Annotated in this window: 49 protein-coding genes and 1 pseudogene (1 of these 50 only partly in view); 20 read left to right on the top strand and 30 right to left on the bottom strand. The window is 73.5% G+C overall.

Translation table 11 applies throughout. The features are described 5' to 3' along the window. From KUM03_RS00255 to KUM03_RS00245, 3 genes are all read right to left on the bottom strand, one after another. Positions 1-250 carry the start of a hypothetical protein gene (locus tag KUM03_RS00255; protein ID WP_217244764.1) on the bottom strand. 617 nt of this gene lie to the left of the window's left edge, so the window shows 250 of its 867 coding nt (coding positions 1-250); the start codon lies at positions 248-250; its stop codon lies off the left edge, out of view. Positions 251-323: 73 nt separating this feature from the next. Further along, the gene (locus KUM03_RS00250) at positions 324-833 is read right to left on the bottom strand and encodes a SigE family RNA polymerase sigma factor (protein WP_217244763.1); all 510 of its coding nucleotides are present in this window, start codon (positions 831-833) and stop codon (positions 324-326) included. A gap of 191 nt (positions 834-1024) precedes the next feature. Then, positions 1025-2866 (bottom strand): acyl-CoA dehydrogenase, encoded by a 1842-nt coding sequence (locus tag KUM03_RS00245; protein WP_217244762.1) that lies wholly within the window; start codon positions 2864-2866, stop codon positions 1025-1027. Positions 2867-3028: 162 nt separating this feature from the next. Between KUM03_RS00245 and KUM03_RS00240 the strand changes: the two genes are divergently transcribed. The 3 genes from KUM03_RS00240 to KUM03_RS00230 all read left to right on the top strand — a co-directional run bounded on the left by KUM03_RS00240 (position 3029) and on the right by KUM03_RS00230 (position 5784). Next, entirely contained in the window at positions 3029-3508 is a 480-nt protein-coding gene (locus KUM03_RS00240) for an SseB family protein (RefSeq protein ID WP_217244761.1), read from the top strand. Positions 3509-3625: 117 nt separating this feature from the next. After that, positions 3626-4603 (top strand): pirin family protein, encoded by a 978-nt coding sequence (locus KUM03_RS00235; protein WP_217244760.1) that lies wholly within the window; start codon positions 3626-3628, stop codon positions 4601-4603. Positions 4604-4698: 95 nt separating this feature from the next. Further along, positions 4699-5784 (top strand): AI-2E family transporter, encoded by a 1086-nt coding sequence (locus tag KUM03_RS00230; RefSeq protein ID WP_217244759.1) that lies wholly within the window; start codon positions 4699-4701, stop codon positions 5782-5784. Here KUM03_RS00230 and KUM03_RS00225 read toward each other — a convergent pair. Beyond that, positions 5715-7880: a SpoIIE family protein phosphatase gene (locus KUM03_RS00225; protein ID WP_217244758.1), complete on the bottom strand. Its 2166-nt coding sequence runs from the start codon at positions 7878-7880 to the stop codon at positions 5715-5717. The genes KUM03_RS00230 and KUM03_RS00225 overlap by 70 nt on opposite strands. Before the next feature lie 161 nt (positions 7881-8041). Here KUM03_RS00225 and aspS point away from each other — a divergent pair, with 161 nt between their 5' ends. Beyond that, positions 8042-9805, top strand: a complete 1764-nt coding sequence (aspS, locus tag KUM03_RS00220) for an aspartate--tRNA ligase (RefSeq protein WP_217244757.1) — start codon at positions 8042-8044, stop codon at positions 9803-9805. A gap of 66 nt (positions 9806-9871) precedes the next feature. Here the strand turns inward: aspS and KUM03_RS00215 are convergent, their stop codons facing one another. Both KUM03_RS00215 and KUM03_RS00210 read right to left on the bottom strand, forming a co-directional pair. Continuing rightward, entirely contained in the window at positions 9872-10477 is a 606-nt protein-coding gene (locus tag KUM03_RS00215) for a Uma2 family endonuclease (RefSeq protein WP_217244756.1), read from the bottom strand. 58 nt (positions 10478-10535) lie between these two features. Continuing rightward, a pseudogene (locus KUM03_RS00210) lies at positions 10536-11414 on the bottom strand (helix-turn-helix domain-containing protein). A 381-nt stretch (positions 11415-11795) separates the two neighbouring features. Between KUM03_RS00210 and KUM03_RS00205 the strand changes: the two are divergent. Both KUM03_RS00205 and KUM03_RS00200 read left to right on the top strand, forming a co-directional pair. Next, positions 11796-12671: a helix-turn-helix transcriptional regulator gene (locus KUM03_RS00205; protein WP_217244755.1), complete on the top strand. Its 876-nt coding sequence runs from the start codon at positions 11796-11798 to the stop codon at positions 12669-12671. Further along, complete coding sequence (locus KUM03_RS00200) at positions 12668-12880, top strand: DUF397 domain-containing protein (RefSeq protein WP_217244754.1); 213 nt, start codon at positions 12668-12670, stop codon at positions 12878-12880. The genes KUM03_RS00205 and KUM03_RS00200 overlap by 4 nt, the downstream gene beginning before the upstream one ends. 129 nt (positions 12881-13009) lie before the next feature. On the opposite strand, the gene KUM03_RS00195 is transcribed toward KUM03_RS00200, so the two are convergent. The 5 genes from KUM03_RS00195 to KUM03_RS00175 form a co-directional block, all read right to left on the bottom strand. Further along, positions 13010-13453 carry a hypothetical protein gene (locus KUM03_RS00195; RefSeq protein ID WP_217244753.1) on the bottom strand — a complete coding sequence of 148 codons (444 nt, stop codon included), beginning with the start codon at positions 13451-13453 and terminating at the stop codon, positions 13010-13012. Further along, positions 13450-13953 (bottom strand): hypothetical protein, encoded by a 504-nt coding sequence (locus KUM03_RS38970; protein WP_308406214.1) that lies wholly within the window; start codon positions 13951-13953, stop codon positions 13450-13452. The genes KUM03_RS00195 and KUM03_RS38970 overlap by 4 nt, the downstream gene beginning before the upstream one ends. 536 nt (positions 13954-14489) lie before the next feature. Next, entirely contained in the window at positions 14490-14855 is a 366-nt protein-coding gene (locus tag KUM03_RS00185) for a PH domain-containing protein (RefSeq protein ID WP_073726254.1), read from the bottom strand. Positions 14856-14958: 103 nt separating this feature from the next. Beyond that, positions 14959-16575, bottom strand: coding sequence for a methionine--tRNA ligase (metG, locus tag KUM03_RS00180; RefSeq protein ID WP_217244752.1), 1617 nt, complete (start codon positions 16573-16575; stop codon positions 14959-14961). Between the two features lie 98 nt (positions 16576-16673). Continuing rightward, positions 16674-18284 (bottom strand): VWA domain-containing protein, encoded by a 1611-nt coding sequence (locus KUM03_RS00175; protein WP_217244751.1) that lies wholly within the window; start codon positions 18282-18284, stop codon positions 16674-16676. Positions 18285-18548: 264 nt separating this feature from the next. Between KUM03_RS00175 and KUM03_RS00170 the strand changes: the two genes are divergently transcribed. Further along, positions 18549-20657, top strand: coding sequence for a PhoX family phosphatase (locus KUM03_RS00170; RefSeq protein ID WP_217244750.1), 2109 nt, complete (start codon positions 18549-18551; stop codon positions 20655-20657). A 40-nt stretch (positions 20658-20697) separates the two neighbouring features. Here KUM03_RS00170 and KUM03_RS00165 read toward each other — a convergent pair whose 3' ends face one another. The 3 genes from KUM03_RS00165 to KUM03_RS00155 all read right to left on the bottom strand — a co-directional run bounded on the left by KUM03_RS00165 (position 20698) and on the right by KUM03_RS00155 (position 23440). Further along, positions 20698-21708, bottom strand: a complete 1011-nt coding sequence (locus KUM03_RS00165; RefSeq protein ID WP_217244749.1) for an endonuclease/exonuclease/phosphatase family protein — start codon at positions 21706-21708, stop codon at positions 20698-20700. 109 nt (positions 21709-21817) lie between these two features. Continuing rightward, the gene (locus KUM03_RS00160; protein WP_217244748.1) at positions 21818-22735 is read right to left on the bottom strand and encodes a hypothetical protein; all 918 of its coding nucleotides are present in this window, start codon (positions 22733-22735) and stop codon (positions 21818-21820) included. A 243-nt stretch (positions 22736-22978) separates the two neighbouring features. Beyond that, positions 22979-23440, bottom strand: coding sequence for a hypothetical protein (locus KUM03_RS00155; RefSeq protein WP_217244747.1), 462 nt, complete (start codon positions 23438-23440; stop codon positions 22979-22981). 67 nt (positions 23441-23507) lie between these two features. Here KUM03_RS00155 and KUM03_RS00150 point away from each other — a divergent pair, with 67 nt between their 5' ends. The 5 genes from KUM03_RS00150 (at position 23508) to KUM03_RS00125 (ending at position 30849) form a co-directional block, all read left to right on the top strand. Next, positions 23508-24749 carry a PP2C family protein-serine/threonine phosphatase gene (locus tag KUM03_RS00150; RefSeq protein WP_217244834.1) on the top strand — a complete coding sequence of 414 codons (1242 nt, stop codon included), beginning with the start codon at positions 23508-23510 and terminating at the stop codon, positions 24747-24749. Between the two features lie 76 nt (positions 24750-24825). Continuing rightward, positions 24826-25905, top strand: a complete 1080-nt coding sequence (locus tag KUM03_RS00145) for a hypothetical protein (RefSeq protein WP_217244746.1) — start codon at positions 24826-24828, stop codon at positions 25903-25905. 162 nt (positions 25906-26067) lie between these two features. Continuing rightward, entirely contained in the window at positions 26068-26430 is a 363-nt protein-coding gene (locus KUM03_RS00140) for a hypothetical protein (protein WP_217244745.1), read from the top strand. 7 nt (positions 26431-26437) lie between these two features. Next, positions 26438-29407 carry a substrate-binding domain-containing protein gene (locus KUM03_RS38810; RefSeq protein ID WP_308406213.1) on the top strand — a complete coding sequence of 990 codons (2970 nt, stop codon included), beginning with the start codon at positions 26438-26440 and terminating at the stop codon, positions 29405-29407. Further along, on the top strand, positions 29407-30849 hold the full coding sequence (locus KUM03_RS00125) for an extracellular solute-binding protein (protein WP_254398589.1): 1443 nt from the start codon (positions 29407-29409) through the stop codon (positions 30847-30849). The genes KUM03_RS38810 and KUM03_RS00125 overlap by 1 nt, the downstream gene beginning before the upstream one ends. 29 nt (positions 30850-30878) lie before the next feature. Here KUM03_RS00125 and KUM03_RS00120 read toward each other — a convergent pair whose 3' ends face one another. Beyond that, positions 30879-31085, bottom strand: coding sequence for a hypothetical protein (locus tag KUM03_RS00120; RefSeq protein ID WP_217244845.1), 207 nt, complete (start codon positions 31083-31085; stop codon positions 30879-30881). 120 nt (positions 31086-31205) lie between these two features. On the opposite strand from KUM03_RS00120, the gene KUM03_RS00115 reads away from it, so the two are divergent. Both KUM03_RS00115 and KUM03_RS00110 read left to right on the top strand, forming a co-directional pair. Beyond that, complete coding sequence (locus KUM03_RS00115) at positions 31206-32558, top strand: helix-turn-helix domain-containing protein (protein WP_374225236.1); 1353 nt, start codon at positions 31206-31208, stop codon at positions 32556-32558. Positions 32559-32631: 73 nt separating this feature from the next. Further along, the gene (locus KUM03_RS00110; protein WP_374225235.1) at positions 32632-33357 is read left to right on the top strand and encodes a GAF and ANTAR domain-containing protein; all 726 of its coding nucleotides are present in this window, start codon (positions 32632-32634) and stop codon (positions 33355-33357) included. Between the two features lie 26 nt (positions 33358-33383). Here the strand turns inward: KUM03_RS00110 and KUM03_RS00105 are convergent, their stop codons facing one another. The 7 genes from KUM03_RS00105 to KUM03_RS00075 all read right to left on the bottom strand — a co-directional run bounded on the left by KUM03_RS00105 (position 33384) and on the right by KUM03_RS00075 (position 40817). Further along, positions 33384-34154, bottom strand: coding sequence for a hypothetical protein (locus KUM03_RS00105; RefSeq protein ID WP_217244743.1), 771 nt, complete (start codon positions 34152-34154; stop codon positions 33384-33386). 153 nt (positions 34155-34307) lie between these two features. Then, complete coding sequence (locus KUM03_RS00100) at positions 34308-35978, bottom strand: alpha-amylase family glycosyl hydrolase (RefSeq protein ID WP_217244742.1); 1671 nt, start codon at positions 35976-35978, stop codon at positions 34308-34310. A gap of 90 nt (positions 35979-36068) precedes the next feature. Next, positions 36069-37049 carry a nucleoside hydrolase gene (locus KUM03_RS00095; protein ID WP_217244741.1) on the bottom strand — a complete coding sequence of 327 codons (981 nt, stop codon included), beginning with the start codon at positions 37047-37049 and terminating at the stop codon, positions 36069-36071. Between the two features lie 145 nt (positions 37050-37194). Continuing rightward, positions 37195-38439, bottom strand: coding sequence for a threonine--tRNA ligase (gene thrS / locus KUM03_RS00090; RefSeq protein ID WP_217244740.1), 1245 nt, complete (start codon positions 38437-38439; stop codon positions 37195-37197). 204 nt (positions 38440-38643) lie between these two features. Then, positions 38644-39804 (bottom strand): aminopeptidase P family protein, encoded by a 1161-nt coding sequence (locus KUM03_RS00085; RefSeq protein ID WP_217244739.1) that lies wholly within the window; start codon positions 39802-39804, stop codon positions 38644-38646. 4 nt (positions 39805-39808) lie between these two features. Next, positions 39809-40306, bottom strand: a complete 498-nt coding sequence (locus KUM03_RS00080) for an FxLYD domain-containing protein (protein ID WP_217244738.1) — start codon at positions 40304-40306, stop codon at positions 39809-39811. Between the two features lie 139 nt (positions 40307-40445). Beyond that, entirely contained in the window at positions 40446-40817 is a 372-nt protein-coding gene (locus KUM03_RS00075) for a DUF6479 family protein (protein WP_217244737.1), read from the bottom strand. Positions 40818-40996: 179 nt separating this feature from the next. Between KUM03_RS00075 and KUM03_RS00070 the strand changes: the two genes are divergently transcribed. Continuing rightward, a complete protein-coding gene (locus tag KUM03_RS00070; RefSeq protein ID WP_217244736.1) occupies positions 40997-42625 on the top strand; it encodes a right-handed parallel beta-helix repeat-containing protein in 1629 nt (542 codons plus the stop codon). A 78-nt stretch (positions 42626-42703) separates the two neighbouring features. Here KUM03_RS00070 and KUM03_RS00065 read toward each other — a convergent pair whose 3' ends face one another. The 3 genes from KUM03_RS00065 to KUM03_RS00055 all read right to left on the bottom strand — a co-directional run bounded on the left by KUM03_RS00065 (position 42704) and on the right by KUM03_RS00055 (position 45111). Next, complete coding sequence (locus tag KUM03_RS00065) at positions 42704-43090, bottom strand: DUF732 domain-containing protein (RefSeq protein WP_217244735.1); 387 nt, start codon at positions 43088-43090, stop codon at positions 42704-42706. 55 nt (positions 43091-43145) lie between these two features. Next, entirely contained in the window at positions 43146-44021 is an 876-nt protein-coding gene (locus KUM03_RS00060) for a serine hydrolase (RefSeq protein ID WP_217244734.1), read from the bottom strand. A 157-nt stretch (positions 44022-44178) separates the two neighbouring features. Continuing rightward, positions 44179-45111 (bottom strand): LysR family transcriptional regulator, encoded by a 933-nt coding sequence (locus KUM03_RS00055; RefSeq protein WP_308406211.1) that lies wholly within the window; start codon positions 45109-45111, stop codon positions 44179-44181. A gap of 115 nt (positions 45112-45226) precedes the next feature. Here KUM03_RS00055 and KUM03_RS00050 point away from each other — a divergent pair, with 115 nt between their 5' ends. Both KUM03_RS00050 and KUM03_RS00045 read left to right on the top strand, forming a co-directional pair. Next, positions 45227-46225: a PHB depolymerase family esterase gene (locus KUM03_RS00050; protein ID WP_217244732.1), complete on the top strand. Its 999-nt coding sequence runs from the start codon at positions 45227-45229 to the stop codon at positions 46223-46225. Between the two features lie 65 nt (positions 46226-46290). Continuing rightward, positions 46291-47928 (top strand): penicillin-binding transpeptidase domain-containing protein, encoded by a 1638-nt coding sequence (locus tag KUM03_RS00045; protein WP_217244731.1) that lies wholly within the window; start codon positions 46291-46293, stop codon positions 47926-47928. A gap of 29 nt (positions 47929-47957) precedes the next feature. Here KUM03_RS00045 and KUM03_RS00040 read toward each other — a convergent pair whose 3' ends face one another. Then, positions 47958-48212 carry a twin-arginine translocase TatA/TatE family subunit gene (locus KUM03_RS00040; protein ID WP_217244730.1) on the bottom strand — a complete coding sequence of 85 codons (255 nt, stop codon included), beginning with the start codon at positions 48210-48212 and terminating at the stop codon, positions 47958-47960. 120 nt (positions 48213-48332) lie between these two features. Continuing rightward, the gene (locus KUM03_RS00035) at positions 48333-49310 is read right to left on the bottom strand and encodes a sporulation protein (protein WP_217244729.1); all 978 of its coding nucleotides are present in this window, start codon (positions 49308-49310) and stop codon (positions 48333-48335) included. A gap of 319 nt (positions 49311-49629) precedes the next feature. On the opposite strand from KUM03_RS00035, the gene KUM03_RS00030 reads away from it, so the two are divergent. The 3 genes from KUM03_RS00030 (at position 49630) to KUM03_RS00020 (ending at position 52753) form a co-directional block, all read left to right on the top strand. Then, positions 49630-50970, top strand: coding sequence for a hemolysin family protein (locus KUM03_RS00030; protein WP_217244728.1), 1341 nt, complete (start codon positions 49630-49632; stop codon positions 50968-50970). Continuing rightward, the gene (locus KUM03_RS00025; RefSeq protein ID WP_217244727.1) at positions 50967-51983 is read left to right on the top strand and encodes a hemolysin family protein; all 1017 of its coding nucleotides are present in this window, start codon (positions 50967-50969) and stop codon (positions 51981-51983) included. Before KUM03_RS00030 ends, KUM03_RS00025 begins: the two co-directional genes overlap by 4 nt. A gap of 143 nt (positions 51984-52126) precedes the next feature. Further along, the gene (locus tag KUM03_RS00020) at positions 52127-52753 is read left to right on the top strand and encodes an NADPH-dependent F420 reductase (RefSeq protein WP_217244726.1); all 627 of its coding nucleotides are present in this window, start codon (positions 52127-52129) and stop codon (positions 52751-52753) included. A gap of 15 nt (positions 52754-52768) precedes the next feature. On the opposite strand, the gene KUM03_RS00015 is transcribed toward KUM03_RS00020, so the two are convergent. From KUM03_RS00015 to KUM03_RS00005, 3 genes are read right to left on the bottom strand one after another with little or no spacing between them, the layout of a single operon-like run. Then, complete coding sequence (locus KUM03_RS00015; RefSeq protein ID WP_217244725.1) at positions 52769-55465, bottom strand: FtsX-like permease family protein; 2697 nt, start codon at positions 55463-55465, stop codon at positions 52769-52771. A gap of 2 nt (positions 55466-55467) precedes the next feature. After that, positions 55468-56220: an ABC transporter ATP-binding protein gene (locus tag KUM03_RS00010; RefSeq protein ID WP_217244724.1), complete on the bottom strand. Its 753-nt coding sequence runs from the start codon at positions 56218-56220 to the stop codon at positions 55468-55470. Beyond that, positions 56217-56474, bottom strand: coding sequence for a hypothetical protein (locus KUM03_RS00005; protein ID WP_217244723.1), 258 nt, complete (start codon positions 56472-56474; stop codon positions 56217-56219). The genes KUM03_RS00010 and KUM03_RS00005 overlap by 4 nt, the downstream gene beginning before the upstream one ends. Positions 56475-56829 lie beyond the last annotated feature (355 nt).

The following is a 56829-nucleotide window of genomic DNA, read 5'->3' as shown; positions in this document are numbered from 1 at the left end:
GCACGGCGGCCCGCTGTTCCGGCAGGGTGAGGAGCAGCGCCGCGGCCGTCAGTGCCGCCGCCGTCGTCACGGAGGTGCTCCACAGCATCACGCGCCTGCGGCGCCGGGTGCGGGTGCCCCGGGCCACCGCGCCCGCCACCAGGAAGTCGGTGCGCAGTGGGAGATCGTTCAGCGCGGTGTCGAGGGCGCGGGACAGCTCGGGGCCGTACCGCAGGTCGTCGTCGGGGTGAGTGGACTCGTCGTGCCGCATGGGTGCACCGTCCTTTCCGGTGTCGCGGGGTCCGGGATACGGGGCGAGGGGGCCGTGGGGCCCGGCGCCGAGGTCAGGGCACGGCGATGGAGTCCTGTCCGTCGCCTATCACCCGGCGCAGTCGGGCCAGGGCTCTGCTGCTGCGGTTGCGGACGGAACCCTTGGACATGCCCAGTACGGACGCGGTCTCCTCCACGCTGCGGTCCTCCCAGTAGCGCAGGACGACGACCGCACGGTCGCGCGGCGGCAGTTCGGCCAGCGCGGCGAGCAGGGTGAGGCGCAGTGCGCTGTCCGGTCCGGGCGAGCCGGAGGGCTCCGGCAGGGCCGCCACAGGATGCTCCGACGAGCGGCGCAGCCGCCGGTGCGAGATGTAGGTGCGCATGAGCACGGTGTGGGCGTACGCCTCCGGGCTGTCCGCGCGCCGCACCCGGGACCAGGACGCGTAGATCTTGCCGAGCGCCGTCTGCACCAGGTCCTCCGCCAGGTGCCAGTCGCCGCTCATGAGCAGGGCGCTGCGGAACAGGCGCGGTGTGAGGGCGCGGGCGAACCCCTGGAACTCGTCCAGAGCGCTGGCAGTCGACACTCGGTTCCGCCCTTTCCCCACGGTCAGCACGTCCACACCCGATGGACGCTTCGGCACCCCGTTCGTGTCGCACCCGGGCGGAAGATTCTTTCCGGCTCACCCTCGCTTTCGGACACACAAACGGCGGCGGCCCGCTCCCACCAGGGGGAAGCGGGCCGCCGCCGTACGCGTGCGGCCGGAGACCGGTCGGATCAGAACGCGGCCTCGTCCAGCTCCATCAGGTCCAGCTCGACGCCCTGGGCGATCTTGCGGGCCAGGGTGAGGCCGGGCAGGACGTTCGCGGCGAAGAACTTCGCGGCGGCGATCTTGCCGGTGTAGAAGGCCACATCCTTGGAAGACACAGCCTTGGCGGAGGCGGTCGGCAGCTTCTCGGCGGCGACGGCGGCGCCCTTGAGGAGCAGGTAGCCGACGATCACGTCGCCGGAGGCCTGGAGGAGGCGGGTGGTGTTGAGCCCGACCTTGTAGATGTTCTTGACGTCCTGCTCGGTGGCCGCGAGGTCGGTGAGCATGAGGCCGACGATGGCCTCCAGTTCGACGGCGGCCTTGGCCAGGTGCTCGCGGGCGCCGGACAGCTCCTCGCCGCCGGTGCCGAGGGCGAGGAACTTCTTGATGTCCTCGGCGAGGGAGTTCAGCGCGGCGCCCTGGTTGCGGACGATCTTCCGGAAGAAGTAGTCCTGGCCCTGGATCGCCGTGGTGCCCTCGTAAAGGGTGTCGATCTTGGCGTCGCGGATGTACTGCTCGATCGGGTACTCCTGGAGGAACCCGGAGCCGCCGAAGGTCTGGAGCGACTGCGCGAGCTGCTCGTAGGCCTTCTCCGAGCCGTAGCCCTTGACGATCGGCAGGAGCAGGTCGTTGAGGGCGTGCTCGGTGGCGGCGTCCTCGCCGTTCGCCTCCTTGACCTGGATCTCGTCCTGGACGGAGGCGGTGTACATCACCAGCGCGCGCATGCCCTCGGCGTACGCCTTCTGGGTCATCAGGGAGCGGCGCACGTCCGGGTGGTGCGTGATGGTGACCTTGGGGGCCGACTTGTCCATGAAGTTGGCCAGGTCGGGGCCCTGCACGCGCTCCTTGGCGTACTCCAGGGCGTTGAGGTAGCCCGTGGAGAGGGTGGAGATCGCCTTCGTGCCGACCATCATCCGGGCGAACTCGATGATGCGGAACATCTGGCGGATGCCGTCGTGCTTGTCGCCGATCAGCCAGCCCTTGGCCGGGTGGCGGTCGCCGAAGGTCATCTCGCAGGTGTTGGAGGCCTTCAGGCCCATCTTGTGCTCGACGTTGGTGGCGTAGACGCCGTTGCGCTCGCCCAGCTCACCGGTCTCGAAGTCGAACTCGTACTTCGGGACGAGGAAGAGCGACAGGCCCTTGGTGCCGGGGCCGGCGCCCTCGGGGCGGGCGAGGACGTAGTGGAGGATGTTCTCCGACATGTCGTGCTCGCCGGACGTGATGAAGCGCTTCACGCCCTCGATGTGCCAGGAGCCGTCCTCCTGCTGCACGGCCTTGGTGCGGCCGGCGCCGACGTCCGAACCGGCGTCCGGCTCGGTGAGGACCATGGTGGAGCCCCACTGCTTCTCGACGGCGATCGAGGCGATGTGCTTCTGGACCTCGTTGCCCTCCTCGAAGAGGATGCCGGCGAACGCCGGGCCGGAGGAGTACATCCACACGGCCGGGTTGGCGCCGAGGATCAGCTCCGCGTAGGCCCAGATCAGGGAGCGGGGCGAGGTGGTGCCGCCGATCTCCTCGGGCAGGCCGAGCCGCCAGTACTCGGAGTCCATGAAGGCCTGGTAGCTCTTCTTGAAGGACGCCGGGACCGGTGCGGTGTTGGTCTCCGGGTCGAAGACCGGCGGGTTGCGGTCGGCGTCGGCGAAGGACTCGGCCAGCTCGTTCTCCGAGAGGCGGGTCAGCTCCTCCAGGACGCTCTTGGCGGTGTCCGTGTCCATCTCCGCGAACGGGCCGCTGCCGTAGACCTTGTCGCGGCCGAGCACCTCGAAGAGGTTGAACTCGATGTCCCGGAGATTCGGCTTGTAGTGCCCCATGGCGACGGCTCCGTTGAGAGATCGGCGAGGCACTGAATCCTCGCATCTGTACACATACCGACTGCCCGTACCAAGCAGTAGCTACGATGATGCTACCCGCCGGTAATAAGAAGCAACCCCGAGCCGGTCATCTGTGACCCGTCACTCGCTACTCTTTGCGGCATGTACGGCTACGACCAGACCGCGGGCCAACAGCAGCAGCAGTACGCCCCGCCGCAGCAGCCGATGACCGGCGGGATGTCCGGCGGGTACGGGCAGCAGCCGCCGCTGTACCCCGAGCCGTCCCCGCCCTCGCTCGCGGACGCGGTGCGCGCCTTCACCACCGGTCAGATGTCCGCCGAGGACTTCCAGCAGATCTTCGCCACCTCGAAGGTCTACTGCCCGCGCGGCGACAACCCCGGCTTCCTCGCGCTGCACAACACCCAGCAGCCGGTGATCCCCATGTTCACCGGCCTCAAGGAGCTGCGCCGGTACGCGGGCAAGGAGTCCAAGTACTTCGTGATCACGGGCGCCGAGGTGATCGACCTCCTGCCGACCGGCTACGGCTTCGTGCTCGACATGGAGGGCGAGCACCGGATGGTGTTCGACGCGAAGGCCGTCGAACAGATGGTCGACTTCGCGATGCGCCGGATGTACGGCTGACCGATTGCCGTCGCTGCTCGAGCCCGGAGGGAATGCCCTCCGGGCTTTCTCGGTTCTGGATGGCAAGAAGTTCAATGCTCAACTAAAGTGGGGCGCACGCCGCCCGAGGAGGTCGACATGCCTGCCGTGACCGTCGAGAACCCGTTGACGCTGCCCCGCGTATCCGCGTCCGCCGACGCCGTCGCACGTCCCGTGCTCACCGTCACGACCGCGCCCAGCGGTTTCGAGGGCGAGGGCTTCCCGGTTCGCCGCGCGTTCGCCGGGATCAACTACCGCCACCTCGACCCGTTCATCATGATGGACCAGATGGGTGAGGTTGAGTATCAGCCTGGGGAGCCGAAGGGGACCCCGTGGCATCCCCACCGCGGCTTCGAGACCGTCACGTACATCATCGACGGGATCTTCGACCACCAGGACTCCAACGGCGGTGGCGGCACCATCACCAACGGCGACACCCAGTGGATGACGGCGGGCTCCGGCCTGCTGCACATCGAGGCGCCGCCGGAGCAGCTGGTCATGTCCGGCGGGCTCTTCCACGGGCTCCAGCTGTGGGTGAACCTGCCGGCCAAGGACAAGATGATGGCCCCCCGCTACCAGGACATCCGCAGTCGCAGCGTCCAGCTGCTCACCTCCCCCGACGGCGGCGCGCTGCTGCGGGTCATCGCCGGCGAGCTGGACGGCCACGAGGGCCCCGGCATCACGCACACGCCGATCACGATGGTCCACGCGACGCTCGCGCCGGGCGCCGAGGTCACCCTGCCGTGGCGGGAGGATTTCAACGGCCTGGCGTACGTCATGGCCGGGCGCGGGTCGGTGGGCGCCGAGCGGCGTCCGGTCCACCTGGGCCAGACCGCCGTCTTCGGCGCCGGAGGCTCGCTTACCGTCCGCGCGGACGACCAGCAGGACTCGCACACGCCGGACCTGGAGGTCGTGCTGCTGGGCGGCCGTCCGATCCGGGAGCCCATGGCCCACTACGGTCCGTTCGTCATGAACACCAAGGACGAGCTGATGCAGGCCTTCGAGGACTTCCAGAAGGGCCGCCTCGGCACCGTCCCGGCCGTGCACGGCATGTCGGAGGCGGGCCCGGAGGCCTGACGCCCGCCGAGGGGCAGCCCTCGGAGCCGGTGATCCGTCACCCGGGCGGGCTGTCCGCGCAGGACAGCCCGCCCGGTGCGTGATCGGCTGGGGGCGTGCACTTGCTTCCCGCCCCGGTGCGTCGGTTCGCCGCCTGGTGCGCCGTCATCCTCCTCGCCAGCGGTGTCGTCTACGTCGCGATCCGGCTCTGCGTCGAGTTCCGGACCGCGGTGACGCCGGCGCTGCTCGCGCTGCTCGGCACCGCGCTGCTCCGGCCGCTGCACCGGTGGCTGGTCAAGGCGCACGTGCAGCGGTCGCTGGCGGCCGGGCTCACCTGTGTCGCCGTCGTGGCCGTGGTCGGCGGGGCCGTGTACATCGTGGTGTCCGCGCTCATCGAGACCGGCGACCAGATCATCGCCTCGCTGCGGAACGCGGCGCGGGACATCGCCGACCACTTCGGGGCGGCCGGGACCTCGCTGGAGGACATGGCGTCCAACGCGCGCGAGCTGCTGGGCAAGTTCGGCGGCACCGCCGCCTCCGGGGTGGTCACCGGGATCAGCGTCGTCGGCGAGATGCTGGCCATGGCCGTGCTCGCCCTGCTGCTCGTCTTCTTCTTCCTGCGCGACTCCGACCGCGCCGTCTCCACGGTGCGCCACCTCGCCCCGCGCGCCGGGGCCGACATGGTCGAGGCGATGGCCCGGCGGGCCTTCGGGGCCGTCGAGGGCTTCATGCGCGGCACCACCCTCATCGCCCTGATCGACGCCTTCTGCATCACGGTGGGCCTGCTGATCCTGCGGGTGCCCGGCGCGATCGGGCTCGGCGCGCTGGTCTTCGTCGGCGCGTACATCCCCTACCTCGGCGCCTTCATCTCCGGTGCGGTGGCGGTGCTGGTCGCGCTGGCCGACCGGGGGTTCGCCATCGCGCTGTGGGCCCTCGGAGTGGTGCTCGCCGTGCAGGTGCTGGAGGGGCACGTGCTCCAGCCGATGATCCAGAGCCGGACCGTGCAGATGCATCCGGCGATCGTGCTGCTGGCGCTCACCGCGGGGGCGTCGGTGGCGGGCATCCTGGGGATGCTGCTCGCCGTACCGCTGACCGCGGCCGCGTTCGGGATCGTGCACGAGCTCCAGGGGCGTTACGCGGCGTCCGGGTCGCCTGCGGGGCCGCCACCGCCGCGGCCGGCGTCCGGGTCCGTGGACTCGTAGACCTCGTACCAGATGCTCTTGCCGTCGCCGCGCGGGGCGACGCCCCACTCGTCGGCGAGCATCTCGACCAGCATCAGGCCGCGTCCCGAGGACGCCATCTCCCCCGGGCGGCGCTTGTGCGGCAGGTCGTCGCCGCTGTCGGTGACCTCGACCCGGATGCGGCGCTCTCCCGGCTGCCCGGTGACCTCGGCGACCAGCAGGGCGTCGGCGTCGGTGTGCACCAGGACGTTCGTCAGCATCTCGGAGAGCAGCAGCACCGAGGCGTCGAGCTGGTCCGCGCTGGGCCAGTCGTGCAGGAGGTCGCGCAGGTGCTCCCGGGCGGTGGCGATCCGCTCCGGCTCGGCCTGGGCGACCGTCAGCATCGTGCGGCGCACCGGCGTCCGGATGACCGGGCTGTCGCCGCAGCCGCATCCCTTGCCCTGCCGGCACAGCAGGAGCAGGGCGATGTCGTCCTCCCGCCGGTCGGCGAGCGGGCCGGTGGTGTGGTGCGAGGAGGGCCCGTGCACGGCCTGGACCAGCGCGTCGGCCAGCTCTTCCAGGTCGCCGTCGTGCTGCTCCAGGATGACGCGGAGGCGGTCCCAGCCGGAGTGCAGGTCGTGGCCGCCGGTCTCGACCAGGCCGTCCGTGCACAGCATCAGGGTGTCCCCGGGCTCCAGGGCCAGCCGGGTGGTCGGGTAGTCGGAGTCCGGGTCGATGCCCAGCGGCAGCCCGCCCGCGGTGGCGCGGATCAGTGCCGTTCCGTCGGCCATCCGGACGACGGGGTCGAGATGGCCGGCGCGGGCGCTCTCCACGGTGCCGGTCGCCGGGTCCACCTCGGCGTAGTAGCAGGTCGCGAAGCGCGTGTCGCCGGGGTCGTCCTCGGACGAGGTGAGGCCGTGCAGGAAGTGCGAGGCGCGGGCGAGCACCGCGTCGGGACGGTGCCCCTCGGCGGCGTAGGCGCGCAGCGCGATGCGCAGCTGGCCCATGAGGCCGGCCGCGCGTACGTCGTGTCCCTGGACGTCGCCGATGACCAGGGCGAAGCGCCCCGCGGGCAGCGGGATCATGTCGTACCAGTCGCCGCCGACCTGGAGGCCGCCGCCGGTGGGGACGTAGCGGGCGGCGAGGCCCATGCCCGGGATCTCCGGGCCGAGCACGGGCAGCATGCTGCGCTGCAGTCCGTCGGTCAGTTCCCGCTGGGTCTCGGCGGCACCCGCCCGGGACAGGGCCTGCGCCAGCATCCGCGCCACGGTCGTCAGCACCGAGCGCTCGTCCGGTGTGAACGCCACCGGGTAGGCGAAGGCGGCCATCCACGCGCCCATCGGGCGGCCCGCCACCGTCAGCGGCAGGAAGGCCCAGGAGCGGCGGCCGAAGCGCTCGGCGAGCGGCCAGGTCAGGGGGTAGCGGGACCGGTACTGCTCGGGCGAGGACAGGTAGACGGCGCGGCCGGTGCGGACCACCTCGGCGGCCGGGTAGTCCGTGTCCAGCGGCATGTTCACGAACGGGTTCATGTCGTTCTGCGGCTGCCCGTGGTGGCCGATGACCGTCAGACGGTCGCCCGAGACGCCGAAGACCGCGAGCCCGTCCGGGGAGAACCCCGGCATCGACAGGCCCGCCGCGACCCGCAGCACCTCGGCCGTGGACCGGGCCTCGGCCAGTGCCCGGCCCGCGTCCAGCAGGAACGCCTCGCGCGAGCGGCGCCACTCGCCGGTCACCGCGCTGCGTCCGGCGGGTGTGCCCGGCGTGGGCTCGGCGACCTCCTGGAGGGTGCCGGTCAGCTCGTACGTCTTGTGCACGGGGTCGAACGCCGGCTTGGAGCGGCTGCGCACGACCCGGACCATGTGGCCCCGCTCGTCCATGATCCGGATGCGGACCTCGGCAAGGGTGCCCTCGGCGACGGCGAGCTGGATTACCCCGGTGATCTCGTTCCAGTCCACGGGGTGCAGCCGCGCCCGTACCTGGGCCTCGGTGAGCCGGGCGCACTCGGCGGGCAGCCCGAGCAGCCGGGCCGCCTCCGCGTCGACCGTGACCTCGCCGGTGGCCGTGTTCCAGTGCCACAGACCGGTCGCGAGAGCGGCAAGGACGTCCCCCACCTCGGGCAGGGGCTCATCAGTGCGCATTGCCCCACTTTAAGAAGAGGTGTTCGCACGCTGCCACCGCTCGCCCGGTGCCAATGGGGAGGAAGGCAGGGGTGGCCGCCCGGTACGCTGGGGTTGTTTCAACGCTGGGGTCGTTTCACGTGAAACACCACTCCCGATCCGCGAAGGCTGGATGAACGACGATGCATCGGTACAGGTCCCACACCTGCGGCGAGCTCCGCTCCTCTGACGTCGGCACCGACGTCCGACTGAGTGGCTGGCTGCACAATCGGCGCGACCTGGGCGGCATCCTCTTCATCGATCTGCGCGATCACTACGGCATCACGCAGCTGGTCGCCCGGCCGGGCACGGAGGCGTACGAGGCGCTCGACAAGCTGACCAAGGAGTCGACCGTTCGGGTCGACGGCAAGGTCGTCTCCCGGGGCGCCGACAACATCAACCCCGACCTGCCGACCGGTGAGGTCGAGGTCGAGGTGGGTGAGGTCGAGCTGCTCGGCGCCGCCCAGCCGCTGCCCTTCACCATCAACACCGAGGACGGGGTCAACGAGGAGCGGCGCCTGGAGTACCGCTTCCTGGACCTGCGCCGCGAGCGCATGCACCGCAACATCATGCTGCGCACGGCGGTCATCTCCGCCATCCGGCACAAGATGGTGACCCTCGGCTTCAACGAGATGGCGACGCCCATCCTCACCGCGACGTCCCCCGAGGGCGCCCGCGACTTCGTGGTCCCCTCCCGCCTGCACGCGGGCCGGTTCTACGCCCTCCCGCAGGCGCCGCAGCAGTTCAAGCAGCTGCTGATGATCTCCGGCTTCGACCGGTACTTCCAGATCGCGCCCTGCTTCCGCGACGAGGACGCCCGCGCCGACCGCTCGCCGGGCGAGTTCTACCAGCTCGACGTCGAGATGAGCTTCGTCGAGCAGGAGGACGTCTTCCGCCCGATCGAGCAGCTGATGACCGAGCTGTTCACGGAGTTCGGCGGCGGCCGTGAGGTCACCTCCCCCTTCCCGCGCATCCCGTTCCGCGAGGCGATGCTGAAGTACGGCTCCGACAAGCCGGACCTGCGCGCCAAGCTGGAGCTCGTCGACATCACCGACATCTTCGAGGGCTCGGAGTTCAAGGCCTTCGTCGGCAAGCACGTGCGCGCGCTGCCGGTACCGGACGTCTCCGCCCAGCCCCGCAAGTTCTTCGACCAGCTCGGCGACTACGCCGTCTCGCAGGGCGCCAAGGGCCTGGCCTGGGTCCGCGTGGGCGAGGACGGCACGCTGTCCGGCCCGATCGCGAAGTTCCTCACCGAGGAGAACGTCGCGGAGCTGACGAAGCGCCTGTCGCTGTCGGCGGGCCACGCGGTGTTCTTCGGCGCGGGCGAGTTCGACGAGGTCTCGAAGATCATGGGCGCGGTGCGGGTCGAGGCCGCCCAGCGCGCCGGGCACTTCGAGGAGAACGTCTTCCGGTTCTGCTGGATCGTCGACTTCCCGATGTACGAGAAGGACGAGGAGACCGGGAAGATCGACTTCTCCCACAACCCCTTCTCGATGCCGCAGGGCGGCATGGACGCCCTGGAGAACCAGGACCCGCTGGACATTCTCGCCTGGCAGTACGACATCGTCTGCAACGGCGTCGAGCTGTCCTCCGGCGCCATCCGGAACCACGAGCCGGACATCATGCTCAAGGCCTTCGGGATCGCGGGCTACGACGCGGAGACCGTCGAGAGCGAGTTCGCCGGCATGCTGCGCGCCCTGCGCTTCGGTGCCCCGCCGCACGGTGGCATCGCCCCGGGCGTCGACCGCATCGTCATGCTGCTGGCCGACGAGCCCAACATCCGCGAGACCATCGCCTTCCCGCTCAACGGCAACGCCCAGGACCTGATGATGGGCGCGCCGACCGAGCTGGACGAGACCCGGCTGAGGGAACTGCACCTTTCGGTGCGCAAGCCGCAGCCGAAGTAACCCGCAGCGGCAGTACCGCGGCGAAGGGCTCGGAACCGTAGAGCGGTTCCGAGCCCTTCGCTGTCGTCACACCTGGTCCTCGCTCTGGTAGAGCGGCAGATTCTGGGTCGAGATGGTCCAGTCGGCGATGGTGACGTCCTCGCCGTAGACGAAGTCCTTGCGGGTGGCGTAGCGGGGGCCGTCCGGGGTGGTGTGGATGTCGGTGAGGACGGCGCCGGTGCCCGTGCGGGGGTCGAAGACCGCGTAGACGGGGATGCCGAGCAGGGGGTAGTCGCGCACTTTGCCCACCCAGTCGTTGCCCGGGTTGGAGCGGGAGACGACCTCGACGGCAGCGATGAGCGACCGAGGGTCGAACGACCCCTCGATGTCCATGTCCTCCTCGGCGATCACCATAAGATCGGGCCGCCGCATGACGCCTTCGGGCTCGTCCTCCACGTCCGGCTCACCGGTGTGCGCCACGATCTCTTCCGGCATCACCTTTTCCAGGCGCTTCCGGAGCCGCAGTGTGGTCAGCTCGTGCCGACCGCTGGGCGACATCATGTCGTGGACGATCCCTTCCTTGGTGATCTCGAACTTGCCGGGCAGCGTGTCGTCCGAGGACTGAACAAAGTCGCGCATGGCCCGGTAGGGGTGGGAGGCGCCCTGCTGTGCGTTGCCGGGTGCGATGGTCATGGCGCTCGCTCCTCGTCGGGTGTGCCCACGGGCTCGGGCAAGGATCGTCGAGTTCATGCTAGGCGCCCTTCAGGTGATCGGTTCGGCAGTCGCGGCAGCGGCCGGGGCCCGGGGCCCGGAAGGCGCGGTCGCAGCCGTCGCAGGTCTGGAGTGGGTGCCGGGACTCGGCGGCGACCGACGGGACCGGTGGCCGCAGCGGCGGTGGCGGCGGCAACTGGGCGGCCAGGCGGTGGGCGAGGAAGGCGGCGGGCCGGATCAGCGGCTCGTCGGGCAGGTTCTAGGTCAGGGCGTGGCGTACGGCGGTGGGGCCGACCTCGCGTTCCAGCCAGGCGGCGACGCCCGGGGCGAGGTGCTCGGCGTCGGTGGCGGAGAGAAGGAGACGGGGGTCGCGGCGGCGCAGGCCGGTGAGGACGTCGACGGCCGCCTGGAGGAGCGCGGGGGCGGGATACGACGGCTGGGGCACGGCGGGAAGGCGCTTGCGCGACGGTGGCTTCTCCTGGGCCGCGCGCCGGGCGGGGCGACGGGGTGCCGTCTCCCGTGCGGCGCCGCTGCGGCTGTGTCCGGGCCTGTTGCAGGAGACCGTGCGGGTGACGATCCGGCCGGTGGACGTGCGCGTACACGTGCGCTGGAGGTAGCCGAACTTCTCCAGCTCGCGCAGCCCGGCGGCGATGCGGGTGGGGCCCTCGGGGAAGCGGGCGGCGAGGGTCTTGATGTCGACGGAGGTGCCCTGTCGCACGGACTGGATGTAGCACGCGAGCCCGATGGCGAGCAGGGACAGGTCCTTGTGCTGGACGAGGTGGTTGCCGACCACCGTGAAGCTCTCGGTGTGGCGGACGTTGTCGTGCACGACGCCCGCGAGCGACTGCTCGTGGGGGTGGTCTTCGTCCGGGGTTCGGGACGTGGTGAGTACGGGCGCGTTAGGGTGCTGTGCATCCATCGGGGAGGAGTTCTGGTCCTTCCTTGGTGGTCAGGCCCTCGCATTGGGAAGCCACTCCCGGCGGGGGCCGACCTGTGTCTGGTGGTCGGGTCGCCGCTGAGCGTATGGCAGACAACCGGCCCCGAATCCAGCCAAGTTGGCATATTCACTCGCGGGAGTGACTGTGCCCGGCGGGAGGGAGGGGAGGGGCTTGGTGGGGTGATTTCCTCCCAGTGAGTAGTTCATAGGGGGCGCAGGTGCGACCGGAGTTCGACTTGTCGCGTTCCGGTCGTTGTCCCCGGTCAGTGTCCGGCGGTTGTCCGGTGTTGTCCGGGCTTGTCAGGGCGGGACGTACGGGTAGGGCGTGGCTGGCACCAGGCGGTACGACGGAGGGGCGCGCGCATGTCGGTGGACGGTGAGGTTCGGCAACTCAGGACCGAGGCTGACGAGCCCGGGTGGGAGGTGGACCCGGACGACGAGTGGGGCGTGGCGGTGGTCGCCACCGTGGGGCGGCAGTTGAAGCTGCGCCGGGAGGCCGTGGGGATGCGGGCCGGAGAGTTCGGCGAGGCGGTGGGGTACGGCGAGGACCTCGTCTACAAGATCGAGGGCGGGAAGCGGATTCCCCGGCCGGAGTATCTGGACATGGCCGACGAGGTGTTGGAGGCGGGTGGGCTGATCGCCGCGATGAAGGAGGACGTGGCGAAGGTCCGGTATCCGAAGAAGGTGCGGGATCTGGCGCAGATGGAGGCCAAGGCGGTCGAGATCGGGATCTATGTGTGCAGCAGCATCCCCGGGCTGTTGCAGACTCCCGAGCACGCCCGTGCCCTTCTGGAGTCGTGGCAGCCGGCCTATTCCCCGGAGGACTTGGAGCGCCGGGTGGCCGCTCGTATGGCTCGCCGAGCCATCTATGACCGGTGTCCCGCACCCGCGCTGGGCTTCGTCTTGGAAGAGGCGACGCTTCGCCGCAGGGTCGGGGGCACAATGGTGCGGCAACAGCAGTTCGAACGTTTGCTGGAGGTGGGGCAGATGAACAGCGTCACTCTCCAGGTCATGCCGATGGGCAGTGGACCACACCCCGGCATGAGCGGCAGGATCGAAGTGCTGAAGTTCGAGGACGGCACGGTGGTCGGGCGCTCCGACGGGGCGTTCAATGGCCGCCCGACGCACGATCCGAGGCAGCTTCGCATCCTTGAACTGCGGTATGGCACCATCCGGGCCCAGGCTCTCCCACCAGGGGAGTCTCTGGCGTTCATCGAGCAACTGCTGGGAGAAACATGATCCGCAAGTCCACCGCCAGGGACACCTCCGAGTTGGCGTGGTTCAAGAGCAGCTACAGCGACGGCCCCGACGGCGACTCCTGCGTCGAGGTCGCCGCCACCCCCGGCACCGTCCACGTCCGCGACTCCAAGCACCGGAACGCCAGCCCTCGCCTCGCCCTCGCGCCGGAGGTGTGGGCCGACTTCGTGGCGCACGTTTCGGGCAGCTGACCTCTTGACTGCGCATGTCCCGAGCCTGGTTGTGACCGGGCGACGGGCGTGCCATCGGCGCGGACAGGGGCCCGGCAGCGGATCGATCTCCCTGGCTTCCAGGCCCCTCGTCGTGTGCGGTGCTTCGGTTCAGCGGCCCGGGACCCGAGGTGACTCGGGGCCGGTGCCGAACAGGTCCTGGGCCCGTGTGACGGAGTACGAACGACTCAGCCATCGGGTGAGGACACGAAGGTCGGAGCAGTTGCTGACGCGTTCCCAGATGTCACCGGTGACGAGGACACCTCGTCCCTGCAGAATCCTGAGCACGGCGATCGCATGCCCCTCGGCCAAGCCGTCGGCCCACGCCTGCGCGTACTCCTCGTTCCAGTCGCCCGCTCGCGCGCGAAGGTGGGTGACCTCCTCCAGGGCCAGGGAATCACGGCGGCTGATCTCGGTCAGGTGGGCGTTCTCGTCGTCGAGCGCTGCCTGCGGGGGCACGCCGAGGGCCATGCAGAAGGCCGTGACCATGGCTCGACCGCTCAGTTTCTCCCGCAGCTCCGGGTTCAGGCAGTCGCTGCTGAGGTCTCGGTTCACGAAGCGTCCTTCGCCGGTGCCGCCGGGTCGGTGCCCGGTGTGAACAGGTCCTCCGCCCGCTCCACCGTGCCGGCGCGGTCGAGCCAGTCGTTGAGGACGGTGAGGTCGGAGCACGTGACGATCCGCTCGCGGACGGCGTCGGTGATCACCAGGTCGCGCACCTCCAGCACCCGAAGCACGCCGCGGGCCTCGCCGCGGGCCTCGCCACGGGCTTCGCCCTCGGCCTTTCCCTCAAGGTACTTCTCCTCGAACAGCGTCCTGTGTCCCGGGAAGTGGGTGACAACCTTTTGCATCAGCTTTCTCCAGTTCTCCCTGGTCGGAGTGGATTCCAGACCGACTTCCACCAATTCGAACCAGTACTTCGTGATGTCCGGCTCGAAGGACAGCAGCCCGCGGGCAACGGCTTCCAGTATGGCGGGCGCACGGCGGCTCTCGCTGTGGACGATGGCGGAGAGCACCGCCAATGCCGGGCGCCGGGCCACCGTAGCCTCGTCGGTCACCTCGGGGACGGTCTGGGGCCCCAGGACGATCGGCCGGGTGGTCTGGGTCGGCCAGGAGGCCACGGCGCATTCGAAGGGGCCCATGGCCCCACTCTGCTGTGGCACGGTCCCGGCAGACCGCCACCAGCACGACCGGCAGGTCGTATTTCGCGCACAAGTATGCGACGTAGTACGACCAGCTTCTCGCTTTGTCGGGGTCCTTCTTGGTCTGGGACTCGACGGCGAGCAGGAAGTTCTCCCCCATGTCGGGCGCGAACCTGAGCACCGTGTCCACGCGGCGCTCCATGGGCCGGATTTCGGTGGCGTCGGGGGAGAGCTCGTCGAAGTTCTCTTTCGAGGGCGGCGGCAGCCCCAGTGCCTCGAAGACGGGCGCGAGGGCTTCCGGATGCTCTTGGAAGAGCCGGTGAGAGGCCTCGTGTGTCGATGTGACCATGAGAACCAATGAAGAGCACGCGAGGCAGGGTCGCCCGGCATATGCCGATGCAGCCACTCGTTCGAGTGAGAGAGAAACGTTCGCTCCGGACCTGGTACTCGCGTCAGCGCGCCACGAACTGGGTCAGGATCGCCTGGACCTCGTAGATGTCGACGCCCTTGGTGAAGGTCTTCTCGATCGGGGCAGGGGTGCCGGAGAGCCAGATCTTCAGTTCGGCGTCGAGGTCGAAGTGGCCGGCCGTCTCGACCGAGAAGTGCGTGATGCTGCGGTACGGGATCGAGTGGTACTCGGTCTTCTTGCCGGTGATGCCCTGCTTGTCGACCAGGATGAGGCGCCGGTCGGTGAACAGGATGGTGTCGCGGATCAGCAGGTAGGCGGCGTGGATCTGCTCGCCGTGGCCCAGGAGCCGGGCGTAGTCCTGCTGAGCCTTGGCCGGGTTGACGGTGTGCGCGTTGCCGAAGAGTGCCATGGACGATCCCCCCATGTGTGCCGGTTTCGCGTCCGATCCTCGCAAATGAGCAAGGCCCGGGAGAAGGTCTGCCCTCTCCCGGGCCCGTGCTGTAGCGAGCGCGTTACGCGGTCGGCTTCTCCTCGAGACGCGGGAACAGCACCGCGCCCTTGGTGACCGTCGAACCGGCCGGCAGCCGGCCCCAGTCCGCCGCGTCCTGGACCTTCTGGTCCGCGAGGGCGCCCAGGGAGGCCTCGGCGCCGAGGGAGTCCCAGAGCTTCTGGGACGTGTCCGGCATGATCGGGTTGAGGAGGACCGCCACCGCGCGGAGGGACTCCGCGGCCGTGTAGAGGATCGTCGCCAGGCGGGCCCTGCCCTCCGGCGAGTCGTCCTTGGCGACCTTCCAGGGCTCCTGCTCGGTGATGTAGCCGTTGACCTGCTTGACGAAGTCGAAGACCGCCAGGATGCCGCCCTGGAAGTCCAGCTCCTCACCGATCTTCCGGTCGGCCTCCGCGACCGCCTTGGTCAGGCCGTCGTGGATGGCCTTCTCCGCGTCCCCGTCGGCCGTCGCGGCCGGCAGTTCGCCACCGAAGTACTTGTTGACCATGGCCGCCACGCGGGAGGCGAGGTTGCCGTAGTCGTTGGCCAGCTCGCTGGTGTAGCGGGCGGAGAAGTCCTCCCAGGAGAAGCTGCCGTCCTGGCCGAACGCGATCGCGCGCAGGAAGTACCAGCGGTACGCGTCCACGCCGAAGTGCGAGGTCAGGTCCTGCGGCTTGATACCGGTCAGGTTGGACTTCGACATCTTCTCGCCGCCGACCATCAGCCAGCCGTTCGCGGCGATCTTGCCGGGCAGGGGCAGGCCCTGGGCCATCAGCATCGCCGGCCAGATGATCGCGTGGAAGCGGAGGATGTCCTTGCCGACCAGGTGCACGTCGGCGGGGAACGTCGACTCGAACTTCTCCGGGTTCTCGTTGTAGCCGACCGCCGTGGCGTAGTTCAGCAGGGCGTCGATCCACACGTAGATCACGTGCTTGTCGTCCCACGGGACCGGCACGCCCCAGTCGAACGTCGAGCGGGAGATGGAGAGGTCCTGGAGGCCCTGGCGGACGAAATTCACGACCTCGTTGCGCGCGGACTCCGGCTGGATGAAGCCCGGGTTGGCCTCGTAGTGCGCGAGCAGCTTCTCGCTGTACTCGCTGAGCTTGAAGAAGTAGTTCTCCTCGCTGAGGATCTCCACCGGCTTCTTGTGGATCGGGCACAGCTTCTGGCCCGCGTACTCGCCCTCGCCGTCGAGCAGCTCGCCGGGGAGCTTGTACTCCTCGCAGCCCACGCAGTACGGGCCCTCGTAGCCGCCCTTGTAGATCTCGCCCTTGTCGTACAGGTCCTGCACGAACTCCTGGACGCGGTCGGTGTGCCGCTTCTGCGTGGTGCGGATGAAGTCGTCGTTCGCGATGTCGAGGTGCTCCCACAGGGGCTTCCACGACTCCGTGACGAGCTTGTCGGCCCAGGCCTGCGGGGTGACCCCGTTCGCCTCGGCCGTGCGCATGATCTTCTGACCGTGCTCGTCCGTGCCGGTGAGGTACCACACCTTCTCGCCACGCTGGCGGTGCCAGCGGGTGAGCACGTCGCCTGCGACGGTCGTATAGGCGTGGCCCAGGTGAGGAGCGTCGTTCACGTAGTAGATGGGGGTCGAGACGTAGTACGCCTTCGCCCCCTGCTTCTCGGTTCCAGTGGCCGCCATGGGCGAAATCCTACTGGTCCGGTGGAGGTCGGCTCACACGCGTTTCGGGGGGCGGACAGGGGGCGGCGGGGCGGGCCTCCCTGTCCGCCGTCGTACCCCTACGGGCGCCAGGTGGCCAGTACGCCCTCGTAGAGCTCCTTGTCGGTGAGCTCCTTGGGGGTCTCGCCGGCCAGGAAGTGAGAGGTGTTGCCCGTCCTGAGCTTGCGGAGGTAGTCGAAGGCCTTGTTCTCCGGGTCACCGAAGGCGACGAAGGAGAAGTGGACGTTCGGGTGGTTCGCGGCCGCGTCCGTGAGGGACTGGGTGGCCGGGGTCTTGGCGTCCGGGGCGCCGTCGGTCTGGAAGACCACCAGGGCGGGGGTGCCGGGGGGCTCTTCCTTGGCGTGGTGGGCGAGGACGGCCTCGACGGCGGTGTGGTAGCTGGTGCGGCCCATGCGGCCGAGCGCTGCGTGCAGCTCGTCGATCTTGTTCTCGTGGTCGGTGAGGGTGAGGTCGCCGGTGCCGTCCACTTCCGTGGAGAAGAACGTGACGTGGACGGTGGCCTCGGGGTCGAGGTGGGCGGCGAGGGCGAGGGTCTGCTCGGCGAGGGCCTGGGCGGAGCCGTCCTTGTAGTACGGGCGCATGGAGGCGGAGCGGTCGAGGACGAGGTGGACCTTGGCTCGGGTGCCGGTGAGGCCGTGCTTCTTGAGGGTGGTGGCGGCGGCCTTGTAGGCGGTGGTGAGGCCGGGGGCGCGGGAGCGGATGCGGGTGGGGGGTGTCGCGGGTTTCGGGGCCTCGGCTGCGCCTTCGGCCCTCGTGTTCCCACCCGCACCACCCGTGCGGCTTTCGTTGTCGGGTGCGGGTGGCCCCTGCGGGGGCTGCTCGCCGTCGGCGGCTGCGGCTGCGGCTGCGGCTGCGGGTTCGGGGGTGGGGGTGGTTGCGGGGGCGGGGACTGGAGAAGCCTCCGCCTCGGCCTCCGGCTCCGCCTGGCCCTCTGCCTGAGCCACGGGCTCGGCCTCAGCCTCCGGCTTCGCGTCGGGCTCCGCCTCAGTCTCTGGTTTTGCGACGGCCACTGGCTTCGCGTCGGGTTCTGCCTGAGCCTCCGGCTTCGCCTGAGCCTCCGGCTTCGCCTCGGGCTCCGGCTTCGCGTCGGGTTCTGCCGCAGCCTCGGGAGTCTGAGCCTCCGGCTTCGCCTGGGCCTCGGCCTCCGGCTTCGCCACAGGCTCGGCCTCGGGCTCCGGCTTCGCCACAGGCTCGGCCTCAGCCTTGGTCTGAGTCACGGACTCTGCCTCAGCCTCCGGCTTCGCCTTCGGTTCCCGCTTCGCCTCGGCGTCCGGCTTCGCTTCGGTGTTCGGTTGGGTTGCTGCCTTGGTGTCCGGTTCCGGATCGGGGTCGGACTCGGGCGTTGCTCCCGGCTCCGGAGCCGGCTTTGCCTCGGCTTCCGGGTTCGCGGACGCGGTCGGTCCCGGGTCCGGGGACTCCGTCGGTTTCGGGACCGTGATGTTGGCGAACGCGGCCTTGACGAGTTCGTGTTCGTCGGGGGCGGCCGGTTCCGGGCGGGGCTCGGGGAGCTGGACGGTCTCCGGGTAGGCGGCCGGCTCCGCGGGTGCCGTGGGCTGGGACGGGAGCTGCGGCGCCGGCGGTGCCGTCTCCTGCACCGCACCCTCCGCCTGGGCGGCTCGTTCTTTGCGTGAGCGGCCGAACGCGTTCCGCAGGAGAGTGAGAATGCCCATGTGCGCAACCCTTCGCGTGAGTTGATCCCCGTCGATCCCTGGCCAGGACGGACACGTAAGGTTAGCGGCCCCGGTTTGTGATCTTGTGCAGGGTCTGCCACGAAAGGGCGGGCGCGTCAAGGCGGGATCGAGACGCCGAGGCAATTCCTCTCCGGCTTCCGCGGGTTCACCCGTCGTTCACCGCGGCGCCCGTCTCCCGCACGTATGTGCACCTACGGTCGCGCTGACACCAAGGGCATCCAAGGGCTTCTCAAGGGAGAACACGTGCGCAAGCTGCTGCCGTTGATCGCTACGCCGTCCGGTTCGCACCCCGGCGGCCGGTCCGCCATGACCTGCCGTTTCCGGTGTGGTGACGCCTGCTTCCACGAGGTGCCCAACACCAGCTCGAACGAGTACGTCGGCGACGTCATCGCCGGCGCCCTCAGCCGCCGTTCCATGATGCGTGCCGCCGCCGTCGTCACCGTGGCCGCGGCGGGTGCCGGGGCCGTGGGGGTGGCCGGGGCACCGTCGGCGCAGGCCGCGCCGGCGGCCGGGAAGGGGCACGGGCACGGCCACGGGCATGGACATGGGCATGGGAAACCGTCGAAAACGGATGGTGCGCGTGGGCTGCGGTTCGCGGCCGTCGCGCCCAACACCGATGACGTGGTGACCGTCCCTGAGGGGTACCGGCAGGACGTCGTGATCCGCTGGGGCGAGCCGATCCTGCGCGGGGCGCCCGCCTTCGACCCGGAGAGGCAGAGCGCGAAGGCGCAGGCCGGGCAGTTCGGGTACAACAACGACTTCCTCGCGCTGCTGCCGCTGCGCGGTGAGCACGGCCGCCAGGTCCTCGTCGCCAACCACGAGTACACCGACGAGGTGCTCATGTTCCGCGACTACGACCCCGAGAACCCGACCCGCGAGCAGGTCGAGATCGCCTGGGCCGCGCACGGCCTGTCCGCCGTGGTCGTGGAGGAGGAGCGCCGGAGCGGGAAGCTGACGCCCGTCACGCGGCACCGGCTGAACCGGCGGGTCACCGCCACCACCGAGTTTCGACTGACCGGACCGGCCGCCGGGTCGGATCTGGTCAAAACCTCTGCCGACCGCACCGGCCGCAAGGTCCTCGGCACCCTCAACAACTGCTCCGGCGGCACCACCCCGTGGGGCACCACGCTGCACGGCGAGGAGAACTTCAACCAGTACTTCGCGAACGGCGGCAGTGCGACGGACAAGCGGTACGGGATCGGCACCGGCGCCACCGAGCGCAAGTGGGAGCGGTTCGACAAGCGGTTCGACGTCGCCCGGGAGCCCAACGAGGTGCACCGTTTCGGGTACGTCGTCGAGCTGGACCCGTACGACCCCGACTCCACCCCGCGCAAGCACACGCTGCTCGGCCGCTTCAAGCACGAGGCGGCGACCGTGCGGCTGACCTGGGACGGGCGTCCGGTCGTCTACACCGGCGACGACGAGCGGTTCGACTACTTCTACAAGTTCGTCGGCAGCAAGCGGATGCGGCACGGGAACTCCCGGTGGGCGCGCGAGCACAACCTGTCGCTGCTCGACGAGGGCACGCTGTACGTCGCCAAGCTGAGCGGTGACTCCCCGGAGATGGAGATCGACGGCACGGGGACGCTGCCGCGCGACGGCGAGTTCGACGGCAGCGGCACCTGGATTCCGCTGGTCACCGCCTCCGAGGACGGTGCCGTCTCGCACGTCGAGGGCATGACCGCCGAGGAAGTGTGCGTGTTCACGCGGCTCGCCGGTGACAAGGTCGGGGCCACGAAGATGGACCGGCCCGAGGACATCGAGCCGTCGCCGAAGACCGGCAAGGTCTACGTCGCGCTCACCAACAACTCCAACCGGGGCAAGGCCGGTTACGCCGGCCCCGACGAGGCCAACCCGCGGGGCAGCAACAAGCACGGGCACGTGCTGGAGCTGACCGAGCGCTGGAACCGGGCCGACGCCACCCGCTTCGCCTGGTCGCTGTTCCTCGTCGCGGGCGACCCGGAGGACCCGGCGACCTACTTCGCGGGCTTCCCCAAGGACCGGGTCAGCCCGATCTCCTGCCCCGACAACGTCGCCTTCGACGACCACGGCAACCTGTGGCTGTCCACCGACGGCAACGCGCTCGGCAGCCACGACGGCCTCTTCGGCGTGGCGACCAGGGGCGACCGGCGCGGTGAGCTGAAGCAGTTCCTGACCGTGCCGACCGGGGCGGAGACCTGCGGCCCGCTGATCCAGGACCGGCGCGTGCTGGTCGCCGTACAGCACCCGGGCGAGGTCGACGGCGCCTCCGTGGCGGAGCCGGCCAGCACCTGGCCCGACGGTCCCGGCACGTACGTGCGCCCGGCGGTCGTGGCGGTGTGGCGCGAGGACGGCCGCGACATCGGAGTCTGAGTCCGACCGAGCCCGACCGGGCGTACGGGGCCGGTGCCTGTCAGCCGGCCCCGTGCAGCGTCAGGTCGACGACCAGCGCCCGGTGGTCGGTGTCGGCCAGGTCCAGGAACCGGGCGCGGTGCGCGGCGAACTCCTCCGAGACCAGGACGTGGTCGATCTGCACGCCGAACGCCGGCGCGGTCCGGGCCGGCCAGGTGACCGTACGGTCGGCCCCGGCCAGCCGGGCCGCGTCGCTCAGCCCCGTGTCGAGGATGCGGCGGAAGGCGGCGTGGTCCTGGGAGGCGTTGAAGTCGCCGGCGAGGACGGTGGGCGTGCCGTCGTCCCCGGCGACGGCGTCGCGCAGCGCGTCCAGCTCCTCGCGCCACAGCCCCACCTGGTCCGGCAGCGGCGGCATCGGGTGGGCGAGCTGGAGCCGTACGGCGTGGCCGCGCACGTCGGCGACGGCGCCGGGCATGCCCATGGTGCCGGGGACGCCGGGCGTCGCTTCGAGCGGGAAGGCGCTCAGGATGACCGAGCCCTCGGAGCCGCCGCCCGCCACGGCCTGCCGGTGGGGGTAGTCGGCGGCGAGTTCGCGCCGCAGCGCCGCGTCGCACGTGTACTCGCACTCCTGTACGAACACGAGGTCGGGCTTCTCGCGCCGTACGGCGGAGATCAGCGCGTCGGTGCCCTGGCCGAACTCGACGTTGGACGTCAGCACTCGTATCTCGGCGACCGGTGGGCCGGTGGGCTCGGCACTCTTGCCGTACGGCTCGATGAACCACGCCAGCAGTCCGAGCAGCGCCACCCCCCACACCGCGCCGGTCCACCACCGGGCGAGCAGCGTCAGCAGCAGTCCGGCGCCGGTCGGCACGAGCAGCCAGGGCAGGAAGGCGAGCAGCTGAGGTACGGGGGTGACGCCGTCGGTGTCGGCGACGCGGCAGCCGACGACCACGCTCACGGCGGCGAACAGCAACCCCGCGCACCAGGCCCCGAACCGCCGTCCCCCGGTGCGGCGGGCCGCCGGCCCCTCGCGTGCGTCCGTCCACTCGCCGGTCGCCGTGTCGGTGTCCAAGTCCCGGCCCTTCACTCGCGGGTGCGGTGCCTGCCCGTGCGCTTCGTGCGATGCCCGAATCCTCCCTCAAAGACGGGAACCGCGGGCGGAAAGTTGCGCACCCCGCGGTTCAGAGGCGGGCGCGGGGCGGCCGGGACGGCGCGGGGTCGACGGGGGTGCCCGCGGGTGCCCGGCGGCGGCGCAGCAGGTGTCCGTACCGGCCGGTGAGCCAGGAGGCGAGGGCGACCGTGAGGCCGAGGCCGACCAGCAGCCAGGCGGCGGTGCGCAGGGTCTCGGTGAGGGCGTCGTAGACGACGCCCGCGGCCGGGCCGTCCACCGCGCCGGGCAGTCCGGCGAGGGTGACCCGGCGGCCGATCACGACGGCGAGGGCGAGCAGCGCACCGCCGAGCGCGGTGCCGATCCCGGCGGCCGTGACCGCGCGGCGGCGGCACGCGGCGACGGCGATGCCGGTGAGCGCGAAGACGACGGCCGCCAGCGGCAGCCAGAAGGCGGCGACGTCCAGCACGTGGTAGCCCTTCCTGAGCCGGTCCGCCTCGTGGGCCGGGAGCACGGTGACCTCGGTGCTGCGGACCGGGATGCGCCGCGCGAAGGGCACGTTGTCCTCGGTGAGCCGGTCCCTGACGCGGGCGGTGACGGGGGCCAGGTCGACGGTGACCGGCCGTCCCGCCGTCCGGTCGTCCCGCAGGGCGCGCAGGACGGCCTCGTGCACGGTCCGGTTGGCCTCGTTCCAGCCGTCGCGGAAGGCGTCGGTCAGCGTGAACGACCGTGCCGCGTCCTGCACGAAGTCCCGCACGGCGCCGTGCAGCGGGCCGGCCGCCGCGACCTCGCCCGCGACGCCGTCCCCCACGGCGTCGGCGACCGCGTCCCGCACGTCCGGATCACCGGCGAGCGGCGCCATGACGTCGACGTACCGTCCGGTGTCGGCCAGCCCGTACACCGCCCAGCCGGCCAGCGTGCCGCACGGTGCGAGCAGGCAGGCGAGGACGATCAGGGCGGCCGACAGGACGTTGCGAGGACGTGGGGACACCCTTCCAGGCAAGGCCCCGCGGGCGGCGGGGGCGACCGGCGTGACTGCATATGGCCCCGGCAGGACCTCGATCGAGCCCCGTGCGCGCCCGGCAGGGCCCCGGCCGGGTGTGCGGTACGCCTCCGGCTGGGCGCCGCCGACCGGGTCGCGGCGCGCCCCGGTGTGCCCCCCTGGACCGGGGATCGGGCCCCGGCGCGCCCCTGACAGCGTCCCCGACAGGGCCCGTCGGGCGATCGGGCCCCGTCAGGCGATGCGATGGCCCTCCGCGTCCTCGCAGGTGTAGTAGCGGTAGAACAACGCGCCGGTGACCGCGGCCGCGACCAGCAGGGACACCAGGACGCAGGTGAACATGGCCACGCCGCTCCTGGAGTACAGGAACCCCACCGCGCTGCCCGCGAACGCGCCCCACAGCACCGCGTGCCCCTCGCGGGGCAGCCGCTGGGCGAGGGCGCGGACCACGGCGTAGAGGACGACGAACGCGAGCGCGGTCATGAAGCCGAACAGCAGGTTCCAGCCGGTGACGGGACCGCCGCGACGGCTGATGGAGGCGGCCCAGTAGCCGTAGACCAGCCCGGCCATGACGAGCAGCGTCCACCTCGCCACCACGTGGGTCCGCTCGCTGAACACGTCGGGCAGGGCGTTCGGCGGACGGCCGCTTGCGCCCGTTTTGGCCGGGGTGCCGGTTGTCGGTATCGCGTGAGCCATGAGAGCACTCCTCTCGCTCGCCCCCGCCTACCAGGGCACACCTGCCCGCGCCGGCCGGCAAGTCAGGATGCGGGCCGCAGGGGGGCGTGTTTCGCTGGGGCCCGTGAGGGGTCGCGTCCGCAGGCCGGTGCGCGGCCGGTGGCGGCCGCTCGGCCGGCTCGTCCACGCCGCCGGCCGGGGCGACGCCGTGTCGCGGCACGAACTGCTCAGCGTGCGCGGTCACAGCGTGGCCTGGCTGTTCCCGCTGCTGATGCTCGTCGCCATCGCGGCGATCGACATCGCCACCGGCGCGTTCCACATCATCTCCTGGACCGTCCTCGTGCCAGGTGTCGCCGCGGCGATCTGCGGGGTGCGGGCCACGGCCGGGTTCGCGGTGGCCGCCGTCGCCGTCTACGTCCTCGCCGACACCACCTGGCAGCACCGCGACGAGACCGGGCTGCCCGGCCTGATCCTGGTCAGCCTCGGCGGGACCATCGCCGTGCTGGCCGCCGCGCTCCGGGTCGGCGGCGAGCAGCGCATGCTGCACATGCGGGACATCGCGGAGACCACCCGCCGCACCGTGCTGCGCCCCATCCCGGCCGGTTTCGGGGGCCTCGACCACGCCGCCGTCTACCTCTCCGCGGACACCGAGGCCCGGGTCGGCGGCGACTTCTACGACGTCCAGCCCGGCCCGCACGGCACCCGGGTCCTCGTCGGCGACGTGCAGGGCAAGGGGCTGGGGGCGGTGGAGACGGCCGCCGCGCTGCTCGGCACGTTCCGCGAGGCCGGCTACCACGAGCCGGACCTCGCCACGGTCGCCGAACGCCTGGAGATCCGCATCCGGCGCCACCGCGCCCACACCGCGGCCCTCGGCCGCTCCGACGGCGACCGCTTCGCCACCGCCGTGCTGGTGGGGTTCCGCCCGGACCTGCCGGACGCCGTGGAAGCCGTGGTCTTCGGCCACGAGCCGCCGCTGGCGGCCGGGCCGGACGGCGTGCGGTACCTGCCGGTCGACGGCGGGCTCCCGCTGGGCATGAGCGACCTCCTCCCCGGCCCCGGGGCGCCGCCGGTCTCCCGGCTGCGCCTCGCCCCGGAGGAGACGCTGCTGGTGGTCACCGACGGGGTGACCGAGGCCCGCGACGCCGAGGGCTGCTTCTACCCGCACGCCGACCAGGTCTCCCGCGCCGTCACCGCCGACCCCTCGAACGCCGCGCCGTCCCGGCTGGTGGCGCTCGTGCGGGACGGCACGCTGCGGCACTGCCGGGGGCGGCTGTCGGACGACACCACGGTCTTCGCGGTACGGCGGCGGGGCGGGCCGGCCCTCGACTGACTGCCCCGCCGAGTGCCGCGCTTCGCAGCCGCAGCGGTTACCGTGCTGCGGTACGTGATCGACAGGGGGAGGGGACATGCCCGGAACCGTGCTGCTGCTCGCGGCGTCGCCCGTGGGCAAGGGGTGCCTGGTGGACGCCGCCTCCGTGCTTCCGGTACTGGCGGCCGTGGAGCCCGCCGTGCTCTCCGGCACCGACACCGCGAACGTCGTCGAGCTCGCCGACCCGCTGGAACCGCAGGCCGTCCTGACCCGGCTGCGCGCCGCCGCGGCGGCCCCCGGTCCGCTGACCGTCTACGTCGCCGGGCAGCTCCAGCTCGACCGGCGTCAGCGCCTGCCGCACCTCGCGCTGGCCCGCACCACCCCGGCGACCGTCCGCTACACCGCGCTGCCCTGGCACTGGATCAAGGAGGAGCTGCGGCTGCGCCCGAGCGGCGCGACGACGCTGCTGCTCGATCTGCACGCCGACCACGAGACCTGGCAGTGGCTGCGGGCCAACCCGCTGGACTGCGGTCGCAACAACGCCGTGCACGGGCGCGTCGCGCCGCCGCCCTCGCGGCGGACGGTGGCCGCCCCGGCGTACATGCGCGCGGTGGCGACGATCCTGCGCAGCGGGCACCGGCCGCCGGTCGACCAGCTGCACCAGCAGGCGCTGGCCCGCGTCGCGGCCGACGCCGCGGCGAGCGGCGCGCCGGCCGGGGCGGACCTGGTGCTGACGGCGCCGGGGCCCGCCGCGGGCGACCCGCACGCCGTCATCGCCGCCGCCGTGGAGTCCGGGCGGCACGCGGACGCCGACGCGCTCGCCGCCCGCCACGAACTGGCCGCCGCCCACGCGCGCGGCCCCGCCTCCGAGGACGCGCTGCACTGGGCGGAGGTCCGGGCCGACCTGGCGATGTTCGCGGGGGACCCGGCGCGCAGCTGCCGGGCCTGGCTGACGGTGGCCCAGACCCGCCTGGGCGCCGGCCAGCCGCCCGAGGCGCCCGCCGTGGAGGCGGCCGTCGACCGGGCCCACCACCAGTGGGGCCGGGTCCGCGACGCCGGGGCCGCCCGGGAACTGGGCACGGCACTCGCCACGCTGCGGGGCCGGGTGCCGGGCCGGCGTGAGGGGGCACTGGACCATGTGCAGCGGGAGCTGAGCCGGTTGCAGACGCAGGGCTGAGCGCGGCGCTCGGCATCCACCGCCAGGAGGTGGCGGGAGCGGGTGCCGGGCGTGCGGCGGCCCCGGGTGCGCTCCTGCTCGGGCTGTGCGCCCGCGCGCGCGTCACGAGAGCGGCGTACAGACCCTCCCCTGAGCGCAACAGCGGTGCCATGATGTCGAGTTATGGCTGAGGGGGATGGAGTGGTGACGCGCGGTATCCGCATCCGGTTGGACGGGACCGCGAGCGAGAGTGACATCGGCGCACTGCACAAATGGCTGGAACGGGAGAAACCGCTCGCCGATCTGGCCCGGACCGACCAGCTGCGGATCGACGAACGGAGCCGGACCGACGAGGCCGGAGCCCCGATGGGCATCGGCATGGACATCGTCGTGGCGGTGATCGGGGGCGCGGCGGGCGCGATGTTCCAGACAGTGGTGGACCAGGTCACCCGTTCCGTGGAGGCCTGGCGGGCCAACCGCCGCGCGGTGGAGGACGGCGAGCCTCCCGAGGCCAGCGTCGAGCCGGTGCGTCCCGACGACAGGTAAGCGGCCGGTGACCGGTCACGACTCGCGGGGGAAGGCGAATCGGGCGCTGCTGGTCGGGGTGTCCGAGTACGACAACACAGCTCCTCCCGACGGTGTGCCCGGCGACCTCCCCGCGGTCAAGCACAACCTGAACCGGCTGGCGGAGGCACTGCGGTACGGCAACGTGTTCGGTGAGCGGGAGATCACGGTGTGCCGCTCTCCCGACCAGGTCACCTTCGACCGGGAGCTGTGGACGGCCGCCAAGGAGGCGCAGGGCGTCCTGCTGCTGTACTTCGCCGGGCACGGGGCGATCCCCAACGCGGGCGACGAACTGTTCCTGCAGCTGCGCAACGCCCAGGTGGTCGCCGGCGGGCACGCGGTCTTCCCGGGCGCGCAGCTGTTCAGCACGGTGCAGGCGGTGCTCGCCTCCAGTCCCGCCCGGCGGATCGTGATCGTCCTCGACTGCTGCTTCGCGGGCAACGCCGCCTGGATCCGCCCCGCTCCGCAGGACAAGCGGCGCGTGCTGCTGCTGATGAGCGTGCAGGCCAACCACCGCATCGACGCGGGTGGTCCCGACACGCCGACACCGTTCACGAACGAGCTCGTGGCGCTGTTGAAGGAGGGCGGCGACGTCTGGTTCCGCGCTCTCGCGGACCGCCTGCGGAGGCGGATGGCCGCCGCCGGTCACCGGACGGTGCGGGGTGACGCCTGGGAGCCGGAGAGCCGCGTCGAGCCGGGGGAGGACGTACTCCTCGCCGCCAGGACGAAGGCCGCCCTCGACGATCCGCCCGGTCCGGGCCCTGCGTCTGTTCCTGGTCCGGGCCCTGCGCCTGCCCCTGGTCCGGATCCCGACCCTCGCCCCGCGCCCGGTCCCGTGCCTGGTCCGGATCCCGACCCTCGCCCCGCGCCCGGTCCCGTGCCTGACCCGGATCCCGACCCTCGCCCCGCGCCCGGTCCCGTGCCTGACCCGGACCCCGACCCTCGCCCCGCGCCCGGTCCCGTGCCTGACCCGGACCCCGACCCTCGCCCCGCGCCCGGTCCCGTGCCTGGCCCGGACCCCGACCCTCGCCCCGCGCCCGGTCCCGCGCCTGGCCCGGATCCCGACCCCACGCCCGGCCCGGGCCCCCACCCCGCTCCCGACCCCGCTCCCGACCCGGGGTACGTCCGCCGGGCACTGGCGCGGCTGGCCGCGCTGATCGGTGCCGTCGGTGGAGCCGGGCGGGCGCTGGTTCGCGGCATTCTGCGCATCGCCGACTCCTTGGTGCCCGGCCCACAGCAGGGCGGTTGGGCCCCGCGCCTGATCGCCGGGGCCGCGGCGCTGCTCGTCCTGGTCGCCGGCGGCTTCGGCGTCCACCGGTTCGCGGGCCGTGGCGACGGCCCGTCCTCCTGTGCCCCACCCCTGGAGCTGCGCGTCCTGACCGACCCCGACCTGGAACCGACCGTACGGGCTGCCGCCGACGCCTACCTGACGTCCGCGGAGAACACCACCGGCGAGGGCTGCCGGCTCAGCGGCATCACCGTCTACAGCGCGGGCGCCGCCGACGCGGTCACCGCCCTGCGCAAGCAGACCCGGGCCTGGCAGGAGCCCGCCGACGACGACACCAACCCGCAGCGCGACGTCGGCCCGCAGCCCGACGTGTGGATACCCGGCTCCCCCGCCGACGCCGCCCGGGTCACCGCGGGCCAGGACACCGACGCCGTGGCCGAACTGGACGCCGACGAGGAGCCCTTCGCGTACTCACCGATCGTGCTCGCCGTCCCCCAGGAGCTCGCCGCCGACGCCCGCGACGAGCGCGCCGGCCCCCCGCTCACCCGCATGATCGACGCCCTGCGCGCCCGGCACCCGGCCGCCGCGGTGCGCCGCCCCGACCCCGAGCACACCACCACGGGACTGCTCGCGACGATCGGCCTGTACCGCGTCAGCGGCGACACGTCCGCCCCGGACCCGCGCCGCGCCGAGGACCGGGTCGCCCAGTCCGGCCCGCCCGCGCCGACCGCCGCCGAGCTGCTGTGCGCGCTGCCCGACCACGACGCCGTCGACAACCGCACCGCGGCCCTCGTCCCCGAGTTCCTGCTGAAGAGCGGCGTGGGCTGCGACAGCGCCCGCCGCACCCCGCGCATGGCGCAGTACCCCGGCGACGTACCGGGGCTGGAGCCCCTGTTCGTGCGGGTCCGCTGGCAGGGCGCCGAGCGCGACGGGGCGGACCGGGACCGCGCGGCGGACGGGTTCCGGCGGTGGCTCGGCGGTGAGGGCGGCCGGGCGGCGTTCGCCCGGGACGGCTTCCGCGCGGCCGGCGGCGACCGGGCCCTGCTCGACACGGACGTGGTCGGGGACGGTGTGCTGCGCGCGCCGTCCCCGCTGACCGAGTCCGCCGGGCGGGACGCGATGGAGGCGTCCCTGGAGGGCTACAAGAACGCCAACGGACCCGGCCGGGTGCTGTTCCTGCTGGACGCCTCGGGGTCGATGGCCGGCCAGTGGGAGGGCCCCAGCGGTGGTCCCGGCCTGCTGAAGCAGTCCCTGGGCGGCCTCGGTGAACGGGACGAGTACGCCGTGTGGGAGGTGGCGGACACCGGCGGCGACACGTACGACACCGTCCTGTCCTTCGGCGCGCACACCCGCGCGGAGGCCGAACGCGCCATCGACCGCAAGGCCCGCGTCCGGGACGCCGAGGCCGACCCGCTCGGCGCCCTGCGGTCCGCGCTCGACGCCATGGAGCAGCGGGGCGCCGGGGACGAGCGTCCGGGGCTGGTCGTCTTCGTCACCGACGACGAGGACGTGGGCGCGCTGGGCGGAGACCGCTTCGGCGACCTGCTGGCCCTCGCCCGCGCGGTGGACGTACCCGTCGCGATGGTCTCCCTCAAGGGCGGCGCCTGCGACGAGGGGAAGCCGGACGCCCGGGTGTCCGAGGCGAGCGGCGGCCGCTGCGTCGACGCCGACGACGACCTCGGCGCCGCCCTGCACGACGAGGTCGCACGCATCGGTACGGGGGAGGCCTGATGGCCCGACGGCAACGAGCAGAGCGGCTTGGGCGGGCCCGGCGGCCACGGCGGCCACGGCGCCGGCGCCTCGCCGTCCTGTCGGCCGCACTGTTCCTGTTCCTGCCGGTCGCGTGCAGCGGCGGCGACGGTCACGGTGACGGTTCCGCCGCCACCTCCTCCACCGGTGTCCCCGGTGACATCGTGGTCGCCAGCGGCCGGGACGTCACCGGCAAGAACGGCATCCGCCAGCGGCTCATCGACGCCTGGAACACCGAGCAGGAGAAGGCGGGCACCGGCTACCACGCCCGGCTGGTCGAGCTGCCCGGCAACGCCGACGAACAGCGCAGCCAGCTGCTCGGGGCGCTCCAGTCCGGCAGCGCCGCCTACGACGTGGTCAACCTCGACGTCACCTGGGTCCCGGAGTTCGCCGCCGCGGGCCTGATCAGCCCCCTGCCCGGGTCGCTGCTCGACGAGGACGTCATCCCGGCCGTCGCGAGCACGGCCCGCTGGGAGGGCGAGGTGTACGCCGCGCCCTTCAACAGCGACGTCGGGCTGCTCTACTACCGGCGCGACCACCTGCGGCAGGCGGGCGTCGAGCGCCCCGACCTGACGGGCGGCCTGGACTGGCCGCAGCTGAGGCGGCTGATCTCCACCCTCGACGACCACCGGCCCGAGGGCTACGAGGAGGGGTGGACGACCCAGCTCGCCGGCTACGAGGGACGCACGGTCAACGCCGTGGAGGCGTTCGCGTCCGCCGCGGGGGACGACTTCGCGCTCACCGACGAGGACGGCCACTACACCGCCACCGTCGAGGAGTTGACGGAGGGCATCACGGAACTGCGCCGCCGCACCGAGGAGGGGGCCGTCCTGCCGGACGCGTTCACGTCCGACGAGGCGGCCTCCCTCGGTGACTTCGCGGCCGGCCGCACCACCTTCCTGCGGCACTGGCCGTACGTGTACCCCGCCCTGCACCAGTCGTTCCCCGGTGACGACCGGCTCGGCGTGACCGCGCTGCCGGGCCGGGCCGTGCTCGGCGGCCAGAACCTCGCCGTGACCGCCGGGTCCCCGCGGGCGACGAAGGCGGCCGAACTGATCAGGTACCTCACCGGCAGGGAGAGCGAGCGGTGTCTGCTGGACGCCGGTTTCGCGGCGACGCGCACCTCCGCGTACACGGACGACGCGGTGACCTGCGCGGTGGCCGCCGCGACGCCCTCGGCGGTCCCGACCGGCGAGGGCGCCGACACCGTGCCGCGCGACGCCGCCGGGCGGCCGGAGTACGCCCGTGACGTCCTGCTGCCCGCCCTGAGGGACGCGGTCCACCGTCCGCGCACGCCGCTGTACGGCGCGTTCACTCAGACCTTCACCACCGAGCTGGGAGCCCTGTTCGCCGACGACCCGCCGGGCGACGCGGAACTGGCGCGGCGGCTGGACGAGGCGCTGCGGCGCGCCCTGCCGGACTGATCCGGCCGGCGGCCCACGTCGACCGGAGATCAGCGGCCCACGGTGACCACCGAGTCGGTGACGGAGTCCGGGACCCCGTCGGTGACCGGGGCGGTGTCCTGCTCGGTGACGGGGACGGGGGCGCGCGCCGGGTCCGCCGGTCCCGCGTTGGCGGCCAGCAGCAGGCAGGCCACGGCGGTCACGGCGGCGGCGACGGCCCGGGCATACCGGTCGGCGGTGCGGGTGCGTACGAGCACGGCGTCCTCTGCGGATCTGCGTATCTGCGGATCGTGTCAAGTGCTGTTAAGCACGCTTAATCCGCGGTTTAACCTAGAGCCGCCGGGGCAGAACGGCAAGGGCCACAGGGGGAGTTGGCAGTGAGCGGCGACCGCGACGACCGGGGGACCATCGGGCGCAGGGTGCAACGGCTGCGGGCGGAGCGCGGGATGACCCAGCGCCAGCTCGCGGAACCGGCGTACACCCCCGCGTACATATCCACCCTGGAGGCCGGCCGGGTCCGCCCCTCCGAGGAGGCGCTGCGCCACCTCGCCGAACGGCTCGGCGTCGGTTACGAGGAGCTGGCCACCGGACGCCCGGCCCGCCTCGCCACCGACCTGCGGCTGCGGCTCACCGGGGCGCAGCGCGCGCTGGCCACCGAGGGTGCCGAGGAGGCGGCCGGGCAGTACGCCGCGCTGCTGGCCGAGGCCGAGGCCCACGAGCTGCCCGAGGAACGGGCCGCGGCGCTCCTCGGACTCGGGGAGTGCGCCGTGGAGACCGGGGAGCTGACCACCGGACGTCAGTACTTCGAGCAGGCGGAGCAGTGCCTCGCCGACGCCGGCGCCCCGCTGCCCGCCCGCGTCCCCGCCCTGCGCGGACGCGCCCTCGCCCACTATCTCGCCGGTGAGCTCCGCTACGCCGTCTACCTCCTCGAAACCACTCTCGACGAGCTGAACCGGGGCGGCCTGCACGACCCCGACGCGCTGCTGCTGCTCTACGCCAGCGCCATCGGCCCCTACATGGACATGGGGGCCCACGCCCGCGCCGCCCAGGCCGCCGAACTCGCCCTCTCCCTCGCCCCCAGCGCCGGGGACCCGGCCCTGGTCGCCCGCATGCACCGCTCCGTCGCCCGCACCCTGCTCGCCGAGGGCCGCCTCGCCGAGGCCGACGCGTCGCTGGCGAAGGCGGCCGAGCTGTACCGCACGCTGCAACTGCGGACGGAACTGGCCAACTGCCACTGGATGCGCGGCTACGTCTGCGCCCAGAACGGCGAGCTGCCGCGGGCCGAGGCGGAGATGCGGGAGGCCCTCGGGATGCTCTCCGCCGGCCGCGCCGCCCTCTACAGCAGCCAGGTCGCCGTCGAGCTGGCCGACGTACTGCACCGGCGCGGCAAGTCCGCCGAGGCGGCGGGACTGCTCCACGGCGTACTGGACGACCTGTCCTCCGAACGCGGCGCCGTGCACTCCGCGGGCGCGCACCGGCTGCTCGGCATCATCGCCGAGGACGCCCGGGACACCGAGGCGGCCGAGGAGCACTACGTCCGCGCGCTCAGCCTGCTGGAGCGGGCGGGCGCCGCCGGCGACCTGGCCGACCTGTGCCGGCTCCTCGGCGACCTGCTGCGCCGCACCGGCCGGGTGGAGGCGGCGCTGGACGCCTACCGCACCGGCCTCGGGCACCGTACGGCGCCCGGCACGACGACCCTGGGGCCGGCCCCCGCGCAGCCGCCGCTGTAGGCGGTCCCGCCACCGTGTTTCCGCCGTTCGGGCACGGGTAGTCGAGCCTGCGGCCGCGTCGGAGAAGGAGGCGGTGCGCGTGCGGCCCAGCGAGGGACCCGCGTGGCCCCCGGACGGGACACGCGCCGCCGAGGAGATCGCCGCCCAGCTGCGCGGCGCCCCGCCCGGCGAGGTGCCGGGCCGTCTGTGCCGGATGGCGGTACGGCTGCTGCCGGTGACCGGCGCGAGCGCGTCGCTGCGGGGCGAGGGCGTACCGGTACGGCTGTGCGCCAGCGGGGACCGGGCCTCGTACCTGGCGGAGATCCAGGCCACTCTGGGTGACGGCCCCTGTGTGAGCGCCGCCGAGGCGGGCGCCCCGGTGCTCGCCCGCGATCTGACGTCCGGCGCGGACGCCGGGCGGTGGCCCGTCTACGCCCAGCAGGCGTCGGCGGTCGGTGTACGGGCGGTGTACGCGCTGCCGCTGGGCAGCGACGCGGTGTGCCTGGGCACCCTCGACCTCTACCGGGACACCCCCGGCCCGCTGACCGGCCCCCAGCTGCGCACGGCACGGCTCGTGGCCGGGGTGATGACGGTGGCGCTGATGGCGCTGCCGCGCGGGGAGGACGCCTGGCTGGACGAGCTGGCCGGCGACCACGACGAGGTCTACCGGGCCGTCGGCATGATCATGGCCCAGCTGCGCGTCGGCGCCGACGAGGCCCTGGCCCGCCTGCGCGCCGACGCCTTCGCCCACGGCCGCAGCGCCTACGCCGTGGCCCGCGACGTACTCGCCCACCGCCGGCGCTTCGACCGCGACGACTAGGGATCGCCCGGCGCCCGGCCCCGCACCTACACCTGCGCCCGCCCCTGCCGCCGTACCTCCGCCAGGCGTTCCGACCCCGTCTCCACGGCCGTCCGGGTCGCGTCGTCGGCCGGTTCGGCGAGGGTGCCGTTGGTGAAGGTGATCGCGTCGTCGCCGAGGCGTACGGCGACCAGGGCCATCGTGAGGACGGTGTCCTCGGCGCGCACCGTCACCCGCAGGCCCTGCCGGGCGTCCCCCGCCTCGGGCAGGGCGACGTCGGTGACCCGGACGTCCCGGGCGGCGCCGCGCGCGGCGCGGGCCGTGAAGCTCCCGCAGGTGTCCGGCAGCGTGCCGAGCCAGGTCAGCGCGGTGTCGATGTCGGCGGCGCGGTGGGAGGTGATCCGGTAGTGGAGCTGGGCCCCGCCCGTCACCTCGTCCAGGGCGGTGGCGGCCCGCGGGGCGGTGTCGGCGCCGAAGAGGTCCTCGGTGTAGAGGACGTCCAGCAGCCGCCCGCAGTCGGGCCGCTCGGCACTCGCCTTGAGCACCTGGTCCCGCCAGGTCGCCGCGCCCCGCGTCGGCTCCCACGTCCCCGCCAGGTCGGCCGCCGTGATCAGGGCCGCCCGCGCCTGCCCCCGGGTGAGCACGGGCGGCACGGTGGCCGGCGGGAGCGCCGCCGGGGACTGCGCGGTCGCCGGGGCGGTGCCGGCCGAGCGGTCCGCCTCCCGTCCGCCGGTGGAGCAGGCGGCCACCGTCCACACCAGCAGCGCCGTGAGCGCGGCGGCGGGCAGCGGGCGGGCGGCGGGCGCGGTGTGCTGCATCGGGGTGCCTCCTGGAGGGCCGGGGCGATCGGCGCCGTTCAGGTCCGGTCGCACCCTCCACGGCACCACCGCCCCCGCCCCGCCACCAGCGTGCGGGGCCGTCCGGGTGAGGGGCGGGGTGCCGGGGCGACGGCCCTTGGTCGGCCCTTGGTCCTACAGAGCCAGCCACACCGTCGTGTCGGGGCCCAGGCGGCCGTCCTCCAGCGGCGCGCTGCTCAGCAGCACCTCACCGGCCGGCCGGTCCACCGCCCCGCCGGAGAGGTTGGTGACGCAGCGCCAGCCGGGCGAGCGGTCGAACTGGAGCACCCCGTCCGGGACGTCGTCCGCCCAGGTCAGCGACTCCCCGTCGAGCAGCTTGCGGCGCAGGCGCAGGGCCGTGCGGTACAGCTCCAGGGTCGAGCCCGCCACCCCGTCCTGCGCCTCGACGGCGTACGCGGCGAAACCGGGCGGCTGCGGCAGCCACGCCGCGCCCGCGCCGAAGCCGTACGAGGGGCCGCCCGTCGACCACGGCAGCGGCACGCGGCACCCGTCGCGGCCCTTGCGGACGTGCCCGGTCTGCTCCCAGATCGGGTCCTGGAGCACCTCGGTCGGCAGGTCGGCCACCTCGGGCAGCCCCAGTTCCTCGCCCTGGTAGACGTACGCCGAGCCGGGCAGCGCCAGCATCAGCAGCGTCGCCGCGCGGGCCCGGCGCAGCCCGGCCGTCTCGTCCAGGGCCGGTGCCCGGCCGCCGGACAGCAGCCAGGCGTCGGTGTCGGTGTCCTGCGGCAGGACCAGGCGGGAGGCGTGACGGACCACGTCGTGGTTGGAGAGCACCCAGGTCGCCGAGGCCCCGGCGGCGCGGGCGTCGGCCAGCGAGCCGGTGATGATCTCGCGCAGCTCGGCGGCGTCCCAGCCGCCCTGGAGGTATTCGAAGTTGAACGCCTGGCCCAGTTCGTCCGGCCGGGCGTACAGCGCGCGCCGGGCGCCCGGCACCCAGGCCTCGGCGACCGCCGTCCGGGGCGGGGTGTAGGTGTCGAAGATCTTCCGCCAGTCGCGGTAGACCTCGTGGACGTCGTCCCGGTCGTAGAAGGGGTGGGTGCCGGGGGCGAACTCCGCGAGGGCCGCCTCGCTGCTCAGCTCGGGGGCGCCGAGGTCGCGCAGCGGCTCGGTCAGGTCCTTGACCAGCGCGTGCGCCACGTCGATGCGGAAGCCGTCGACGCCCCGGTCGCACCAGAACTTCAGCGTGGTGCGGAAGTCGGCGCGGACCTGCTCGTTCTCCCAGTTCAGGTCGGGCTGCTGGGGCGCGAAGAGGTGGAGGTACCACTGCCCGTCCGGCACCCGCCGCCACGCGCTGCCGCCGAAGACGGACTGCCAGTCGGTGGGCGGCAGTTCGCCCTGCTCGCCGCGTCCGTCGCGGAAGACGTAGCGGTCGCGGGCGGCCGAACCGGGGCCGGCGGCCAGGGCCTCGCGGAACCACGCGTGGCGGTGCGAGGTGTGGTTGGGGACCAGGTCGACGATCACCTTCAGGCCCAGGCGGTGGGCCTCGGCGGCCATGGCGTCGAAGTCGTCCAGGGTGCCGAGGCGGGGGTCGACGTCGCGGTAGTCCTCGACGTCGTAGCCGCCGTCGGCGAGTTCGGAGGGGTAGAACGGGCTGAGCCACAGGGCGTCGACGCCCAGGGCGGCCAGGTGGGTCAGGCGCTGGGTGATGCCGCGCAGGTCACCGAGCCCGTCGCCGTCGGCGTCGGCGAAGCTGCGGGGGTAGACCTGGTAGATGACGGCCTGCCGCCACCAGTTGGGGTCCTTGGACGACAGGTCGGGCGTGCTGGTGGTGCTGCGTACGGACACGCGGTCTCCTTCGCGGTGCGTGCGGGCGACACGAATAGATCTGTCCACATCACCCGAAAAGGGAACCCGTGCGCCCGCGACGCGCCGAGGCTACGAACCCGTGCGCTCGACCGTGCTCAGGTACAGCTCCACGTACCGCGCCACGTCCACGTCCAGTCCGACGTCCACGAGCGGCTGTTCGCGCGTGTCCCCGTGGAGTTCGGCCTCGCCGACGCGGGCCCGGCGGTCGACGAGGGTCTGGCCGCGGGCCGGGCCGGGGGCGAGGCACACCTCGACGGGCAGCCGGTGCGTGGTCAGGCCCCCGGGGTCGATCACCGCGCAGACCGCGCCCGCGTCGCCGAGTCCGCCGCCGGGGTCCGTCTCGTCGGTGGCCGGGCCGCGGTGGGCGAGCAGCTCACCGGCGAGCCGGGTGCCGGGCTCCGGGCTCGCGCGCAGCCGGCGCACGTCGGGGCCCGGCACGATCACCCGCTGGAACACGTCCAGCCCGTACAGCGTGACCGGCACCTCGGCACCGAGCAGGATCGCGGCGGCCTCCGGGTCGTGCCAGACGTTGAACTCGGCGACCGGCGTCGCGTTGCCGGTGGCCACCGCGCCGCCCATGAAGACGATCCGCTCGATGTTGCGCGTGACCTCGGGGTGGGTGCGCAGCAGCAGCGCGATGTTGGTCGCCGGGGCGGTGGGGATCAGGGTGACCGGGCGCGGGGAGGCGAGGATCTCGCGGCGCAGCAGGGTCACAGCGTCCACGTCGACGGGGGCGCGGGAGGGCGCGGGCAGGCCCAGGTCGCCCATGCCGTCGTGGCCGTGCACGTGCCGGGCGGTGCGCACCGCCTCGATCAGCGGCCGCTCGGCGCCCCGGGCGACGGGGACGTCCGGGGCGCCGGCCTGCTCCAGCACGGTCAGGGTGTTGCGTACGACCCCCTCCACGTCGGTGTTGCCGGCCACGCAGGTGACCGCGCGCAGGTCGAGCCCCGGGTGGCGGACCGCCAGCAGCAGGGCCAGGGCGTCGTCGACGCCGGTGTCGCAGTCGATGATCACCGGGATGGGCGGCCGCGGGGCGGAGGGGGTCGTCACGGCGGGGGCTCCTAGGTGTCCGTGGGGGCGCCGATGCGGCGACCCTACGCGGGCCGAGGGGCCCGACCGCAAACCCGGCCGGCCCTGTCCGCGACCCCCGGCCTGCCCCACGGTGCCCGCCCGGCCGAGAGGACGAGGGTGCCGGTCAGACGGCTTCCCGAGGGGGTTCCCACAGTTCGGGGCCGCGTGCCCGGATGCGGTCGGTGATCCGCCGCAGCAGCTCGGCGCCGGGCATGGTGCCGGGGTGGCGGCCGTCCCGCAGGCGTAGGTCCGCCAGGTCGCCGCCCGCCGCTTCCCGGGCGCCGATCACCGCCCGGTACGGCACCTTCCGCGCCGCCCGGACGCGGGCGCCGAGGGTGCCGTGCTCCGGCCCGGCGACCTCGGCCCGCAGTCCCCGCTCGGCGGCCCGGCGCACCAGGCCGTCGGCCTGCTCCCGCTGCTCCTCCGCGACCGGGAGCACGACCAGCTGTACGGGCGCCAGCCACGCGGGAAACGCCCCGCCGTGCACCTCGATGAGGTGCGCGACCACGCGCTCCACGCTGCCGATGACGCTGCGGTGCACCATGACCGGGCGGTGTTTCGCGCCGTCCGGGCCGGTGTAGCGCAGCCCGAAGCGCTCGGGCTGGTGGAAGTCGATCTGGACGGTCGACAGGGTGGACTCCCGCCCGGCGGCGTCCGCGATCTGCACGTCGATCTTGGGGCCGTAGAAGGCGGCCTCGCCCTCCACCGCCTCGTACGGCAGTCCGTCCAGCGCCTCCTGGAGCAGTGCGGTGGACCGCCGCCACAGCTCCGGGTCGGCGACGTACTTCCCGCCGGGTCCGGGCAGGGAGAGGCGGTACCGGGAGGCCTCGATGCCGAGGTCGGCGTGGGCGCGGCGGATGAGACCGAGGGCGGCGCGGGCCTCGGCGGCGGCCTGGTCCGGGGCGCAGAAGACGTGCGCGTCGTTGAGGTGGATGGCCCGGACGCGGGTCAGGCCGCCGAGCACACCGGACGGCTCGGAGCGGTACATGGCGCCCAGTTCGGCGATGCGCAGGGGGAGTTCGCGGTAGCTGCGGGTGCGGGAACGGTAGACGAGCGCGTGGTGGGGGCACAGGCTCGGGCGGAGCACGACCTCCTGACCGCCCAGCTCCATCGGCGGGAACATGTCGTCGCGGTAGTGCTCCCAGTGGCCCGAGATCTCGTACAGCTCGCGTTTGCCGAGGACCGGCGAGTACACGTGCCGGTAGCCGGCCCGCAGCTCGGCCTCGCGGACGTACTCCTCCAGGGTGTGCCGCACGGTCGCCCCGTCGGGCAGCCAGTACGGCAGACCCGCGCCCATCAGGGGATCGGTGTCGAACAGAGCGAGCTCGCGGCCGAGTCGCCGGTGGTCGTGGTCCTGGTCGTGGTGCACGGTGGTCTCCTCCGGGACGGGGGACGAGCACCACGCGAAGAAGCCCCGGGCGCTCGCCCCGGGGCTTCGGACTTCTGGTCAGCAGTCAGCGCGCCGGGACACTTCCCGGCGTCGTCATCAGGAAAAGACGGGCGCGCTTCATGCACGGAACGGTACCGGGGGCCCGGCGCGGGCGCGAGGGAATTCCGCCGGTCCGCCCGCCGGTCAGACCACGACCGCCAGTTCGTGCGAGGCGGCGTTGAGCCGTCGGCCCCCGTCCTCGGTGCAGGTCACGACGTCCTCGATGCGGACGCCGAAGCGGCCCGGGAGGTAGATGCCGGGCTCGATGGAGAAGCACATGCCCGCCACGAGCCGCTGCTCCTCGCCCTCCACCAGGTAGGGCGGCTCGTGGGTGGTGACGCCGACGCCGTGGCCGGTGCGGTGGGCGAAGTGCTCGGCGTGACCGGCCTCCTCGATCACCGCGCGGGCCGCCCGGTCCACGTCCTGGCAGGACACCCCGGGCCGCACCGCGTCGAAGGCCGCCCGCTGGGCGCCGCGGACGACCTCGTGCACCCGGCGCTCCTCGTCGGTCGGGACGCCGACGTGGACGGTGCGGGTGGTGTCGGAGCCGTAGCCGTTGCGCAGGCCGCCGAAGTCCAGGACGACCATGTCGCCGTCCTCGATGACCCGGTCGCCGGCCCGGTGGTGCGGGTCGGCGCCGCGCGGTCCGGAGCCGACCACCGTGAAGTCGACCCGGTGGTGGCCGTGTTCGCGCAGCAGCCGGGCCAGGTCGGCGGCCAGGTCGCGTTCGCGCCGTCCGCCGAAGCGCAGCCCGAGCGCCTCCTCGTACGCCGCGTCCGCCGCCGCGGCCGCGTCCGCCAGCCGGGCCACCTCCTGGTCGTCCTTCACCGCGCGCAGCATCGGCAGTACGGCGGACAGCGGCCGGTAGGTGGCCAGCGGCAGCTGCTCCTGGAGGCACAGCAGGTGCACCGCCCAGGTCCCGTCGGACACGGCGTAGCGGCCGTGCGGGCGCAGCAGCCCGGCCGCCGCGGCGTGCGGGTTCTGGCCGTCCCACCACTCGAAGACCCGTAGCGCGCCGGCGCCGGGTGCCGCCTCCGCCTCGGGGCGTTGCAGCCCGGGGACGAGCAGCCGGGGCTGGGAGTCGGCGGTGAGGACGAGAAGGGTGAGGCGCCCGGTGGGTTCGGTGGGCCGGTAGCCGCACAGCCACACCAGGTCGGGGCCCGGGGTGACCAGCACGCCGGCGAGCCCGAGGGTGGCGGCCTCGTACGCCGCCCGCTCCATGCGGGCCGCGTACTCCTGTTCCGTGAAGGCGGCGGCCGGTGTCGTGCCCTCCGTGACCTCGCTCGGATCGCCCGGGGCGCTCATGGCGTCAGTAGCGCACGGCCCGGGCCACCACCGCGCGCACCTCGCCCGGCAGGTCGTGGCTGCTGCGCGCGGTGGCGCGGGCGGACTCGCCGGCGGGGACGTCGGGGACGGTGACGACGACCGTGTCGCGCAGGGTGCCGCCGGCGTCCGTGAGGTTCACCTGCACCGCGAAGGACTTCGCCGAGTCGGCGGTGTTGCGGACGGTGACCTCCACGGTGGTGCGCCCGTCGGCGTCCGTCTCCGGTTCGCCCAGCCGCACGTCGTCCTTGACGTCGGCGCCCTCCTGGATCTCCGCCAGCCACCGCCCGGCCTCCGCCGTCGCCGACGCCACCGCGTCCGCGCCCTCGGAGGCCAGCGAGGAGGCGGCCGACGCGGCCCGGCTGGCCGCCGCGCTGCCCGCGTCCGAGGGCGCGTCGCCGTCGCCGCCGGAGCAGCCGGCCAGCACGGCGCCCGCCAGGACCACCGCGCCGACGGCGCCGAGCGCCCGGTGACAACCGGCCATGTGTCGCCTCCAGGGACCTGGTGAGTACCCGCCCGCGTGAGCACGCGGGTCCCCTTCAGTGAAGGCCCGCGGACACCGCCGCGCACGCCGGCGCCGGGCCGGACGGGGGACGCCCGGCGCGTCCCCCGGGGAGTCGGTGTCAGACGTGGCCCGGTCCACCGCCGCCGAAGGACCCGCTCGACCCCGGCAGCCAGCGGCGGCGGTTCTGGTCGGTACCCCGGCGGCTGCCGGAGTGGTGGAGCTCGTACGGCATGAGCCGGGGGCTGCCGTCCGGCGCCAGCGGGATCTCGTCGGGTTCCCGCATCTCCCGTTCCTCGTGGACGGCGCCGGTGGCGGGGAGCTTGCCGTGCTCGTCGGCGTGGGGGCGTTCGGGTTCTCGTTCCATGACCCTCAGGCCCATGCGTACGGCCCAGATCAGCGCGCCGGCGATCACCAGCCCGCCGATGAAGGCGATGGTCACGTTGAGCGCGTGCGAGGACGCGGCCAGCAGTTCATACGTTGCCGTACTCATGTTCCGATTATGTACCCCCAAATGAGATAAAGCGCCAGGAATGTCCGAGTAGCGCCGTGGGGGCACTCCGGGCGTGCCCGCCGTGATTGAGGACGGCCGCCGACTGGTACCCGGCCGACGGTGCGGCGGCGTCGGAGCCGGAGGCGCCGTACCGCGCCGCCGGCGGAAGGAGCGCCCGTATGACCGCGCCATTGACGGCCGACGCCCACGAGTACGGCCTGGTCGGGGACGGCACCGCCGACGACCGGCCGGCGCTGCAGAAACTGGTGGACGCGCTCGGCGACGCCACCGCCGCGGACGGCCTGCCGCGCACCGTCCGCGTGCCCGCCGGGCGGTACGTGATCCGGGACCGCCCGGTGCTCTGGCGCAGCGGCGTCTCGCTGATCGGCGCCGGACGCGGCGCCACCTGCTTCGCCCTCACCAACCCGGGCGCCCCCACGCAGCCGGTTCCGCTGGCCTGGTTCACCACCGCCCAGCACGGCGCCGGGCCGGACCACCACATCGCCGACGTCACCTTCGCCCACTTCGAGATCGACGGCTCCGCGGTGGAGACCGAGGAGTACGAGGTGCTGGCCAAGGGGCTCGGCCTCCAGTACGTGCTGCGCGGGCGCTTCAGCGACCTGTACATCCACGACACGGCCGCCACCGGATTCGGCTGCGACTTCCTCCAGGACACCGTCGTCGAGGGCGTGCTCGCCGAACGGTGCGGGCGGCAGGACCCCGGCGAGAAGATGGGCGGCGCGGGCATCGGCATCGGGGTCGGCGGCTGGGGGCCCGTCGAACGGCTGGCGGTGACCGACTGCACGGCCAACGGCAACGGCACCAACGGCATCTTCCTCGAACTCCAGCAGGACCACTGGGCCCCGCCGCGCGGCATCCGCATCACCGCCTGCCACACCGAGGGCAACCGCTACGGCATCTCCGACTGGGGCGCCGAGGGCCTCCTGGTCACCGGGTGCACGATGCTCGGCAACCACGTCGCCGGGTTCGACGTGTCGGCGCAGGGCACCACCAGCGTCGGCGGGCGCGGCGGCATCGTCACCGGGTGCCTGATCGACGGGAACGTGCGGGACGGGATCGCGCTCGGCAACACGCCGGGGCCGTACGCCTTCCACGGCAACCGGATCGGCGGCAACGGGCGGTACGGCTACTGGCAGCACAACCTGGCCGGCGGCGACCAGGAGCCCGCCGCCGACATCGTCCTGGAGTCCAACGACATCCACGACAACGGCCTGGACGGCATCCGTCTCGACGCCCCGCTGCACGAACCGGCGCTCCTCGGCAACCGCGTCCGCGGCAACGGCCGCCGCGCCGCCCCGGCGACACAGGGCGGCGGCGAGGGCGTGACCTGCGGCCCGCTCTCCCTGACCGACCCGCACGCCGACTGGCTCCCCGACGGCCACCGCGGCAAGACCCTGACGGTGTGCGCCGGGAACGCGGAGGTCACCGCAGTGGTCACCGGCAACACCGCGACCGGGCTCACCCTCGCCCCCTGGCGCCCCGGCGCCCGGACCGCCTGGCCGTCCGACGCCACCCCCGCGCCCGGCACCGCCTACCGCCTCCCGGACGCCCCGTCGCCGCGCACCGGCCTCACCGCCGCCGCGGCCGTCACCCACCCGTACGTGCACGGCAACCGGTTCCGCGACGACGGGCACCCGCGCACCCAGACCCACGCCCTGTGGATCGCGCACGAGGCCACCTGGACCGCCGGCCGGGTCTCCGGCAACGACTTCAGCGGCAACGCCTCGGCGGCCACCCGCTTCGACTCAGCCCCGAGCGGCGGACGCTGGCGGGACAACGACGGCTGACGGACCCGGCGGCCAGGGGCACGACCGCCGGGAGGACGGTTGCCGGGAGGACGGTTGCCGGGAGCACGGCCGCCGGGATCAGCAGAACGTGCCCCTGACGGCGTCCAGGACCTGCGCGCTCTGCTCCCAGGTCACCCGGAACCGCTGGGCCGCAGCGTCCCGCACCTCGTCCTCGGGCCGGCCCTGGCGGATGTCGACGCACAGCCACCGGGCGCTCTCGACCGCCGCGTCCTCGTCGGCGGTGACGGTCGGGTCGAGGGCCGCCAGGTCGCTCAGCAGCAGCTCCCGCTGACCGGCCTCGGGCGACGGAATCACGTGCCGCTCCCCGCCGCCGACCGTCACGGATTCCACGCTGTCCGTGCCGTCACCGTCACTCTCGCCGCCGTACCCGCCGTACACCGCGGCCGTGACCGCCCCGGCCGCCGCCACCAGTCCCGCCACGGCGACCGCCGCCCGCTTTCCCATGCCGTCCCCCTCCCTGTGGATCGCCCGCCGAGACTACGCCGCCCCGCCCGCCGCCTCACGGTGCCCGCAGCGCGTCCACCGCGATCCGCGCCGCCGTGCCGATCACCGCGTCCGCAGCGGGGAGGGTGGCCGCCGGGTTGGCCGTGCGGGTGAAGACGGCCACGGCGTAGCGGCCGCCGTCGGGGTATTCGACGACGCCGACCTCGTTGCGCAGGGTCGGCAGGGTGCCGGTCTTGCCGGCCACGTGGACGTCGTCGAAGGGGAAGCCCGAGGCCAGGCGGTGCGGCCAGACCTGGAGGCCCATGACGCGGCGCATGGCGGCGCCGTACTCCGAGGGGCACGCCTCGTCCCGCCACAGGGCGCCGAGCAGCCGGGTCATGTCCCGGGGGGTGCTGCGGTTGGTGCGGGCCGGGTCCAGGGCGCGCAGCCGGGTGATGACGTGCGGGTCGGTCAGCGCCCGGGTGCCGGCCGGCCCGGCGTCCTCGCGCATGGTGCCGAGCATCTCGCCGAAGCCGTACACCGCCCGCGTGCGGGTGAGGCCCAGCCGGGCCGTGGTGCGGTTGACGGCGTCCAGCCCTACCCGGCGCAGCAGCAGGTCGGCGGCGGTGTTGTCGCTGACGGACATCATCAGCAGCGCCGCGTCGCGCAGCGACAGCCGGACCGGGTCCAGCATCGCCGCGAGCCCCGTGGGCCCGGGGGTGCGCCCGGTCGGCGGGCACTCCACCCGTTCGGTCAGGTCGATCTCCCCGGCCGCCGCCAGCTCGTGCAGCGTCACCAGCACGCACACCTTGTGGACACTGGCCGTGCACACCGGCTGGTCCGCCCCGGCCTCGACCTGCGCACCGGAGTCGATGTCCACGGCGTGCAGCCACCCGGTGACCCCGGCGTCGGCGAAGGCGGCGTCCAGGCGGGCGGCGGTGGTGTCGGTCATGGCCGGTACTCCGATGCCGGGCGCGGACGCGGTGACCGCACGCGTGCCACCCGGAGGGCGGCGGTCCGGGCGCCGCCGGTCGCCGGGCGGGTGGCCGGGGCCGACGCGGGCGGGGGCGCGGCGATGTGGGCGCGGCAGCGCGAGGTGATGGTGTCGGTCACAGCCAGAACTCCGATGCCGGGCGAAGGTGCAGGGGCCGGGCGGGTGCCTCGGAGTGGGCGCCTGCCGTGGTGCGCAGGGCGTGGGTGGCGGCGTCCGCGAAGGCGTCGACGGCGGCGTCGCCGCGCCCCTTGGGCCAGGCCGCGGAGTGCCGCCAGGCGGGCGGGGCCCCGGCCAGCGGACGCCAGACCAGGTCCTGGTCGCCGGGGGCCACGAGCCGGGTGTCGCGGGGGCCGAGGGCGACGGCCCCGGACGACAGGACCAGGCCGCGGACGAAGCTGGCCCCTTGGCCGTGCCGTACGGCGGTGGGCGTGTAGCCGCCCCGGGCGCAGGCGGTGAGCAGGTCGTCGTAGACCGCGGGGGCGTCCGCGCGCGGGAAGAGGACCAGGTCGTAGCCGCTGAGGGCGGCGAGCGGCACCTCGTCCAGCTCCGTCTGCGGGGCGCCGCGCGGCAGCAGTACGCCGAGGTCGCGGCGGAGCACCGGGCCCAGTCCCAGGCCGGTGACGTCGCAGGGGTGGTGGATGAGGCCGACGTCCAGTTCACGGGCGGCGAAGGCGGCGAGCTGCTGGGCGGTGGTCAGCTCGTGCAGCTCCAGTTCGAGCCCCGCGTGCCGGTGCCGGAAGCCGGCCAGCAGCGCGGCGACGGTCTCACCGGAGATGTCGGGGGACAGGGCGGCGCGCAGCAGGCCGCTCTCACCGTCCCGGATGCGGCGCGCGGCGGTCCGCAGGGACTCGGCGCGGGCGAGCAGTTCGCGGGCCTCGGCCAGCAGCAGCGTGCCCGCCTCGGTGATCGTCACCCGGCGGCTGGAGCGCTCGAAGAGCCGGACGCCCAGCTCCTTCTCCAGCCGTTGGATGCGCTGCGACAGGGGCGGCTGGGCCATGCCGAGACGGGCGGCGGCACGCCCGAAGTGTGACTCTTCTGCAACAGCCACAAAGCACTCCAGGTGCCGCACCAGGTCCACGACCAGTAATCATATCGGGGATTGATCGAACCGACATTGATATGAATCTTGGACAGAGGGCCCGCGGGATTGCTCTCCTCGGGACATGCGCTCCTTCCGTGACCTCCCGTCCCGCCCCCGCCGGTGGCCCGGCGCGCTCGCCCTCGCGCTCCTCCTTCCGCTGGCCGGCTGCGCCACCGAACCGGAGCGTCCGGACGCCTCGCCGTCGGCGAGCGCCCCGGCCCGCAGCGGGGGTACGGCCTCCGCGGCGCCCGACGTCCGCGCCGAGCTGCGCGTGGACGGCCGCACCCGCGAGTACCTCCTGCACCGGCCCGCCTCCGCCGACGGCCCCAGGCCCCTCGTCATCGCCTTCCACGGCCGCGGCTCCGACGCCGCCGAGCTGCGCGAACAGAGCCGTCTGGAGCGGGCCGCCGGGGCGCGCGGCATGCTCGTCGCCTACCCCGAGGGCATCGACAGCGGCTGGGGCGCCGGTACCCGGAAGACCCCGCAGCGCCCGGACCCGGGCCTCGACGTGCGGTTCACCGAGGCGCTGATCGAGCACTTGGTGCGTACCGAGCACGCCGACCCCGAGCGGGTCTACGTCGCCGGGTTCTCCAACGGCGGCTCCATGGCGCTGCGCATGGCCGCCGAACGGCCCGGTCTGCTGGCGGGAGCGGCCTCGGTCGCCGGCCAGTTGCCCGCGGGAGCGGCGGCGGTGGAGCCCACCGGCGGCATCCCGGTCATGGTCGTCTACGGCGCCGACGACCCCGTGCGCCCGATCGGGGGCTGGCCGTCCCCGCCGCCGGACCCGAAGGAGCCGATCCTCCCGAGCCGGTCGGCCCGGGACACGGCGGAGGCGTTCGCCGAGGCGGGCGGCGCGGGGGAGCCGGTCACGGAGGAGGAGAAGGGGTACGACCGCACGGTCTGGCCCCTGAAGGACGTGTCCGGTTCCGGCCGGGCCCCCGGTGCCGTCCAGCTCCTCGTCGTCCACGGCGGCGGCCACACCTGGCCGGGCTCCTCCTTCGTCCCGGACGCGCGGCTCGGTCCCACCAGCGACGCCCTGGACGCCACCGACACGATCCTCGACTTCTTCGCCGCCGGCTGACCGGTTCCGACGGCCGACCCGACACGACCCGACCGGACCCGACCCACGGACAGGAAAAGACGCTGATGCAGGACATGCCTCACCTCGCCCCTGACTCCCGTCGCAGGCCCCGCAACGGCGTGCGTGCCGTCGCCGCCGTGGGGGTCGTGCTCGCGATCGCCGCGGGCGGTTCCTACGCCGCCGGGTTCGGTCCCTTCGCGCGCGGCGACGACGGCCCCGACCCCGCCGCGCTGAGACAGGCGCGCGCCTTCCTCGCCGACTGGTCCGCCGGGCGGCTGCCGAGCGCGGCCGGCCGCACCACCAGCCCCGGTACGGCCGAGGAGGTGCTGCAGAGCTTCACCGTGGGCCTCGACATCGACAAGCCCGGGCTGACGGCGGCCGAGGACGCGAAGGAGGCCGAGGACGGCACGCTCGCCGTCCCGTTCACCGCGAAGATGCCGATCAAGGGTCTGGGCACCTGGACGTACGAGTCCGAGCTGCCGCTGCGTGAGCAGAAGGACGGTGCCTGGAAGGTGGACTGGCGGCTGTCGCTGGTCCACCCGCGGCTGAGCGGCACCGAGAAGTTCCGCCTGGAGCGGGAGGAGACGCCCCCGCCGAAGGTCACCGACCGCCACGGCGTCTCCGTCGCGGACGGCTCGTACCCGTCCCTGACCCCGCTGTTGGGCAGGCTCGCCGGGAAGTCCGGCGGCGGACCGCGCGGCGCGGTGGAACTCGTCGACCGGGCCACCGGCGAGACCGTGCGCACCGAGGCGTCCTTCGGCGAGGAGCCCGACCCGGCGACCGCCGGCGAGCCCGTGCGCACCACCCTGGACGCCACCTGGCAGACGGCGGCCGAGGAGGCGCTGGCGGAGGCCGACGGCAAGAACGCCGCGCTCGTCGCCCTGCGCGTCGACAACGGCGAGGTCCTCGCCCTCGCCAACTCCCCCTCCTCCGGCTTCAACCGAGCCGTCTCCGGCACCTACGCGCCCGGCTCCACCTGGAAGATCGTCACCAGCAGCGCCCTGCTGCTCAAGGGCGCGGTGCAGCCCGACGACGTCGTGGACTGCCCCAAGTACCTGACGGTCGGCAAGGAGTTCCACAACGTCGAGATGTCCGAATTCCCCGGCGCCACGTTCCGCAAGGACTTCATGGAGTCCTGCAACACCGCCTTCATCAGCCTGCGCGGCAAGCTCGACGAGGGGGAGCTGGGCGAGGTCGCCCGCACCTACTTCGGGGTCGGCCAGGAGTGGCACATCGGCATCCCGACGTACGACGGGTCGGTGCCGGTCCCCAAGGACGAGACGGAGAAGGCCGCGTCGATGATCGGGCAGGGCCGCGTCCAGGCCAACCCGCTGATCATGGCGTCGGTGACGGCCACGGCGGTGTCCGGCGAGTTCCACCAGCCGTCGGTCACCGCCGGGAACGAGGACGGGACCCGTACCGAGCCGCTGCCCGACGAGGTCGTCACCCAGCTGCGCGAGCTGATGCGGGCCACCGTCACCGACGGCACCGCGCACGTCCTGGCCGACCTGCCCGGCGAGATCGGCGCCAAGACCGGCACCGCCGAGGTCTCCGACGACCAGGACAACAACGGCTGGCTCGTCGCCCACCGCGGCAACGTGGCCGTCGCCGTGGTCGTCGAGGAGGGCGTCACCGGCGGCGGCTCGGCGGGGCCGATCGTGCACAGCCTGCTGTCCGCCGTGCCCGAGGACCCGTCGTCCTGAGCCTCCCGCCGGTGTGCGGGGGCGTGCGGTCAGCCCTGGGCGCCGCCGCCCCGGCCGCCGGTGGGGCCGTCGGTCTCCCCGCGCTCGACCGTCTCGCCGCGGATCACGCGCGACTCCCCGCGGTCCTCGGCCGGTGTCCGCTCCCCGTCCTTCATCGCGCGGGCCTCGGCCTTGAGGATGCGCGCCGACTTGCCCGCCGAGCGGGTCAGCTCGGGGAGTTTCTTGGCGGCGAGGACGGCTATGACGACGATGAGAATGATCGCGACTTCGCTCAGTCCGAACACGGCGCTCCCTGGTGGCGTACGGCGGTGCGGACCCGCGGCAGGGCCCGCACGGAATCTACGGCATGCCGGGGTGCGGCGGGGTCGGACCCGGCAAAAGTTTCTACAGCCGTGTAGAAACCGTCAGCCTTCCTCACCCTCGTCTTCACCCTCGTCGCCGCCCTCGTCGCCGCCCTCGAAGAAGTCCCCCACCTCGTCGACGACCTCGGCCGCCACCATCCCGCCGGCGACCCCCACCGCGAGCCCGGCCGCGCCCGCCGCCACCGCGGCGCCGCCCGCGAGCCCGGACTCGTGCCCGTACACGGCGTGGGAGCCGTACGACGCCCGGTGCTCCACCAGCTCCTGGACCCAGCCCTCGACGAGGGCGTTCCAGTCCTGCGGCCCGGCCGGCCCCTCGTGCGGGACGGTGAACCGGCTGAGGGCGTCGTGGCCGTCGGCGAACGGGCCGCCGCGCTTGTCCGCCTCCAGGACCACCTCCAGTGCGCCGGGCACGGCCAGGAAGGTCAGCTCGATCTCGTTGACCTGGTGGGCGTACCGCTCGGGCGGGGTGAGCTCGATCTCCTGGTAGAAGGGCAACTGCTGCCCGGTGCCGCCGATGCGGCCGTACTCCAGGTCGGCGGAGCGGAAGCCGAAGCCGAGCTGCCCGAAGGCCTCCAGCACCGCCTCCTGGGCGGGCAGCGGTGCCACGGTCAGCGGGTCCAGGTCGCCCTTGTCGCGGGCGCCGGCCACCGCCAGCTCGGTGCGCACCCCGAGCACGATCCCCAGCGGCTGCCCGTGCAGCTCGGTCACCGGGGTCTCCCAGGGCAGCGGCACCGAGAACGGCACCTCGTGCCGCGCGCCCGCGGCCAGCCGGAAGGGCCCGCCGACGGTGTGCCGGCCGAAGGCGACGACGCCCTCGCCCTCCCCGTGCTCGCCGTGCTCGGCCTCGACGCGGGCCACCAGCTCCAGCGCGACGTGCTCGACGTCGTGGTCGGCGGTGCCGCCGACCAGCTCGACCCGGCCGGACAGCGCGCCCCCGGGCCGGGCGGCGCCCGGGTCGAGGACCGTGTCCACCGTGGGTCCGCCCACGCCGAGGGAACCGAGCAGCCGCTTGAACACCATCGAGGCGTTCACTCCTTACGTTCGTGCGGGAAACATGTCCGTGCGGGAAACAAGTCCGTGCGGGGAACAGGACCGTGCGGGAACAACCGGAACCGTCCGGCCGTTCTCTACAGGCGGGTAGAAGCATAGGGGCCGAAGGGCTCCCTTCGTTTTTGCTCGTCCTTTACCATGAGGGTGACCTCTCGGGCGGCCGGCTGGCACCGGCCCCCACCGACCCCGTTAAGGAGTCCCGTTCCGTAATGGAGCCTCCCAGTACCGGCCGTGCCATGGCCGTCCCGCCAGTCCCCCCGTATACGCGTGAGGGAAGCGGGGTGGCACGGTGACCGAGGTCCTGCTGCTCCTGCTGGCCCTCCTTCTCACCCTGGCCTGCGCCGTCTTCGTCGCGGCCGAGTTCTCCCTCACCACCGTCGAGCGCTCCGACCTGGAGCGTGCCGCCGAGTCCGGTGAGCGCGGCGCCGACGGCGCCCTGAAGGCCGTACGGTCCCTGACCCTCCAGCTCTCCGGAGCCCAGCTCGGCATCACCGTGACCTCCCTGGTCATCGGCATGCTGGCCGAGCCGTCGGTCGCCGTGCTGCTGCGCGGCCCGCTGACGGCGATCGGCCTGGGCGGTGCCGCCTCGACGGTGGCGACCGTGCTCGGCGTGGTCGTCTCCACCGTCGTCCTGATGGTCGTCGGCGAGCTGGTCCCCAAGAACTGGGCGATCTCCCGCCCGCTGGCCGTCGCGAAGGTCGTCGCGGCCCCGCAGCGCGGCTTCACCACCGCCTTCGGCCCCTTCATCCGCCACCTCAACAACACGGCCAACCGTTTCGTGCGCCGCTTCGGCCTGGAACCGGCCGAGGAGCTGGCGTCGGCCCGCAGCGCCGAGGAACTGGTCGCCCTGGCCCAGCACTCGGCCGCCGAGGGCGCCCTGGAGGCGGACTCGGCCGAGCTGTTCGTGCGCACCCTGCACCTGAGCGAGCTGACCGCGGAGAACGTCATGACCCCGCGCGTGGACGTCAAGGCCCTGGAGGCCCACGCCACCGCCGCCGACGCCGCGAACCTCTCGCACGCCACCGGCCTGTCCCGCTTCCCGGTCTACCGGGACAGCCTCGACGAGGTCATCGGCACCGTGCACATCCGCGACGTGCTGGCCCTGGAGCCGGACAGGCGCCGGGCCACCCCCGTCACCGAGCTGGCCACCGCGCCGCTGCTGGTGCCGGACAGCCTGCCCGCCGACCGGCTCCTGGAGCGCATGCGAGAGACCCGCACCATGGCCGTCGTCATCGACGAGTACGGCGGCACGGCGGGCGTGGCCACGGTCGAGGACATCGTGGAGGAAGTCGTCGGCGAGGTCCGCGACGAGCACGACCCGGTCGAGATACCGGATCTGCTCCCCGCCCCCGCCGAGACCGACGGCCGCGCGGCCTGGGAGGCCGACGGCTCGCTGCGCCTGGACCACCTGGAGCGCATCGGCCTGACCGCGCCGGAGGGACCGTACGAGACCCTGGCCGGCCTGGTCGCCACCCGGCTGGCCCGCATCCCCGCCAAGGGGGACGCCGTCGACCTGGACGGCTGGCGCCTGGACGTCCTCGACGTCGACCACCACCGCGCCGACCGCCTGCGGATCACCGCGCCCGCGCCGGTCCCGTCGGCCGACCGGGAGCCGGAGGCCGCCCGATGACCGTCGTACAGCTCCTCATCGGCGCGCTGACGCTGCTGACCAACGCGTTCTTCGTCGGCGCCGAGTTCGCCCTGATCTCGGTGCGCCGCAGCCAGATCGAGCCGCGCGCGAAGACGGGCGACAAGCGTGCCCGGATGACCCTGTGGGGCCTGGAACACATCTCCCAGATGATGGCCACGGCCCAGCTCGGCATCACGGTCTCCTCCCTGGTGCTCGGCGCCGTCGCGGAGCCGGCCATCGCCCACCTGATGGAGCCGGTGTTCGAGGCGGTCCACATGCCGCACGCGCTGGTCCACCCGGTCGCCTTCGCGATCGCCCTGGCGCTCGCCACGTATCTGCACATGCTGATCGGCGAGATGATCCCGAAGAACATCGCGCTGGCCGCCCCGGCGACCACCGCGCTGGTCCTCGGCCCGCCGCTGGTCGCCCTCACCCGGGCGCTGAAGCCGTTCGTCTTCGGCATCAACGCCTTCGCCAACGCGCTGCTCAAGCTGCTGCGGGTGGAGCCGAAGGACGAGGTCGAGGCCGTCTTCACCGACGACCAGCTGGCCCGCATGGTGGTGGACGCCAGCGAGGCCGGACTGCTCACCCCGGCCGACGGCGAGCGCCTGCGCGACGCGCTGGAGCTGGGCACCCGCCCGGTCGGCGAGATCCTGGTCCCGGCCCAGAAGATGCGCACGGCCGGCCACACGGTCACCCCGGCCGAGCTGGAGCGGCTGGCCGCCGAGGCGGGCTACTCCCGCTTCCCGGTCACCGGCCCCGGCGGCACCGTCCTCGGCTACCTGCACATCAAGGACACCCTGGGCCTGACCGACCGCGACGCCCCCTTCCCGCGCTCGGCCCTGCACCGGGTGACCCGGGTCCGCATCGACACCCCGCTGGACGACACCCTCACCGCCCTGCGCACCGAGGACAGCCACCTGGCCGCCGTCACCGGCGAGACGGGCGCGGTCCTGGGCTTCGTGACGATGGAGGACGTCCTGACGGAACTGGTGGGACCGGCGCCGGTGTAGCGGGGCCAGGGGACCGGACAGGCCACAGGCCCCAGGCCACAGGCCAAAGGCCTTAGGCCTTAGGCCTTAGGCCTTTGGTGCCGGTCCGGTCCCGGCCCCCGGACCGATCCGCCGCGCCCCGGCCCGCGGATAGCGTCCTTGCCATGCGTATAGGACTCCTTGGTACCGGCAACGTCGGCCGGGCACTGGCCCGCGGCTGGAGTGCCGCGGGACACGACGTGCTCCTCGGTTCCCGCCGCCCCGAAGAGCGAACGGATCTCGGCCTCCCCGTGGCCGGCCTGCGCGATACGGCCGGCCACGCGGAGGTACTGGTCAACGCGACGCCCGGGAACGTCTCCGTGGAGCTGCTGCGCTCCATCGGAGCCCCGGCGCTGTCCGGCCGCATCGTGATCGACGTCGGGGTGGGCCTCACCGACGACTACACCGAGCTCTCGCACCCCAACAGCAGCCTGGCCGAGCAGATCCAGGCGGCCTTCCCCGCGACGCCCGTCGTCAAGACCCTGTGCACGATGGACTCCACCGCGATGACCGACCCGCAAGGCCTCGCGGGCCCGTCCACGGTCTTCCTCTCCGGCGACGACGCCGAGGCCAAGCGGACCACCGGACGCCTGCTCACCGACCTCGGCTGGCCCCCGTCCGCGCAGCTCGACATCGGCGGCATCACCACCGCGCGCGGGCAGGAGCACTTCGCCCTGCTCTTCATGGGCATCGCGGGCGGTCTCGGCTCCCACACCTTCAACATCAACGTGGTCCCGCGGGCCGCCGCCTGAGCCCCGGCCGCCCTCTCACACCGCCCGCAGCGCGTCCGCGGGCGGTGTGCGCAGGGCGTGCCGGGTCGGCAGTTCGACGGTGACGAAGGACGTCAGGACCACCGTCGCCGCCACCGCCGGGAGCAGCCAGGCGGGACCCGCCGGCCAGGGGCGGCCGAGGAAGCCCTGCCCCAGCAGGGCGAGCGGGAGGGCGGACAGCAGCAGGCCGCAGGCGAGGGCCGCGGCGGCGACCACGGCGGCCTCGCGGCGCATCATCGCGCGGATCTGCCGCGGCGTGGTGCCGACCAGGCGCAGCGCGGCGATCTCGGCGCGGCGCTGGGCGGTGGCGGCGACCAGTTTGTTGGCGATGCTCAGCAGCAGGTAGCCGAGGAGTACGACGACGGTGGCCAGGTTGACCCACACCTCCGGCGGCGTGTCCTCGCCCGCGGCGCCCGCGGCCGGGGCGGTGCTCGCGACGGCGAGGCCCGTGCGGTCGGCGGCCAGCGCGGTCAGGTTCCGCGCGGCCTCGTCGGTGCCGTCGGTGCGGACCAGGAGGCTCTGGTCGAGGTCCGTCGTGGTGTGCCCCGCGGTCAGCTGGCGGGAGAGGACGACCGGGCCGAAGCCCAGCCCCCGGTCGTACACGGCGACGACCCGGGCGTCGACCCGCGTCCCGTCGCCCAGCACCAGCCGTACCCGTTCCCCGAGGTCCGCCCCGCGGCTCCGCGCGGCCTCGCCGCTGACCGCGACCGTGGCGCCGGTGAGCCGGTCGAGGGCGCCCTCTCTCACGCCGGGGTCGACGACGCCCCGGGCGTCCGGGCCGAGGACCATCGCCGAGGCCGACTCGGCCACGGGTTCGCCGAACTCCTCGTACTCCCACACCACCGTGGTCGTGCCGACGGGCGCCGCCGCCCGCACGCCCGGCACCTCCCGCACGGCGGGCAGCGTGTCCGCGGGCAGTCCGCCCAGGGCCGGCGCGGTCACCTCGTACTGGGCGAGCGTGCCGGTGCGGGTGTCCTGCGCGGTGGCGGCGAGCACCGTCGTCTGCGCGAACGTGTACGTCAGTACGAAGACGACCGCCATGGCCAGCGGGCTGACCACGCCCGCCACGCGCAGCGCGTAGCCGCGCACGTTGGCCAGCGCCAGCCACGTGGGGGCCGCGACCGAGGGCCGCAGCCGCCGTACGACCGCCTCCCCCGCGCCCTTCACCAGCGCCGGGCCGGACAGGGCGAGGCCGATGGCGGCGAGGATGCCCGCGATGGAGGTGGCCGAGGCCCCGATGACCGTCCGGGACAGCAGCGGCGCCGCCGCGAGCACGCACGCGCCGAGGATCAGCAGCAGACCGGCGTGGGTCCGCACCCGCGAGGGCTGGCGCGGTTCGCTGCGGGACTCGGCGACCGCCTCGGTGGCCGGCCTGCGGGAGGTGCGCCAGGCCGCGCAGCGGGCGGAGAGCTGCACCGCGGCCGCCACCAGCAGCAGCGTGGCGAGCGCGGGCAGCGGAGAGAGCGTGAGCGGGAGTTCGCCGGGCAGGACGCCCCGGTCGGCCAGCAGCTCCCGGAACCGGCCCGCCAGCAGGTAGCCGACCGCGACACCCGGCACCAGGGCCACCGCCGCGACGACCGAGGACTGCGCGGCGGCCAGCCGGCGGATCTGCTTCGGCGTCGCCCCGACGGCCCGCATCAGCGCCAGGTCGCGGCGCTGCCCGGCGACCGCCACGCCCAGCGCGCCCGCGACGACGAACCCGGTGATCAACAGCACGATCCCGGCGAGCGAACCGGCCAGCAGGACCAGCAGCGAGCGCGCCGAGCCCACCCCGGGCTCCACGGCCTCGCCCCGGTCCGCGCCGGTGACGACCTCCAGCCCCGTGCCCGCGACCTGCTCGCGCACGGCCGAGGCGACGCGCTCCTCGCCGCCCGCTTCGACCCGCAGCCCGATCAGATCGACGGTCCCGGCACGCGACCCAACGCCTGCGCGTTCGCCGGCGCCTTCGCGTTCCCCTCGGTCCGCGCTTTCGCCCTGGCCCGCGTCTGCGCCTGGGCTGGCGCTGTCGCCCGTCCCTTCGCCCTGGCCCGTGTCCGTGCCTGCGCCGTCGCCCGCGCTGTCCTCTCCGCCTTCGTCCGCGCCGTGCCCGTCCCGCCCGGCCAGCCGCAGTGCCGTCCCGTCTGCGAAGTAGATGTCGGCGCCCGGTGCGTCGATCACGGCGGTGACCCGGTAGGGGGCGGCGGGGCGGCCGTTCGCCACGACCTGGACCCGCTCGCCCACCGTGACGCCCGCCGCCGCCGGGACGGCGACCTCGCCCGCGCCCGACGGTGCCCGGCCCGCCACGCGCGGGTCGGCCAGCAGCTTCGTCGACGACCAGCCGTGGCCCGCCGTCCTCGGGTCGTCGGAGGAGGCGAGCAGCTGTCCGCGCGCGTCGGTCAGCGCGGCCGGGAAGCCGATGTCGCCGACCGCCGCGGTGACGCCGGGCAGGGCGGCCAGCCGGTCCACGAGCCGGCCCGGGACCGTGGCGCGCTCGGGCAGCGCGATCGGAAGGTCCCCGCTCGGGTGGAACTGCTGGTCGGCCGCGACCACGACGTCCGCGCCGCCGAGCCGGCCGGGCGGCAGCCGGGAGCGCAGCCCCGACTCGGCCAGCACACCGGTGGTGGTGATCAGCGCCGCGCCGCCGAGTACCGCGCACGCCACGGCGAGCAGCGCGGTGATCCGGTGGGCGGCCATGCGCCAGGCGAGGTGCAGCACGTCTACCGTTCCCCCAACGCCACGAGGCGGTCCGCCAGTCGCGGTGCGGTCGGGCGTTCCAGCGCCTCGACCACCCGGCCGTCGGCCATCACCAGGGCCCGGTGCGCGCGGGCCGCGGCGGCAGGATCGTGGGTGACCATCACCACCGTCTGGCCCAGCTCGTCGACGAGGCCGCGCAGCAGATCCAGCACCTGGTGGGCGCTGCGCAGGTCCAGCGCGCCGGTCGGCTCGTCGGCGAAGACGACGGCGGGCCTGGCCGCCAGCGCCCGGACGACGGCCGCCCGTTGCTGCTGTCCGCCGGACAGCTCGGCCGGGCGGTGCGCGAGCCGGTCCGCCAGCCCCACCCGTTCGGTCAGGGTGCGCAGCCAGTCCCGGTCCGGGCGCCGGCCGGCCAGGCGCAGCGGCAACGTGATGTTGTCCTCCACGCTGAGGGAGGGGATCAGGTTGTACGCCTGGAAGACGAAGCCGACGCGTTCGCGGCGCAGTTCGGTGCGGCGGGTCTCGTTCAGCCCGGAGATCTCCTGCCCGTCGATACGGACACTGCCCGACGTGGGGGAGTCCAGCCCGGCGGCGCAGTGCATCAGCGTGCTCTTGCCGGACCCCGAGGGCCCCATCACGGCGAGGAACGAGCCGTGCTCCACGGTGAGCGACACGTCGTCCAGGGCCCGTACGTTCCCCGGGTAGGTCCTGGCGACGTGGGCCAGCGCGATGGCGGGGGCCCTGCGTGCGGTGGCGGTCGCGACCGCGGTGCTCATCGCCGCCCCCGCAGGGCGCGCACGGCGAGGGTCCCGGCGGCGAGCACGGTGACCGCACCGCTGGCCAGGTGCACCCAGGTGGGGGCGCCGCCGAAGGAGGCGGTCATGTTGGCGACCGCGCTGACCACCACGAGCGCCCACAGCAGCGTACGGAGGACGTCCCCGCGGGAGACGGCGTCGGGGCCCTCGTGCGCGGCGCTCGCGGGGGTGCCCGCCGGCGGTGCGGTCAGACGGTACGGGTCCTGGTGCGTCATGGCGGCGTCCTCCGTGGGCTGCGCTCTCGGTCCGTCACCGACGCTATGGACTCCGTCCCCCTCCGGCCGATCCCGTGGGCCGCCCGACCGGGGGTACAGCAGGCTGTACCTCCCCGGCCCCGCACCCGCCCGCCCGCCCACCGACGACTTCGCCTTCTCGACTTCGCCTTCTCGACTTTGCCTTCCCGGCTTTTCCTTCTCGACTTTGCTATCTCTTTACAACCCGCCCCGCCCCCGCCTCGTCTCTCCGTCCGACCCGCACCCACGCGACACACGCGCCGACCGACGAGAGAGAGCGACCCGATGCGCCGCACCATCCTCAGCGCCGTGGCCCTGGCCTGCACCGCCGTACTGG

It is taken from the genome of Streptomyces sp. AC602_WCS936 (assembly GCF_019049125.1).
Taxonomy (GTDB): Bacteria; Actinomycetota; Actinomycetes; order Streptomycetales; family Streptomycetaceae; genus Streptomyces.
The sequence above is the reverse complement of the archived record's forward strand: the minus strand, read 5'-3'. Positions and strand labels throughout refer to the sequence as shown.

What these genes read in the sequence shown, in the direction of transcription:
- KUM03_RS00245 (WP_217244762.1), bottom strand. Translation starts at nt 2,866, where the DNA reads ATGGGGCACTACAAGCCGAATCTCCGGGACATCGAGTTCAACCTCTTC.
- KUM03_RS00240 (WP_217244761.1), top strand. Translation starts at nt 3,029, where the DNA reads ATGTACGGCTACGACCAGACCGCGGGCCAACAGCAGCAGCAGTACGCC.
- KUM03_RS00235 (WP_217244760.1), top strand. Translation starts at nt 3,626, where the DNA reads ATGCCTGCCGTGACCGTCGAGAACCCGTTGACGCTGCCCCGCGTATCC.
- KUM03_RS00225 (WP_217244758.1), bottom strand. Translation starts at nt 7,880, where the DNA reads ATGCGCACTGATGAGCCCCTGCCCGAGGTGGGGGACGTCCTTGCCGCT.
- aspS (WP_217244757.1), top strand. Translation starts at nt 8,042, where the DNA reads ATGCATCGGTACAGGTCCCACACCTGCGGCGAGCTCCGCTCCTCTGAC.
- KUM03_RS00215 (WP_217244756.1), bottom strand. Translation starts at nt 10,477, where the DNA reads ATGACCATCGCACCCGGCAACGCACAGCAGGGCGCCTCCCACCCCTAC.
- KUM03_RS00205 (WP_217244755.1), top strand. Translation starts at nt 11,796, where the DNA reads ATGTCGGTGGACGGTGAGGTTCGGCAACTCAGGACCGAGGCTGACGAG.
- KUM03_RS00200 (WP_217244754.1), top strand. Translation starts at nt 12,668, where the DNA reads ATGATCCGCAAGTCCACCGCCAGGGACACCTCCGAGTTGGCGTGGTTC.
- KUM03_RS00185 (WP_073726254.1), bottom strand. Translation starts at nt 14,855, where the DNA reads ATGGCACTCTTCGGCAACGCGCACACCGTCAACCCGGCCAAGGCTCAG.
- metG (WP_217244752.1), bottom strand. Translation starts at nt 16,575, where the DNA reads ATGGCGGCCACTGGAACCGAGAAGCAGGGGGCGAAGGCGTACTACGTC.
- KUM03_RS00175 (WP_217244751.1), bottom strand. Translation starts at nt 18,284, where the DNA reads ATGGGCATTCTCACTCTCCTGCGGAACGCGTTCGGCCGCTCACGCAAA.
- KUM03_RS00155 (WP_217244747.1), bottom strand. Translation starts at nt 23,440, where the DNA reads ATGGCTCACGCGATACCGACAACCGGCACCCCGGCCAAAACGGGCGCA.
- KUM03_RS00150 (WP_217244834.1), top strand. Translation starts at nt 23,508, where the DNA reads ATGCGGGCCGCAGGGGGGCGTGTTTCGCTGGGGCCCGTGAGGGGTCGC.
- KUM03_RS00145 (WP_217244746.1), top strand. Translation starts at nt 24,826, where the DNA reads ATGCCCGGAACCGTGCTGCTGCTCGCGGCGTCGCCCGTGGGCAAGGGG.
- KUM03_RS00140 (WP_217244745.1), top strand. Translation starts at nt 26,068, where the DNA reads ATGGCTGAGGGGGATGGAGTGGTGACGCGCGGTATCCGCATCCGGTTG.
- KUM03_RS00125 (WP_254398589.1), top strand. Translation starts at nt 29,407, where the DNA reads ATGGCCCGACGGCAACGAGCAGAGCGGCTTGGGCGGGCCCGGCGGCCA.
- KUM03_RS00105 (WP_217244743.1), bottom strand. Translation starts at nt 34,154, where the DNA reads ATGCAGCACACCGCGCCCGCCGCCCGCCCGCTGCCCGCCGCCGCGCTC.
- KUM03_RS00085 (WP_217244739.1), bottom strand. Translation starts at nt 39,804, where the DNA reads ATGAGCGCCCCGGGCGATCCGAGCGAGGTCACGGAGGGCACGACACCG.
- KUM03_RS00080 (WP_217244738.1), bottom strand. Translation starts at nt 40,306, where the DNA reads ATGGCCGGTTGTCACCGGGCGCTCGGCGCCGTCGGCGCGGTGGTCCTG.
- KUM03_RS00075 (WP_217244737.1), bottom strand. Translation starts at nt 40,817, where the DNA reads ATGAGTACGGCAACGTATGAACTGCTGGCCGCGTCCTCGCACGCGCTC.
- KUM03_RS00070 (WP_217244736.1), top strand. Translation starts at nt 40,997, where the DNA reads ATGACCGCGCCATTGACGGCCGACGCCCACGAGTACGGCCTGGTCGGG.
- KUM03_RS00065 (WP_217244735.1), bottom strand. Translation starts at nt 43,090, where the DNA reads ATGGGAAAGCGGGCGGCGGTCGCCGTGGCGGGACTGGTGGCGGCGGCC.
- KUM03_RS00060 (WP_217244734.1), bottom strand. Translation starts at nt 44,021, where the DNA reads ATGACCGACACCACCGCCGCCCGCCTGGACGCCGCCTTCGCCGACGCC.
- KUM03_RS00050 (WP_217244732.1), top strand. Translation starts at nt 45,227, where the DNA reads ATGCGCTCCTTCCGTGACCTCCCGTCCCGCCCCCGCCGGTGGCCCGGC.
- KUM03_RS00045 (WP_217244731.1), top strand. Translation starts at nt 46,291, where the DNA reads ATGCAGGACATGCCTCACCTCGCCCCTGACTCCCGTCGCAGGCCCCGC.
- KUM03_RS00035 (WP_217244729.1), bottom strand. Translation starts at nt 49,310, where the DNA reads ATGGTGTTCAAGCGGCTGCTCGGTTCCCTCGGCGTGGGCGGACCCACG.
- KUM03_RS00025 (WP_217244727.1), top strand. Translation starts at nt 50,967, where the DNA reads ATGACCGTCGTACAGCTCCTCATCGGCGCGCTGACGCTGCTGACCAAC.
- KUM03_RS00020 (WP_217244726.1), top strand. Translation starts at nt 52,127, where the DNA reads ATGCGTATAGGACTCCTTGGTACCGGCAACGTCGGCCGGGCACTGGCC.
- KUM03_RS00010 (WP_217244724.1), bottom strand. Translation starts at nt 56,220, where the DNA reads ATGAGCACCGCGGTCGCGACCGCCACCGCACGCAGGGCCCCCGCCATC.
- KUM03_RS00005 (WP_217244723.1), bottom strand. Translation starts at nt 56,474, where the DNA reads ATGACGCACCAGGACCCGTACCGTCTGACCGCACCGCCGGCGGGCACC.